The organism is Nesterenkonia rhizosphaerae (assembly GCF_039544555.1).
Taxonomy (GTDB): Bacteria; Actinomycetota; Actinomycetes; order Actinomycetales; family Micrococcaceae; genus Nesterenkonia; species Nesterenkonia rhizosphaerae.
In genome coordinates this window covers 1,630,704-1,688,374 of the sequence record NZ_BAABLW010000007.1, presented here as the reverse complement: position 1 = coordinate 1,688,374, position 57,671 = coordinate 1,630,704, and the positions used below count along the sequence as shown (strand labels likewise).

General features: G+C 62.3%; 52 protein-coding genes and 1 tRNA gene (2 of these 53 cut by a window edge). 31 read left to right on the top strand and 22 right to left on the bottom strand.

Translation table 11 applies throughout. The features are described from left to right. The 10 genes from ABEA23_RS13620 to secG all read left to right on the top strand — a co-directional run. Positions 1–421, top strand: partial view of a lysophospholipid acyltransferase family protein gene (locus tag ABEA23_RS13620; protein ID WP_345478692.1) — the 3' portion only. 257 nt of this gene lie to the left of the window's left edge; only the last 421 of its 678 coding nucleotides appear in the window; its start codon lies off the left edge, out of view; the stop codon is at positions 419–421. A 5-nt stretch (positions 422–426) separates the two neighbouring features. After that, positions 427–2,394 carry an excinuclease ABC subunit UvrC gene (uvrC, locus tag ABEA23_RS13615; protein WP_345478531.1) on the top strand — a complete coding sequence of 656 codons (1,968 nt, stop codon included), beginning with the start codon at positions 427–429 and terminating at the stop codon, positions 2,392–2,394. Positions 2,395–2,422: 28 nt separating this feature from the next. Then, complete coding sequence (gene rapZ, locus ABEA23_RS13610) at positions 2,423–3,343, top strand: RNase adapter RapZ (protein WP_425577224.1); 921 nt, start codon at positions 2,423–2,425, stop codon at positions 3,341–3,343. Further along, a complete protein-coding gene (locus ABEA23_RS13605; RefSeq protein ID WP_425577191.1) occupies positions 3,343–4,365 on the top strand; it encodes a gluconeogenesis factor YvcK family protein in 1,023 nt (340 codons plus the stop codon). Before rapZ ends, ABEA23_RS13605 begins: the two co-directional genes overlap by 1 nt. A gap of 81 nt (positions 4,366–4,446) precedes the next feature. Next, positions 4,447–5,424: a DNA-binding protein WhiA gene (gene whiA / locus ABEA23_RS13600; RefSeq protein ID WP_044494632.1), complete on the top strand. Its 978-nt coding sequence runs from the start codon at positions 4,447–4,449 to the stop codon at positions 5,422–5,424. 129 nt (positions 5,425–5,553) lie between these two features. Then, the gene (locus ABEA23_RS13595) at positions 5,554–6,183 is read left to right on the top strand and encodes a superoxide dismutase (protein ID WP_044494634.1); all 630 of its coding nucleotides are present in this window, start codon (positions 5,554–5,556) and stop codon (positions 6,181–6,183) included. Between the two features lie 208 nt (positions 6,184–6,391). Further along, positions 6,392–7,402, top strand: coding sequence for a type I glyceraldehyde-3-phosphate dehydrogenase (gene gap, locus ABEA23_RS13590; RefSeq protein ID WP_260072241.1), 1,011 nt, complete (start codon positions 6,392–6,394; stop codon positions 7,400–7,402). A 144-nt stretch (positions 7,403–7,546) separates the two neighbouring features. Continuing rightward, positions 7,547–8,779: a phosphoglycerate kinase gene (locus ABEA23_RS13585; protein WP_345478529.1), complete on the top strand. Its 1,233-nt coding sequence runs from the start codon at positions 7,547–7,549 to the stop codon at positions 8,777–8,779. 62 nt (positions 8,780–8,841) lie between these two features. After that, positions 8,842–9,654, top strand: a complete 813-nt coding sequence (tpiA, locus tag ABEA23_RS13580; protein WP_345478528.1) for a triose-phosphate isomerase — start codon at positions 8,842–8,844, stop codon at positions 9,652–9,654. An 80-nt stretch (positions 9,655–9,734) separates the two neighbouring features. After that, complete coding sequence (secG, locus tag ABEA23_RS13575; protein ID WP_044494641.1) at positions 9,735–9,986, top strand: preprotein translocase subunit SecG; 252 nt, start codon at positions 9,735–9,737, stop codon at positions 9,984–9,986. 76 nt (positions 9,987–10,062) lie between these two features. On the opposite strand, the gene pgl is transcribed toward secG, so the two are convergent. From pgl to serB, 6 genes are all read right to left on the bottom strand, one after another. Further along, a complete protein-coding gene (pgl, locus tag ABEA23_RS13570) occupies positions 10,063–10,884 on the bottom strand; it encodes a 6-phosphogluconolactonase (RefSeq protein WP_345478527.1) in 822 nt (273 codons plus the stop codon). A gap of 13 nt (positions 10,885–10,897) precedes the next feature. Next, positions 10,898–12,367 carry a glucose-6-phosphate dehydrogenase gene (gene zwf / locus ABEA23_RS13565; protein WP_345478690.1) on the bottom strand — a complete coding sequence of 490 codons (1,470 nt, stop codon included), beginning with the start codon at positions 12,365–12,367 and terminating at the stop codon, positions 10,898–10,900. A 79-nt stretch (positions 12,368–12,446) separates the two neighbouring features. Next, the gene (locus ABEA23_RS13560; RefSeq protein ID WP_345478526.1) at positions 12,447–14,093 is read right to left on the bottom strand and encodes a glucose-6-phosphate isomerase; all 1,647 of its coding nucleotides are present in this window, start codon (positions 14,091–14,093) and stop codon (positions 12,447–12,449) included. A gap of 69 nt (positions 14,094–14,162) precedes the next feature. Beyond that, the gene (tal, locus tag ABEA23_RS13555; protein ID WP_345478525.1) at positions 14,163–15,287 is read right to left on the bottom strand and encodes a transaldolase; all 1,125 of its coding nucleotides are present in this window, start codon (positions 15,285–15,287) and stop codon (positions 14,163–14,165) included. A gap of 45 nt (positions 15,288–15,332) precedes the next feature. Beyond that, a complete protein-coding gene (tkt, locus tag ABEA23_RS13550; RefSeq protein WP_345478523.1) occupies positions 15,333–17,462 on the bottom strand; it encodes a transketolase in 2,130 nt (709 codons plus the stop codon). Positions 17,463–17,538: 76 nt separating this feature from the next. Then, on the bottom strand, positions 17,539–18,537 hold the full coding sequence (gene serB, locus ABEA23_RS13545; protein WP_345478522.1) for a phosphoserine phosphatase SerB: 999 nt from the start codon (positions 18,535–18,537) through the stop codon (positions 17,539–17,541). Positions 18,538–18,597: 60 nt separating this feature from the next. Here serB and ABEA23_RS13540 point away from each other — a divergent pair, with 60 nt between their 5' ends. From ABEA23_RS13540 to ABEA23_RS13525, 4 genes are all read left to right on the top strand, one after another. After that, a complete protein-coding gene (locus tag ABEA23_RS13540) occupies positions 18,598–19,383 on the top strand; it encodes an ABC transporter ATP-binding protein (RefSeq protein ID WP_345478521.1) in 786 nt (261 codons plus the stop codon). A 50-nt stretch (positions 19,384–19,433) separates the two neighbouring features. After that, complete coding sequence (locus ABEA23_RS13535) at positions 19,434–20,291, top strand: sulfite exporter TauE/SafE family protein (RefSeq protein WP_345478689.1); 858 nt, start codon at positions 19,434–19,436, stop codon at positions 20,289–20,291. Positions 20,292–20,387: 96 nt separating this feature from the next. Then, a complete protein-coding gene (locus ABEA23_RS13530) occupies positions 20,388–20,645 on the top strand; it encodes a type B 50S ribosomal protein L31 (RefSeq protein WP_044494650.1) in 258 nt (85 codons plus the stop codon). Between the two features lie 117 nt (positions 20,646–20,762). Further along, positions 20,763–20,849 (top strand) — tRNA-Leu (locus ABEA23_RS13525). Between the two features lie 81 nt (positions 20,850–20,930). Here ABEA23_RS13525 and ABEA23_RS13520 read toward each other — a convergent pair. Then, positions 20,931–21,629: a hypothetical protein gene (locus ABEA23_RS13520; RefSeq protein WP_345478520.1), complete on the bottom strand. Its 699-nt coding sequence runs from the start codon at positions 21,627–21,629 to the stop codon at positions 20,931–20,933. A 183-nt stretch (positions 21,630–21,812) separates the two neighbouring features. Here ABEA23_RS13520 and glnA (ABEA23_RS13515) point away from each other — a divergent pair, with 183 nt between their 5' ends. Next, a complete protein-coding gene (gene glnA, locus ABEA23_RS13515; protein ID WP_345478519.1) occupies positions 21,813–23,153 on the top strand; it encodes a type I glutamate--ammonia ligase in 1,341 nt (446 codons plus the stop codon). A gap of 52 nt (positions 23,154–23,205) precedes the next feature. Continuing rightward, entirely contained in the window at positions 23,206–26,256 is a 3,051-nt protein-coding gene (locus ABEA23_RS13510; protein ID WP_345478518.1) for a bifunctional [glutamine synthetase] adenylyltransferase/[glutamine synthetase]-adenylyl-L-tyrosine phosphorylase, read from the top strand. On the opposite strand, the gene ABEA23_RS13505 is transcribed toward ABEA23_RS13510, so the two are convergent. Together ABEA23_RS13505 and glnA (ABEA23_RS13500) are read right to left on the bottom strand one after the other, a co-directional pair. Beyond that, a complete protein-coding gene (locus ABEA23_RS13505) occupies positions 26,244–27,269 on the bottom strand; it encodes an LLM class flavin-dependent oxidoreductase (RefSeq protein ID WP_345478517.1) in 1,026 nt (341 codons plus the stop codon). The genes ABEA23_RS13510 and ABEA23_RS13505 overlap by 13 nt on opposite strands. A gap of 223 nt (positions 27,270–27,492) precedes the next feature. Then, positions 27,493–28,923, bottom strand: coding sequence for a type I glutamate--ammonia ligase (glnA, locus tag ABEA23_RS13500; RefSeq protein WP_345478516.1), 1,431 nt, complete (start codon positions 28,921–28,923; stop codon positions 27,493–27,495). A 236-nt stretch (positions 28,924–29,159) separates the two neighbouring features. Between glnA (ABEA23_RS13500) and ABEA23_RS13495 the strand changes: the two genes are divergently transcribed. Next, positions 29,160–29,570 carry an RDD family protein gene (locus ABEA23_RS13495; protein ID WP_345478515.1) on the top strand — a complete coding sequence of 137 codons (411 nt, stop codon included), beginning with the start codon at positions 29,160–29,162 and terminating at the stop codon, positions 29,568–29,570. A gap of 71 nt (positions 29,571–29,641) precedes the next feature. Then, a complete protein-coding gene (locus ABEA23_RS13490) occupies positions 29,642–30,928 on the top strand; it encodes a YncE family protein (RefSeq protein ID WP_345478514.1) in 1,287 nt (428 codons plus the stop codon). Positions 30,929–30,976: 48 nt separating this feature from the next. Here ABEA23_RS13490 and ABEA23_RS13485 read toward each other — a convergent pair whose 3' ends face one another. From ABEA23_RS13485 to ABEA23_RS13470, 4 genes are all read right to left on the bottom strand, one after another. Next, complete coding sequence (locus tag ABEA23_RS13485; protein ID WP_345478513.1) at positions 30,977–32,566, bottom strand: HNH endonuclease signature motif containing protein; 1,590 nt, start codon at positions 32,564–32,566, stop codon at positions 30,977–30,979. Between the two features lie 121 nt (positions 32,567–32,687). Further along, on the bottom strand, positions 32,688–33,692 hold the full coding sequence (locus ABEA23_RS13480) for a COX15/CtaA family protein (RefSeq protein WP_345478512.1): 1,005 nt from the start codon (positions 33,690–33,692) through the stop codon (positions 32,688–32,690). A gap of 10 nt (positions 33,693–33,702) precedes the next feature. After that, positions 33,703–34,467 carry an ABC transporter permease gene (locus tag ABEA23_RS13475; protein WP_345478511.1) on the bottom strand — a complete coding sequence of 255 codons (765 nt, stop codon included), beginning with the start codon at positions 34,465–34,467 and terminating at the stop codon, positions 33,703–33,705. Continuing rightward, a complete protein-coding gene (locus ABEA23_RS13470) occupies positions 34,464–35,438 on the bottom strand; it encodes an ABC transporter ATP-binding protein (RefSeq protein WP_425577189.1) in 975 nt (324 codons plus the stop codon). Before ABEA23_RS13470 ends, ABEA23_RS13475 begins: the two co-directional genes overlap by 4 nt. A 174-nt stretch (positions 35,439–35,612) precedes the next feature. On the opposite strand from ABEA23_RS13470, the gene ABEA23_RS13465 reads away from it, so the two are divergent. The 7 genes from ABEA23_RS13465 (at position 35,613) to ABEA23_RS13435 (ending at position 42,270) form a co-directional block, all read left to right on the top strand. Next, positions 35,613–36,500, top strand: a complete 888-nt coding sequence (locus ABEA23_RS13465; RefSeq protein ID WP_345478509.1) for a helix-turn-helix transcriptional regulator — start codon at positions 35,613–35,615, stop codon at positions 36,498–36,500. Beyond that, entirely contained in the window at positions 36,497–37,954 is a 1,458-nt protein-coding gene (gene sufB / locus ABEA23_RS13460; RefSeq protein WP_345478508.1) for a Fe-S cluster assembly protein SufB, read from the top strand. The genes ABEA23_RS13465 and sufB overlap by 4 nt, the downstream gene beginning before the upstream one ends. A 118-nt stretch (positions 37,955–38,072) precedes the next feature. After that, positions 38,073–39,362 carry a Fe-S cluster assembly protein SufD gene (gene sufD / locus ABEA23_RS13455; protein ID WP_345478507.1) on the top strand — a complete coding sequence of 430 codons (1,290 nt, stop codon included), beginning with the start codon at positions 38,073–38,075 and terminating at the stop codon, positions 39,360–39,362. A gap of 75 nt (positions 39,363–39,437) precedes the next feature. Then, positions 39,438–40,202 (top strand): Fe-S cluster assembly ATPase SufC, encoded by a 765-nt coding sequence (gene sufC / locus ABEA23_RS13450; RefSeq protein ID WP_345478506.1) that lies wholly within the window; start codon positions 39,438–39,440, stop codon positions 40,200–40,202. A gap of 8 nt (positions 40,203–40,210) precedes the next feature. Next, positions 40,211–41,476, top strand: coding sequence for a SufS family cysteine desulfurase (locus ABEA23_RS13445; RefSeq protein ID WP_345478505.1), 1,266 nt, complete (start codon positions 40,211–40,213; stop codon positions 41,474–41,476). Position 41,477: 1 nt separating this feature from the next. Then, the gene (gene sufU / locus ABEA23_RS13440; protein ID WP_345478504.1) at positions 41,478–41,951 is read left to right on the top strand and encodes a Fe-S cluster assembly sulfur transfer protein SufU; all 474 of its coding nucleotides are present in this window, start codon (positions 41,478–41,480) and stop codon (positions 41,949–41,951) included. Continuing rightward, on the top strand, positions 41,944–42,270 hold the full coding sequence (locus ABEA23_RS13435; RefSeq protein WP_345478503.1) for a metal-sulfur cluster assembly factor: 327 nt from the start codon (positions 41,944–41,946) through the stop codon (positions 42,268–42,270). The genes sufU and ABEA23_RS13435 overlap by 8 nt, the downstream gene beginning before the upstream one ends. Positions 42,271–42,282: 12 nt before the next feature. On the opposite strand, the gene ABEA23_RS13430 is transcribed toward ABEA23_RS13435, so the two are convergent. Continuing rightward, positions 42,283–42,924 (bottom strand): energy-coupling factor ABC transporter ATP-binding protein, encoded by a 642-nt coding sequence (locus tag ABEA23_RS13430; protein WP_345478502.1) that lies wholly within the window; start codon positions 42,922–42,924, stop codon positions 42,283–42,285. A gap of 82 nt (positions 42,925–43,006) precedes the next feature. Between ABEA23_RS13430 and ABEA23_RS13425 the strand changes: the two genes are divergently transcribed. Further along, entirely contained in the window at positions 43,007–44,605 is a 1,599-nt protein-coding gene (locus tag ABEA23_RS13425) for an ABC-F family ATP-binding cassette domain-containing protein (protein WP_345478501.1), read from the top strand. A gap of 41 nt (positions 44,606–44,646) precedes the next feature. Continuing rightward, the gene (locus ABEA23_RS13420; RefSeq protein ID WP_345478500.1) at positions 44,647–45,804 is read left to right on the top strand and encodes a hypothetical protein; all 1,158 of its coding nucleotides are present in this window, start codon (positions 44,647–44,649) and stop codon (positions 45,802–45,804) included. Here ABEA23_RS13420 and ABEA23_RS13415 read toward each other — a convergent pair. Genes ABEA23_RS13415 through ABEA23_RS13400 form a run of 4 tightly spaced genes read right to left on the bottom strand, consistent with a single transcriptional unit; the run spans position 45,801 to position 48,033 of the window. Then, positions 45,801–46,358 (bottom strand): hypothetical protein, encoded by a 558-nt coding sequence (locus ABEA23_RS13415; protein WP_345478499.1) that lies wholly within the window; start codon positions 46,356–46,358, stop codon positions 45,801–45,803. The genes ABEA23_RS13420 and ABEA23_RS13415 overlap by 4 nt on opposite strands. A 42-nt stretch (positions 46,359–46,400) precedes the next feature. Further along, complete coding sequence (locus ABEA23_RS13410; RefSeq protein ID WP_345478498.1) at positions 46,401–47,306, bottom strand: SURF1 family cytochrome oxidase biogenesis protein; 906 nt, start codon at positions 47,304–47,306, stop codon at positions 46,401–46,403. Further along, positions 47,303–47,572, bottom strand: a complete 270-nt coding sequence (locus ABEA23_RS13405; protein ID WP_345478497.1) for an acetone carboxylase — start codon at positions 47,570–47,572, stop codon at positions 47,303–47,305. Before ABEA23_RS13405 ends, ABEA23_RS13410 begins: the two co-directional genes overlap by 4 nt. Continuing rightward, entirely contained in the window at positions 47,572–48,033 is a 462-nt protein-coding gene (locus tag ABEA23_RS13400) for a DUF3099 domain-containing protein (protein ID WP_345478496.1), read from the bottom strand. Before ABEA23_RS13400 ends, ABEA23_RS13405 begins: the two co-directional genes overlap by 1 nt. Before the next feature lie 155 nt (positions 48,034–48,188). Here ABEA23_RS13400 and fabG point away from each other — a divergent pair, with 155 nt between their 5' ends. Continuing rightward, positions 48,189–48,896 carry a 3-oxoacyl-ACP reductase FabG gene (fabG, locus tag ABEA23_RS13395; RefSeq protein WP_044494686.1) on the top strand — a complete coding sequence of 236 codons (708 nt, stop codon included), beginning with the start codon at positions 48,189–48,191 and terminating at the stop codon, positions 48,894–48,896. 36 nt (positions 48,897–48,932) lie between these two features. Then, complete coding sequence (locus tag ABEA23_RS13390; protein WP_345478495.1) at positions 48,933–49,709, top strand: SDR family oxidoreductase; 777 nt, start codon at positions 48,933–48,935, stop codon at positions 49,707–49,709. Between the two features lie 19 nt (positions 49,710–49,728). Here ABEA23_RS13390 and ABEA23_RS13385 read toward each other — a convergent pair whose 3' ends face one another. The 3 genes from ABEA23_RS13385 to ABEA23_RS13375 all read right to left on the bottom strand — a co-directional run bounded on the left by ABEA23_RS13385 (position 49,729) and on the right by ABEA23_RS13375 (position 53,735). Beyond that, a complete protein-coding gene (locus ABEA23_RS13385; protein WP_345478494.1) occupies positions 49,729–50,697 on the bottom strand; it encodes a M56 family metallopeptidase in 969 nt (322 codons plus the stop codon). 54 nt (positions 50,698–50,751) lie between these two features. Further along, entirely contained in the window at positions 50,752–51,093 is a 342-nt protein-coding gene (locus ABEA23_RS13380; protein WP_345478493.1) for a BlaI/MecI/CopY family transcriptional regulator, read from the bottom strand. 110 nt (positions 51,094–51,203) lie between these two features. Then, complete coding sequence (locus ABEA23_RS13375; protein WP_345478492.1) at positions 51,204–53,735, bottom strand: DNA gyrase/topoisomerase IV subunit A; 2,532 nt, start codon at positions 53,733–53,735, stop codon at positions 51,204–51,206. Positions 53,736–53,806: 71 nt separating this feature from the next. Between ABEA23_RS13375 and ABEA23_RS13370 the strand changes: the two genes are divergently transcribed. After that, positions 53,807–56,536 (top strand): bifunctional acetate--CoA ligase family protein/GNAT family N-acetyltransferase, encoded by a 2,730-nt coding sequence (locus ABEA23_RS13370; RefSeq protein WP_345478491.1) that lies wholly within the window; start codon positions 53,807–53,809, stop codon positions 56,534–56,536. A 6-nt stretch (positions 56,537–56,542) separates the two neighbouring features. Further along, the gene (locus ABEA23_RS13365) at positions 56,543–57,079 is read left to right on the top strand and encodes an RES domain-containing protein (protein WP_345478490.1); all 537 of its coding nucleotides are present in this window, start codon (positions 56,543–56,545) and stop codon (positions 57,077–57,079) included. Here ABEA23_RS13365 and ABEA23_RS13360 read toward each other — a convergent pair. Next, positions 57,060–57,671, bottom strand: partial view of a GntP family permease gene (locus ABEA23_RS13360; RefSeq protein WP_345478489.1) — the end only. It continues 738 nt past the right edge of the window; only the last 612 of its 1,350 coding nucleotides appear in the window; its start codon lies off the right edge, out of view — the gene reads right to left on this strand; its stop codon occupies positions 57,060–57,062. The two genes, ABEA23_RS13365 and ABEA23_RS13360, sit on opposite strands and share 20 nt — an antisense overlap.

The following is a 57,671-nucleotide window of genomic DNA, read 5'->3' as shown; positions in this document are numbered from 1 at the left end:
GGTACCCGTGGAGAGGCAGAAACAATCGGCCTCGGTGGAGGCGCTCTATGAACTGGGCGACATCGCGCGCTCCGGCCACGGAGTAGGCATCTACCCTGAAGGTACTCGTAGCCGTGATGGACGTCTCTACCGTGGTAAGAACGGTGTCGGATGGCTGGCACTGGCTACTGGTGTCCCGGTTGTTCCGGTCGGCCTCAAAGGGACCCAGAACCTTCAAGCTCCGGATAAGAACATGATCAAACCCCATCACTTCGAGATGCACGTGGGTGAGCCGCTGCACTTCGGCAAGCTGGGGGAGAAGCACCCACTGCCGGTACGACGCGAGGCCACCAGCAAAATCATGGACGCCATCGCAGAGCTTTCCGGCCAGGAGCGGGCGGCCGGTTACAACGCCCCGCCTGCGGGGGCGGAAGCAGGCTGAGGCTCATGGCCGATCCCGCCTCATACCGACCGAAACCCGGTGAGATCCCCACCAACCCGGGCGTCTATCGTTTTATCGACCCGCATGGGCGAGTCGTCTATGTGGGCAAGGCGAAGAATCTCCGCGCCCGGCTGAACTCCTACTTCACGTCGGTCCACCAACTGCACCCGAAGACCTTCGCCATGGTGCACGCGGCCAGCAGCGTGGAATGGACGGTGGTGGGATCTGAGTTAGAGGCCATTCAGCTCGAATACACCTGGATCAAGCAGCACACGCCACGCTTCAACATCATGTACCGGGACGATAAGTCCTATCCGTACCTGGCGGTGACCATGAATGAGAAATACCCCAGGGTGCAGGTCATGCGCGGAGACAAGAAACCCGGAGTGAAGTACTTCGGCCCCTTTCATCCGGCCAAAGCGATTCGCGAAACCGTGGACACCATGCTGCGGGTCTTCCCAGTCCGATCCTGCTCTCCAGGTGTTTTCAAGCGCGCTGAAGCCTCAGGCCGACCCTGCCTGTTGGGATTCATCGACAAATGCGCGGCCCCGTGCGTAGGCAATATCTCCGCCGAAGACCACCGGGAGCTGGCCCAAGAGTTTGTCGACGTCATGGCCGGTCGCCCCGGACCGCATATGCGCCGCATTGAGGCCAGGATGAAGGAGGCAGTTGCGGAGCTGCGCTTTGAGGACGCGGCCCGTCACCGGGATGATTTGGAAGCCCTGCGGCGGGTCTTCGAACGAAATGCCGTGGTGCTCTCGGAGGACACGGAGTCCGATATCTTCGCGTTCGCTCAGGATGAGCTGGAGGCTTCTGCCCAGGTCTTCCATATCCGCCAAGGCCGCATCCGCGGCCAACGCGGCTGGATCTCCGAGAAGGTGGAAGAGATCGACGACGCTGGTCTGGTGGAGCAGCTGCTCCTTCAGGTGTACGGGTCCATCCCAGATACCGAACGCATCCCGCAGGAAATCCTGGTACCAGCACTGCCGGAGAACCACCAGGAGCTCACCACCTGGCTCAGCCAGTTGCGCGGAGCCCGGGTGCAGATCCGGGTGCCGCAACGTGGAGACAAAGCAGCATTGCTGGGCACTGTTCAGGAGAACGCAGAGCAGGCGCTGACTCTTCACAAGGCCCGGCGCTCCAGTGACATCACTACTCGCTCCGCTGCGCTGCGTGAGCTGCAGGAGGCCTTGGATCTGGCTGAGCCGCTGATGCGGATCGAGTGCTTCGACATCTCTCACACCTCCGGGACCAATGTGGTGGCATCGATGGTGGTGCTCGAGGACGGTCTGCCCAAGAAGAAAGATTATCGACGGTTCTCAATCCGCGGCGAGGCCGCCCGTGATGACACCTCCGCGATGCGGGATGTCATTACACGGCGTTTCTCCCGCTATCTCAAGGAGCTCGAGCAGACCACGGATCCCGTCCCCGAAGCCTCAGCTGAAGGCGGCGCCGATACCGTCATTGAGAGCACCGTAGTGGACCGCGAATCGGCGAAGTTCGCCTACCCACCCAGCCTTGTCGTCGTCGACGGCGGCCAGCCGCAGGTCAACGCAGCACGCGCGGCTTTGGACGCCATCGGGCTGCCGGATATGCCCGTTGTCGGGCTAGCCAAGCGACTTGAGGAGGTGTGGCTGCCGGAGGACGATTTCCCCCTGGTGCTGCCCCGCAGCTCCGAGGCGCTGTATATGTTGCAGCGCATTCGTGATGAAGCCCACCGCTTCGCGATTGCCTACCACCGAAGCTCACGGTCCAAGCAGATGACCGCTTCTGCACTTGATGATGTACCAGGGCTGGGACCCAAGCGTCGCGCCGCCGTCGTCGCTCATTTCGGTTCCGTAGCGAATCTGCGGGCAGCTACCCCGGAGCAGGTAGCCGAAGTACCAGGAATCGGCCTGGACACTGCACGCAGCATTCTCGAGCACCTGACGAAGACCACAGACGAGGCCGGCGCAGGACCGGTAGAGTCGTAGTCAGGCCGGCCGGCACCCGGCCACGATGATGCATGACGCCGAAACGGAGCACATGATGAGCGAGGACCTGACGCCGGTAAAGCCGCCAGAAAGCGAGCTGCTGATCATTACGGGCATGTCCGGAGCAGGCCGCACCACTGCAGCCCACGCGCTGGAGGATATGGGCTGGTATGTGGTGGAGGGACTCCCGCCCGGGCTTATTGCCACCATGATGGACCTGATCGCGCGGCACCCCGGCTCCGTAGAGAAGCTAGCGGTGGTACTGGATGTCCGCAGCCGCGGACTCTACAGCACTATGCAGGAAGGTCTGGCGCAGATCGAGGCTTCCGGTATTCACTATCGGATGCTGTTCCTGGACGCCTCCGATGACCTGCTGGTCCGGCGCTTCGAGCAAGGACGCCGCCCGCACCCGCTCCAGGGGCAGGGACGCATCGTGGATGGCATCACCGCCGAGCGAGAGCTGCTGAAAGACGTCAAAGCCGAAGCACAGATCGTGCTGGACACCACCGACTTGAACGTCCATGGCTTGGCCAGCGCCATTAACGAACTCTTCAACGACAACGGGCCCATCACCCTGCGGCTGAACGTGATGAGTTTCGGCTTCAAATACGGAGTGCCCGCTGATGCGAATTTCCTCGCTGATGTGCGCTTTATCCCGAACCCGCATTGGGTGCCTGAACTGCGGCCGCTCACCGGTCAGGACGAGAAGGTGCGGGAATATGTGCTGGTCAATGAGGGTGCCGGTGAGTTCGTGGACCGCTACGTTGAAGCTCTGATGCCGGCGCTCGACGGCTACCGCCGAGAGAATAAGCACTATGCGACCCTGGCTGTTGGCTGCACCGGTGGCAAGCACCGTTCAGTGGCCATTAGCGAAGAGCTGGCCCGCCGCCTGGATCAGCTGCCCAATGTCACCGTGAACGTCATTCACCGCGATCTGGGACGTGAATAGTGAGCCAGCCGTTCACCGGACCGCTGCCCACTATTGCTGCCCCGGTGGTCAGTCCGGGTCGCAGCTCACTACGTGTCTCAGCGCTCGGCGGAGGCCACGGGCTTAAAGCCACGCTCTCAGCCCTGCGGATCATCGCTGCTGAGCACTTGACCGCCATCTGCACGGTGGCCGACGACGGCGGCTCCTCTGGCAGACTGCGCCAAGATATGGATGTGCTGCCTCCAGGAGACCTGCGCATGGCCCTGACTGCGCTGTGCGATGACACCGAATGGGGCCGCACGTGGGCCGAAGTGATGCAGCACCGCTTCAGCTCGCGGGACGGTGTCAGCGGGAGTCTGGACAACCACGCAATGGGCAATCTGCTCATCGTGGCACTGTGGGAGCTCCTTGGGGACCCGGTGGATGGTCTGCGCTGGGCGGGGGCGCTGCTGGGCGCCCGTGGACAGGTGTTGCCTATGTCCCGGACGCCGCTGACCATGTCCGGCATCGTTGAACCCGTGCACTCCGACGGGGAACCAGTGCGGATCTACTCACAGGCTGAGCTGGCTCGGGCCGGACAGCTGGGCCGGCTTACCGATGTTCAGATCCACCCGGCGGAGGCCGAAGCCTGCACGGAGGCGGTGACCGCCATCGAGCTTTCGGACTGGGTAGTGTTCGGTCCAGGCTCGTGGTACACGTCGGTGCTGCCGCATCTGCTGCTGCATGACCTGCGCTCAGCCCTCTACGACACTGAAGCGCGACGCTGCGTGGTGATGAACCTCAAAGCTGACACCGATGAGACTTCCGGAATGACAGCAGCGGAACATCTGCAGGTACTTCACCACTACGCCCCTGAGCTGCATATCGACGCGATCATCGCGGACCCGCGCTCGATCAGCGACGCTGAGCGCGGAGCTTTTGAATCAGCAGCTCAACAGCTTGGCGCAGAGATCACCTATGCCAAAGTGAAGCACTCTGAACGCAGCGATGTCCACGACCCGCTGCGCCTGGCGATTGCCTTCAACGAGGTCTTCCACCAGTGATTTTCTCTCAGCTGCAGCAACGTCCAGTAGCATGGCCTTCCGCTGACAGCCCCGACCAGACCACGAGGAACTGAAAAAGATATGGCGCTGACCGAATCGGTCAAGGACGAACTCTCACGAGCCGAGGTCACCACCACCTCAGAGCGCAAGGCCGAGGTCTCCGCCATGCTCCGCTTCGCCGGAGGCCTGCACGTGATCTCCCGGCGCATCGTCATTGAGGCAGAGCTTGATCACGCCGCTACCGCTCGCCGGCTGCGCGCAGCACTGCAGGAGGTCTACGGACATGGTTGCGAGATCATCGTTGTCTCCGGCAATGGCCTCAAGCGCGGTTCCCGCTATGTGGTGCGCGTCGTGCGCGAAGGAGAAGCTCTGGCCCGCCAGACCGGCTTGCTGGACGGACGCGGACGACCGGTGCGGGGACTGCCCGCGGTGATCGTCAACGGCTCTGTGGCAGATGCCGTGGCAGCCTGGCGCGGGGCATTCCTGGCTCACGGCTCACTGACCGAACCCGGGCGCTCCTGCTCCCTGGAGGTCACTTGCCCGGGGCCAGAGGCCGCTCTGGCGCTCGTCGGTGCCGCCCGTCGATTGGGCCTGACCGCCAAAGCCCGTGAAGTTCGTAATACGGACCGCGTAGTCATCCGTGATGCAGATGCGATCGCCCAGCTGCTGACCCGCATGGGCGCCCACCAGACGCTTCTGGTTTGGGAGGAGCGGCGCATGCGCAAGGAAGTGCGTGCCACGGCCAATCGACTGGCCAACTTCGACGACGCAAACTTGCGGCGTTCGGCGCAGGCTGCCGTGGCTGCCGGTGCGAGGGTTGAGCGTGCACTGGAGATTCTGGGCGAAGAGGTGCCTGAGCACCTTGAATATGCCGGCAGACTGCGCCTGCAGCATAAGCAAGCTTCCCTTGATGAGCTGGGCCGACTGGCCGAGCCTCCCATGACTAAGGATGCGATAGCCGGTCGTATCAGGAGACTCCTCGCTATGGCGGATAAGCGCGCCGAAGAGCTGGGCATCCCAGATACCGAGGCCAGCGTCACCGAGGACATGGAGTACTGATTTCGTCCCTTGGTGAACATCCCATGTCATAGTCGGTAATCCCTTATGCCCAGCTGGTGTGCGCAATAGGATTGATGGCAAACGAGGCCACAAGACCTCGAGGAAAATCCCCGTCACAAGGAGGAACACATGGCTGAGTACACCCTTCCTGAGCTTGACTACGACTACGGCGCTCTGGAGCCGCACATCTCCGGCCGCATCATGGAGCTTCATCACTCCAAGCACCACAACACCTATGTCGGCGGGGCAAATACCGCCCTGGAGAAGCTGGCCGAGGCCCGCGAGAAGGGCGACTACGCCACCACACCAAAGCTGCTGAAGGACCTGCAGTTCAATCTCGGTGGTCATACCAACCACTCCATCTTCTGGAAGAACCTGACCCCCAACGGCCAGGAACGTCCCGAAGGCGAGATCGCCGCGGCGATTGACGAGTACTTCGGCTCCTTCGACGCCTTCCAGGCACAGTTCACCCAGGCCGCTCTGACCATCCAGGGCTCCGGCTGGGCCATCCTGGCCTACGAGCCGCTGGGCGGCAACCTGGTGATTGAGCAGTTCTACGACCAGCAGAACGGCATTCCGGTGGCGACCGTGCCGCTGCTGATGCTGGATATGTGGGAGCACGCCTTCTACCTGGATTACCAGAACGTCAAGCCTGACTACGTGAAGGCCTTCTGGAACATCGTGAACTGGGACGACGTTGCTGCTCGCTTCCAGGCGGCACGCGAGGGCGCTGCCAAGCTCATCACCCCCGGAGCCTGATTCCACCGGGATGAGCAGGCACCATCTGATGGTGCACGCCAGGTATCGTGCCCTGCCACAGGGGTATGAGATACTGGCACAAGAAAATTGAACACGTTCTGCAGACAACCTGAGAACAACGACGTTGTTGGGGGTCAGCGGTGCCGGTCATCCGGCGCTCGCTGATCCCCAACGCGTTTCTGCGAGCCGGAAACGGAAGGAAAGACCTATGGCGACAAAGATCGCGATCAACGGCTTTGGACGAATCGGACGCAATGTGCTGCGCGTCCTGGAGGATCAGGGACAGGACCTTGAGCTCGTTGCCATCAACGACCTCACCGATCCGGCAGCTCTGGTGAATCTCACCAAATACGACTCAGTGCTTGGTCGTTTCCCTGCGCCGGTGTCCCTTGACGGTGACTACCTGGTGGTGGGCGAGCGCCGCATCAAGCTGCTCTCCGATCGTGACCCGGCTAACCTGCCCTGGGGCGAACTCGACGTGGATATCGTCATCGAGTCCACCGGTTTCTTCACGGACAAGGAGTCCGCAGGCAAGCACCTTCAGGCTGGTGCTAAGAAGGTAATCGTCTCGGCACCTGCCAAGGGCGTCGATGGGACCTTCGTCCTGGGCATCAACGAGGACACCTATGACCCGGAGAACCACACCGTCATCTCCAACGCGTCCTGCACCACCAACTGCCTGGCCCCGCTGGCCAAGGTTCTCAACGACGAATTCGGCATCGTGGAGGGTCTGATGACCACTATTCACGCCTACACCGGGGACCAGCGCCTGCACGATGCACCCCATAAGGACGCACGCCGTGCACGCGCTGCCGGCGTGAACATGGTCCCGACCTCCACCGGTGCAGCAGCAGCCATCGGCCTGGTGATTCCTGAGGTGGACGGCAAGCTCGACGGCTTCGCGGTACGCGTTCCCACCATCACCGGTTCGGGCACTGACCTGACCGTGACCGTGGAAAAGGAAGGTGTCACAGTTGAGGAAGTCAACGCCGCCTTCAAGAAGGCTGCTGAGGGCTCGCTGAAGGGTGTGCTCGCCTACAACGAAGACCCGATCGTCTCCTCCGATATTGTGGGCGACCCTCACGCCAGCATCTTTGATGCGCCGCTGACCAAGGTCATCGGCAACACTGTGAAGGTCTTCTCCTGGTACGACAACGAGTACGGCTACTCCTCCCGCCTGGTGGAGATGGTGGCCTACGTGGGCAAGAAGCTGGCCTAAGCGTCATTGCTCAAGAAACTTCGGGCCCCGGGAGCAGCATCCCGGGGCCCGAAGTTTGCCCTGACCGGATTGATAGTCTGTAAAGCAGCAGGGGCCCACCAGACGGCTCCCGCGCGAAGCGATGAGAAGGGAAGCTCGCCTACGATGACAGCCACACTGGAGAACCTGCTCGCACAGGGCGTCGAAGGACGCAAGATCCTGGTCCGCAGCGATCTGAACGTTCCGCTGAAGGACGGCAAAGTCACCGATGACGGGCGCATTCGTGCGTCGCTGCCGGTGCTGGAGAAGCTGGCTGCCGCAGGCGCACGCGTCATTGTCACCGCTCACCTGGGCCGACCCAAAGGGAAGCCGGATCCGCAGTACTCTCTCGCTCCTGTGGCAGCCCGCATGGCGGAGCTGACCAGCCTCGCAGTGGCGCAGGCAGAGGACCTCACCGGCGAGAGTGCCAAGGCCTCGGCCGCCGAACTCCAGAACGGCCAGGTCCTGCTGCTGGAGAACGTTCGGTTTGATCCCCGCGAAACCTCCAAAGTCGACGCAGAGCGTGCAGAACTGGCCGGCGAGCTAGCCGCGCTCACCGCCGGTAACGGTGCCTTCGTCAATGACGCCTTCGGCGCAGTCCACCGCCGCCATGCCTCTGTTGCTGATATTGCAGAGAAGCTCCCCGCGTACCAGGGCGACCTGGTAGCTGCGGAGCTGGAAGTGCTGAAGACCCTCACTGAGAACCCCGCCCGCCCCTACACAGTGGTGCTTGGCGGTTCCAAGGTCTCCGACAAGATCGCAGTGATCGAGAACCTCATCCCCAGAGCTGACACGGTGATCATCGGTGGCGGCATGGTATTCACTCTTGCCAAGGCCATTATGAAATATCCCATTGGCAAGTCCCTGGTGGAGAAGGATCTGCTCGAGGATCCTTCTGTGACCGGACTGATGGCGCTGGCTCAGAAGCATGGCACCACGCTGTTGTTCCCCACGGACATCGTGATGGCCTCAGGATTCGCAGCCGATGCCGATCACGAAGTGCGTCCTGTGGAGGACCTCGAGAACGGGACTTACGGTGCTGAGGCGATGGGCTTGGATATTGGGCCTGCCTCAGCTGAAGCCTTCGCGGAGGAGATTCGCCGCTCCAAGACTGTCTTCTGGAATGGTCCGATGGGGGTCTTTGAGATGGAAGCCTTCTCCGCGGGCACGCGCGTTGTAGCCCAGGCGCTTGCCGAGAGTGAAGCCTTCACCGTCGTCGGCGGTGGCGATTCAGCCGCTGCAGTACGCGCGCTGGGCTTCGACGAGAGCTCGTTCGGTCACATCTCGACCGGCGGCGGTGCGAGCCTCGAGTACCTGGAAGGCAAGTCGCTGCCGGGAATCGAAGCACTGGGCGCCTGATTTAAGCGCCTGTCCATTCTGTGCCAGCGGCGCAGCCCAGACCATCAACGAAGAGGAACATCATGACTCTGCAGAAGAATGGCCAGTTTGTGCGCCGGCCGCTGATCGCCGGCAACTGGAAGATGAATATGGACCATATGCAGGCCATCGCCCTGGTCCAGAAGCTCGCCTGGACTCTGACCGACGCTGAGCACGACTACGAGCGTGTCCAGGTCTCGGTCTTCCCACCTTCCACCGATCTGCGCGGGGTGCAGACTCTGGTGGTCGGTGACAAACTGTCCCTCGACTATGGGGCACAGGATCTCTCCGATCAGGATTCCGGGGCCTACACCGGCGATATCTCGGGAGCCTTCCTGCAGAAGCTCGGCTGCTCGCAGGTGCTGATCGGACACTCTGAGCGTCGTGAGATCCACGGCGAAACTGACGAGCTGCTGAACCGTAAGCTGGCCGCTGCGCTGCGCTATGAACTAGCGCCGGTACTGTGCGTGGGCGAAGGTCTCCAGGTGCGCGAGGCTGGTCAGCATGTGGAGCACACCCTGGCACAGCTGGAAGCGGCGCTGCAGGGCTTCAGTGCAGAGCAGCTGACCGACCTGGTGGTGGCCTATGAGCCCGTCTGGGCCATCGGCACCGGGAAGGTCGCCGGACCTGAGGACGCACAGGAAATGGCTCAGGCCATCCGCGCTAAGCTCGCCGAGCTCTACAGCCAGGACTTTGCAGACACCATCCGCATCCTCTACGGCGGCTCGGTGAAGTCCGGCAACGTCGCCTCCATTCTTCAGGGGGCGGACGTCGACGGCGCGCTCGTCGGCGGAGCGTCTTTGGACGCTGAGGAGTTCGCTAAGATCGCCCAGTTCGAAAAGCACGTAGTGGGCTGAACCCAGTCTCCGCTCATACGCGTTATCCTGGAGTCTGCGAAATATCGCGATGACTCTCTGACAGTCCACGAAAGGCCGCTGTGTCCGCTCTGACCGTTGCACTTCAGGTGCTTCTCGCCCTCATCAGCCTGCTGCTGATTCTGCTGATCCTGCTGCATAAGGGTCGCGGTGGCGGCATGTCTGACATGTTCGGCGGTGGTGTCACCAGCTCCCTGGGCTCCTCCGGCGTGGCAGAACGTAACCTGAACCGACTGACTGTGACCCTGGGTATCGTCTGGGGACTGATCATTGTGGCGCTAGGACTGCTGATTCAGTTCAATCTTGACTGGTGACACAGCCGCTGCTGTATAGAGAAGGAGGAGGCTTCCCGAGGGGAGGCCTCCTCCTTCTCTATACAGTGGTGTACTGCTATGCGAGCCCGACGGCTGCTGGCTGATCGATATGCCAGATCGTCTCGCTCGCCCCGCGCGCGTTCTTTGCCGGAATGTCATCAGTAGGTGTGCTGGGTTCGAACGCTAGGCGCACCGCTTCCGCTTTGTCATCACCAGCCACCACTGTCCAGACCCGCTGTGCAGTGTGAATGGCATCGAAGGTCAGCGAGACCCGCTGTGGTGGCGGCTTTGGGGAGTCTTCTTCGCCCACGGTAGTCACCTCGGACACAGCCAGGCTCGACTTACCTGGGAAAAGACTGTTGATATGACCATCCGGTCCCACGCCCAGCAGCATCACCGCGAAGGCTGGCAGTCGGAGGACTTTCTGGCTGCCCGGCACAACGACACCTTCGGATGCGGAGAATGCCTGTAACTGCTGAGCGTAGATCTGCGCGGCTGCACTGGGATTTGCCGCGTCCTCGGACGTGGGGGCAGAGTGGATATTCTCCTCAGGGAGATCATGCTCAGCAACCAGGAAGTCCAAGAGAGCGTTGCGGGCCTGCTGATCGTTTCGTTCCCGATCCCCGGCAGGCAGCAGCCGCTCATCTCCCCACCAGAAATGCACAGCGGACCAGTCCAGCTGAGTTTCGGCATTCTCTTGCAGCATCTCGGCCACAGCGCTGAGCGTACCGATACCAGCACCACCGCCGGTAAGGCTGACATGGGCACTGCCATCAGCTTCGATGGTCCTGCGCAGGACCTGAAGCAGCTTGCTGGCTACAGTTCCGGTCAGGGTGTCTTTATCGGCGAACACCTCACGCTGCGGCGCTGCGGTGTGTCCATTGACCTCAATGTTCATCGGTTGCCTTTCCTTACGGGATCCGCCAGCTGCGGCCATCGCGGGCCATGAGCCGGTGTGCTGATTCCGGTCCCCAGGAACCTGGAGCGTAAGGCTCCGGCTGTTCTTCCAGGGCCTCCCAGCGCTGGATGAATGGATCCAGGATCTGCCAGGAGAGCTCTACCTCACGATGACGAGGAAACAGCGGCGGTTCGCCCAGCAGCACATCGAGGATGAGCCGTTCGTAGGCCTCCGGGCTCTCCTCCGTGAATGCGCGGCCGTAGCTGAAGTCCATATCAACATCACGGACGTCCATCTGGGTCCCAGGAACCTTGGACGTCAGCCGTAGCGTGGCCCCTTCATCCGGCTGAATCCGGATGATCAGGGAGTTCTGACCGAAATGTTCTTCATCGGTGTCCGTAAACAGCAGATTAGGGGCACGCTTAAAGACCACTGCGATCTCTGTGACCCGTCGTCCCAGTCGTTTGCCGCTGCGCAGATAGAACGGTACCCCGTCCCAGCGCCGGGTCTTGATCCCCAGCCGGAAGGCGGCGTAGGTCTCTGTCGTTGAGCCTGGATCGAAGCCCTCCTCCTGCAGGAAGCCCACGACTTCTTCGCCGTTGCGCTGGCCGGCGGTGTACTGACCCCTGGCGCTGGCTGCTTCGAGATCATCTGGTACGACGACGGCCTCGAGGACTTTTTCCTTCTCACGCCGTAGATGATCCGCGTCGAAGCTAATGGGTTCTTCCATGGCCGTGAGTGCCAGCAGCTGGAGCAGGTGGTTCTGAATGACGTCGCGCGCCGCGCCAACGCCGTCGTAATAGCTAGCCCGTCCGCCGATGCCGATGTCTTCAGCCATGGTGATCTGCACATGATCCACGTGCTGGTTGTTCCAGAGTGGTTCGAAGAAGCGGTTGGCAAAACGCAGGGCCAGCAGGTTCTGGACCGTCTCCTTGCCCAGGTAATGATCGATGCGGAAGACCTCGTCCTGTGCGAAGACGGATTCCACTTCGCGGTTGAGCTCCTGAGCTGACTCCAGGTCATGGCCGAAGGGCTTTTCGATAATGACCCGGGACCAGGGGTCCTCCGGAAGTTCAGAACGTCTGGCCAGACCATGGGACGCCAGCTTCTGGCAGACGGTCTCAAAGGAGTTGGGTGGGATGGAGAGATAGAATGCGTGATTCGACTCTGTGCCGCGCTCATCGGCCAGCTCTGCCAGCACCGTACCTAGTCGGGCATACGCCGTTTCGTCATCAAATCCGTCGGCTGAGACAAAGCGCAGGCCGCCGGCGAGGCGGTCCCAGGTGTCCTGATTGAATCCGGTTCGGTTGCCAGCCTGTACGTGTTTGAGCACCTCGGCGCAGAACTCGGCGTCGCTCCAGTCGCGGCGTCCGAATCCCACCAGGGAGAAACCCTCTGGTAACCGACCGCGGTTGGCGAGGTCGTAGATCGCCGGTAGCAGCTTCTTACGCGCCAAATCACCAGTCACGCCGAACATGACCATGGCGCAGGGCCCGGCCTGTCGTCCGTTTCGACGGTTCTCCGCTGCCGGCTCCTGTGCACTGTCTGTCACTGTGATCCGCCTAGAGGGAGTTGATGGCGTCGATGACCTGCTGCAGACCAGCAGCACGGTCCTTCAGATGAAGGCGCAGTACCGGCATACCGTGCTCGGCCAGAACCTGGGCATCACCGGCAGCCTGGGCGGAGATCAGCTCGCTCAGGGTAAAGGGACGCTCGGGAACATCAATATCGGCATCAGAATCGGCGGTGATCTGCAGGAAGGCCCCCACATGCGGTCCACCCTTGTGGAACTGGCCGGTGGAGTGCAGGAACCGAGGGCCCCAGCCAAACGTCACCGGCCGGCCAGCGACCTGGGACAGATGCGGGCGAACCTCCTCCAGCTCCGCTTCACCAAGCCGGTCCAGATACGCCATCACCGCCAGATAGCCGTGGGTCGGGATCCGAGTCAGTAGCGCCTGGACAGCCTCGGCAACGCTGGTCTGACCCGAGGACAGCAGTGACTCATCACCGGAGACACTGATGGCGACGGCGCCGTCCTGCACTGACTCCTGCTCTGCGGGAGCAGGGGAGTCCAGAAGGCCGCGGGCAGCCTCTTTGGCTGATTCGACATCCGGCTGGTCAAAAGGATTGATGCTCAGCAGGGACCCGGCCACCGCGATAGCTACCTCCCACAGCAGGAACTGTGCGCCGAGGCTTCCGCCGGTGCGCACAATATGGGGGCTTACAACAGTGTCAGCAGTGTCGCCGTCCACGGAGGAGCCCTCTTCTGCCTCAGCGTCGATGAGCTCGACAACAAGGACGTCGTCAGCGTCCCGAGTGAGTTCAGGTTCCCCGTCCCCGACAATGACCGGCAGCACACCGGTGCCTTCCTTGCCGGTGGACTCGGCGACCAGCTGTTCGATCCATGCGCCCAGGCCCACCAGCGGCGATCCGGAATTGACGATGACCAGCTTGTTGCGCAGCGGAGTTGTTCCGCCGATAGCCGCGCCCAGCTGAAGCGCGGGATTTGAGTCATCGTCTTCGGTCAACACTTCAAGAGCATCTTCAGCATCATCCAGCAGTGCCTCCAGATCAGCGCCAGCCAGGCCGGATGGCACCAGTCCGAAAGCGGTCAGGGCTGAATATCGGCCTCCCACCGAGGGGTCGGCTTCAAAGATCGCCCGGACACCTTCCTGCTGAGACTGCTTCTGCATGGGAGAGCCGGGGTCAGTGACCACCACCGTGCGCGAGGCTGCGTCAATTCCAGCTTCAGTGAAGGCCCGCTGCACAATTCGCCGCTGGGAATCGGTCTCGACGGTGGAGCCGGACTTTGACGACACCACCAGGACAGTGCGCTCGAGATCCTTCAGCGCCTTGCCCACCTGCTGCGGATCGGTGGAGTCCAGGACAATCAGCTCCAGCCCCTCGGTGCCGCAGATGACTTCCGGAGCCAGTGATGACCCGCCCATGCCGGCGAGCACCACCCGGTTCACGCCTTCGCCAGCGAGCTCCTCACGCAGCTGGGCGATTTTTGGCAGCAACGCCCGGGAGTCCTCGAAGAGAGCGACCCAGCCTAGCCGCTTGGAGGCCTCATCCTCAGCGGCCTGACCCCAGAGTGTGTGGTCCTTGGCGCCAAGACGGGAGGCGAACTCGTGGTCCACCAGGCCGGGGACCTGTGCGTCGGCGGCCTCGCGGGCCGCACCCAGTAGTGACAGAGACAGCGAGCTCATGATTCTCCTGTGATTCTTCAAGCGTCAGACATGGAATTTCTCAAATGGTGCAGGCCGGCAGGGGCGCTGTTAGGCCGTATTGCGGGAGAGGCCTTCGGTAATAGTGCCCAGCAGGCCCTCCCAGGACCTCTCGAACTTGCTGAGCCCATCGGCTTCTAGGTGATCAACGACAGAGCGGTAGCTGATTCCTGCCGCGGATATGCCATCCAGCACCCGGTTGGACTCAACATAGGTGTCAGTCATGGTGTCGCCGTCGAACTCTCCGTGATCGGCAACTGCCATCAGCGTCTTCTCCGGCATGGTGTTGACCACACCGGTGGCGGTCAGCTCGGTGACGTAAAGGGTGTCAGAAAGGCTGGGATCCTTGGTGCCGGTCGATGCCAGCAGTAGGCGCTGGGGACGTCCACCGCGCTCAGCCAGCAGCAGCCAGCGCTCGGAGCTGAAAGACTCCGAAGCGATCTGGTGGGCTAGTCGAGCATTGGCGATGGCTGCCTTGCCGCGCAGCTTCTCGGTGCCGGTTTTGCCTTCCTCGGCGGCCAGCTCAAGGCGCTTATCCACTTCGGAGTCCACACGGGAGACAAAGAAGCTGGCGACGGAATGGATCTTGGAGATGTCGAGTCCATCGGCATGCGCCTTCTCCAGGCCGAGCATAAAAGCGTTGATGACCGCGCGGTAGCGCTCCAGGGAGAAGATCAGTGTGACATTGACGCTGATGCCCTCGGAGAGGACCGCGGCGATCGCCTCGATACCCTCCACAGTGGCCGGAATCTTGATCATTACATTCTCGCGATCAACGGCCTTGTAGAGCGCGCGGGCGGCGGCGATGGTGCTTTCGGTATCACGAGCCAGACGGGGATCCACTTCGATGCTGACCCGACCGTCTACGCCGTCGGTAGCGGCATAGACGCCGGAGAACAGGTCACATGCCTCACGGACGTCGGAGGTAGTGATGTCAAAAACAGCCTGCTCAGCGTCTGCTCCGGAGTTGGCCAGTTCGCTCAGCTGCTGCTCGTAGGCCTCGCCGTGCTTCAGCGCAGTCTCAAAAATCGTCGGATTGGTCGTGACTCCGACGACGTTGTGAGTCTCGATGAGCTTGGCGAGTGAACCGGAGTTCAGCCGCTCGCGGGAGAGATCATCGAGCCAGATGGAAACGCCGGCGTCGCTGAGAGCCTGGGTATTGGGATTTGCAGTCATGATGTGCTCCTTAGCGGGAGGGTGTTCGAGGTCTGTTCAGGCGGATCAGGCAGCGGCGGCGTGGATGGATTCTTCGGCGGCTGCGGCAACGGCTTCCGCTGTGATGCCGAACTCGCGGTAGAGAACCTTGTAGTCCGCGGAGGCACCGAAGTGGTCGAGACCGATGATCCGTCCGGCGTCACCGACGATCTCGCGCCAGCCCACCGGGGAGCCGGCCTCTACCGACACCCGAGCCTTGACTGCCGCTGGGAGGACCTGCTCACGGTATTCGGCGTCCTGGGCGGCGAACCACTCCAGGCAGGGAGCTGAGACTACGCGAGCCGCAATCCCCTTCTGCGCCAGTGCTTCGCGAGCTTCCACAGCGAGGGAGACCTCAGAACCGGTGCCGATGAGGATGACGTCAGGAGTCACCACAGCGCCGTCCTTCACAGCCTCAGCCAGAACATAGGCGCCCTTGGCAGCGCCCTCCACAGAACCGAACTCCTGCGCAGTGGCCTCAGCCGCACCGCGGGCGAACGTCGGCACACCCTGGCGGGTCAGGGCGATGCCAGCGGGGCGGTCGTTATTCTTGATCATCTCGCGCCAAGCGATTGCTACCTCGTTGGCATCGGCAGGGCGAATGACGTCCAGATTGGGGATGGCGCGCAGTGAGGCCAGCTGCTCCACCGGCTGGTGGGTGGGACCATCCTCGCCCAAACCGATGGAGTCATGGGTCCATACAAAGATGGAGCCGATTCCCATGAGAGCGGCAAGCCGCACAGCCGGACGCTGGTAGTCGGAGAAGATCAAGAAAGTGCCGTTGTAGGTGCGCAGCGGCGTGGACAGCGAAATACCGTTAGTGATGGCGGCCGCGGCGTGCTCACGGATACCAAAGTGCAGGTTCCGGCCGTAGGGATTGCCCTCGAATTTGTCGGTGGAGCGGTTCTCCGGGACGAAGCTGGGCTCACCAGCGATCAGGGTGTTGTTCGAACCCGCCAGGTCAGCAGAGCCGCCCCAGAGCTCTGGCAGAACCGGGGCAAGGGCGTTGATGACCTTTCCTGAGGCGGCACGAGTTGCCACATCCTCACCATCGGGGAAGTCGGGCAGCGCATCTGCCCAGTCCTCTGGCAGCTCACCGGCAGTGAGGCGGTCCAGCAAGGCGGCCTGCTTCGGATTCGCCTCGCGCCAGGCGTCAAAGCTCTTCTGCCACTCTTCGTGCGCCTGGGTGCCGCGTGCAGCGACCTGACGGGCGTGGGCGAGGATATCTTCCTCCACATGGAAGTGCTGCTCCGGATCGAAGCCCAGCACCTCCTTCAGTGCAGCAAGCTCTTCTCCACCGAGCTTCGCACCATGAATGCCGCCGGTGTTCTGCTTCTTGGGGGAGGGCCAGCCGATGATGGTGCGCAGTGCAATCAGGGATGGCTTGGAGGTTTCAGCCTTGGCTTCGGCCAGCGCCCGGTGCAACTCAGCGATGTCCTCGTCGTAGTCACCGGTCTTCAGCCAGTCCACTCGCTGGACATGCCACCCGTAGGCTTCGTAACGCTTGGTCACATCCTCGGTGAACGCGATATCGGTATCGTCTTCAATGGAGATCTTGTTGTCATCCCAGATCACCACGAGGTTGCCCAACTGCTGATGACCTGCCAGTGAGGAGGCCTCCGAGGTCACGCCCTCCTGGAGGTCGCCGTCGGAGGCGATCACCCAGACCGTGTGGTCAAAGGGGGACGTGCCGGGGGCGGCGTCGGGGTCCAGCAGGCCACGCATGCGCCGCTGACCGTAGGCGAACCCCACTGATGAGGCCAGTCCCTGACCCAACGGGCCGGTGGTGATCTCCACGCCGTCGGTATGTCCGTACTCCGGGTGTCCGGGGGTCTTCGAATCCCAGGTGCGCAGCGCCTCAATATCTTCGAGCTCCAGGCCGTAGCCGGAGAAGAACAGCTGCAGGTAAAGGGTCAAAGAGGTGTGACCGGGGGAGAGGATGAAGCGGTCTCGGCCGATCCACTGCGGGTCGCTGGGGTCATGGCGCATGACCTTCTGGAAGAGCAGATAGGCAGCAGGAGCCAGGGACATTGCGGTGCCGGGGTGGCCGGAACCGACCTTCTCCACGGCATCTGCGGCCAGAACCCGCAGAGTGTCCACGGCACGCTTATCCACCTCGGTGAATGCGGCTGACTCATTGACGGCAGTTTCGTTCACGTGAACGTCCTCCAAGCAGTGGTTCTATTAAAGGGGTCATGTGGAAGCACGCCTTTGTGCCGCATCTCACTCCAGCCTACCGGTGAGCGGGCACTTCGTGCGGGGTTAGGCCCAGGGCGTAGCTGATCAATTGCATATTGCGGTGCGAGATGACCAGATCCGCCTGCTCGGCCAGTGCGGGTTTGGCGCAGAAGGCCACCCCCACACCGGCAGCCCCCAGCATGTCCAGGTCATTGGCGCCGTCGCCGACTGCTACCACGTTCGAGACCGGGACTCCGGAGTCTAGGGCCCAGTGCTTCAACTGTTCGCGCTTCACCGCCCGGTCCACCACCTGGCCGGTGACCTTGCCGGTGAGTTTGCGGTCGCTCAGTTCAAGAATGTTGGCCCGGTAGCCGGTGAGGCCCAGTTGCTCGGCCAGGGGCTGCAGAATCTGTTCGAAGCCACCGGATACCGCAAAGGCGGGGTATCCACGACGGCGGAAGGACTCCAGCAGGTGCTGGGCGCCCTCGGTGGGGGTCACTTTCTGCAGGGTCTGGTGAAGAATCTGTTCGGGAAGGTCCTGCAGTACCGCAACCCTGGCATGAAGAGATTCGCTGAAATCGAGTTCGCCGCGCATGGCACGCTCGGTCACCTCAGCAACCTCCGCCTCTTTGCCGGCGTGTGCAGCCAAGAGGTCAATGACTTCTTGGTCAATGAGGGTGGAGTCGACATCCATGACCAGCATCATCTGCCCGGTGGGGCGATGGTGGACTGACAGCACTGTGGTGGTCACCTCGGGGTTGTCGCTGGGCTGTCGGTCGCGCAGCTGCTCAGCTGCGTCTTCCAGCAGGGACACGAGGAACTGCGAGCCGAAATCGTCGTCGGAGTCATCGAGTGTCACAGACCAGCGGACCGCCTGGATGCCGCCGGTAGGGGTGGCGAAAGACTCGGCCTGGGCGGCATGGACGGTACCGCGCCGAGCGAACTCGGCCGTGAGCGAGCGCATCAGGGCGGGATCGAGCTCAGCTGCGGCGATCATCGCCACAGTCCCGGTCGGCAGGTCTTGGGCGGTTTCAGCGGCAGTGGCAGCACTCATAGCGAGATCACTCTAACCGGTTGCGCGGACATCAGGTCGCTGTTCGATAGTGTTGAGGCTATGAGTCCAGTCCTTTCCCTCAGCGGCGTCACGGTGCGTCGCGGACGCAAGCTGCTGCTGAACAACATCTCCTGGCAAGTCAACGACGACGAGCGCTGGGTCATCCTCGGGCCCAATGGTGCCGGTAAAACAACTCTGCTGCAGATTGCCGCCGCGCGACTTTTCCCGACCGCTGGCCAGGTGCAGATCCTTGACGAGCAGCTGGGTGCAGTCGATGTCTTTGAGCTGCGCCCACGCATTGGGCTGAGCTCGAACGCCATAGCTAATTCGCTTCCCGGGCATGAGACTGCCTTGAACGCCGTGGTCACTGCGGCCTACGGAGTGACCGGCCGGTGGCGCGAAGAGTATGAGCGCTTCGACGAGAAGCGGGCCTTCAGCCTGCTCAACGCGTGGGGTGTCGGCACCGTCTTCGACCGTCCCTTCAGTACCTTGAGTGAGGGCGAACGCAAAAGGGTGCAGATCGCTCGAGCGTTGATGACTGATCCGGAGCTGCTGCTGCTGGATGAGCCCGGTGCGGGTCTGGACCTGGCAGGCCGAGAGGCCCTGGTAGCACGGACGTCTGAGCTGATGGCCGATGAGGCTGCTCCGGCTACGGTTCTGGTGACACATCACCTGGAAGAGATCCCGCCGGGCTTCACACATGTGCTGCTGCTGCGCGACGGAGAAGTGGTCGACGCCGGCCCCATCTCATCCATACTGACCTCGCAGAGCCTGAGTAGTACTTTTGATATGCCGTTGGAGCTGACTGAGCGCCACGGACGCTACAGCGCCTTTATGAAGCAGTAGCCGCTGTGGAGGCCGCTATCGACGCTGTTCTCGGGTTCGAGCTGCATGGCCTGGGGATTGGGCTGGTGCTGCTCATCCTGCTGGCCGCTGTGTGGGCCGGTGCTATTAATACTGTGGTGGGCTCCGGAACTCTGGTGACCTTTCCAGTTCTAGTGGCGATGGGCGTGCCTCCGGTCTCCGCCACGGTCTCCAACGCGATGGGGCTGATTGCGGGGAACTTCACCGGCGCTTGGGGATACCGCCGCGAGATTCTGCAGGTGCGTTCTGTGCTTGCGAAGCTGGTGCCGGCGTCCTTTGTGGGAGGTGTGATCGGTGCAGCGCTGCTGATCATGCTGCCGGAAGAAGTCTTCGGCAAAGTCGCACCGGTGCTGATTCTGGTCTCGCTGTTGATGGTCATCGCCCAGCCGCGACTGGCGGCGTGGGTTAAACGCCGGAAAACAGAAGAAGCAGCTGATCCAGAGACTCCCTCGCCAGGAGATCCTGCCGAGACGGCAGCGCAGAAGGCAGCCGACTCAGTGGGCTGGCCGTTGATAGTCCTGGTATTCCTTGCCGGCATCTACGGCGGGTACTTCGTGGCGGCCCAGGGCATTCTGCTGATGGGGATCATGGGTATTTTCCTGGCCGCCACCATGCAGCAGGCCAACGGGGTCAAGAACCTCCTGGTGGCTTTTGTGAACCTCACCGCGGCGATCAGTTACGTAGTGGTGGACTATGTGCTGCGTGATCCGGATGACCGGGTGATCCTGTGGGGGATTGTGCTGGTGATTGCCGTGGGATCCACTCTGGGTGGTCTCATCGGCGCCTGGGTGGGACGACGCCTGAGTCCGGTGGTGCTGCGCAGCATTATCATCGTGCTGGGTCTGGTGGCGCTGGCTGTGATGCTCAATAATCTCTTCGGCATCGTTTGACCTGATATAGTTGATCGCTGGCACATCTGTGCCCACGTACTTATTTTCTCCAGCTTCTGGCAAAATCCAGCGGCATACGAAAAGGACACCGAACCCATGAAGTCTGATATCCACCCGACCTACCAGCCGGTCATCTTCAACGACCTGGCTTCCGGCGAGAAGATCCTCACCCGCACCACTGCCACCTCTGATAAGACGATGGAGTGGGAAGACGGCAACACCTACCCGGTGATCGACGTCGAAATCTCTGCTGCTTCGCACCCGTTCTACACCGGTAAGCAGCGCATTATGGACTCCGCAGGCCGCGTGGAGCGCTTCAACCAGCGCTTCAAGGGCTTCGGCGGCAAGGGCTGACCCGCCCTTCCTGGTTCCGATTAGGGACTCAGGCCGCTGGCGTGCTAAGCTCTCTTGGCCCCACATTGAGGAATCAATGAGGGAATCCCAAGAAAGCTGCTGATCAGGCGGCCGCTCGCGCGGGTGGCGGAATAGGTAGACGCGCTAGCTTGAGGTGCTAGTCCTCACATATCGAGGGTAGGGGTTCAAGTCCCCTTCCGCGCACGCGAGTCAGAAGACCCCGGCTGGGGAGGAGAGATCCTCACCAGCCGGGGTCTTCTTGTGTCTGGGGTGCCCCACCATGAGCTACGGAGTCCACGCCGCTCGAGCCTGGGACTGCTGCCACAGGAACTGATTGATCTCGTCCTGGGGCTGACCCGCTTCGGCAAGGGTTGACGTCTCAATGCCTTCCCAAACGGAGGCGAACGCCTCCAAGTACTCCCACTCACCAATCTCGAGGTAGTCGGGATGGCAGTAGGGATCGGGCATCACGCCCTGTCCATTCCATTCTTGGGGCCAGCCAACAGGCTGGCCACCGGCGTTGTGGGCAGCCTTATGCGCAAGGGCATCGGCGTCATCGCAACGAAGGTGATGGACCTCGACGCCAGCGCCTGCTTCGCCGTCAACGTGCACTATGTTGATCTTCTGGCCGTCTCCGAAAATCTGCTGGCTGGGTCGGAATACTCGATCCTCAGCGGGCTCGGCTGGGCAAAGGTGAAGAAGATCATCTTCGGTGAACACTGAATCGGCATCGACGAAGACATCTGTCTTGTCTTCCAAACACTCGGGAAGTGTCATCCCCTCGGCCAGTTGTGCTTCCACCACCGGAACGGCGGAGGATTCGTGGTCAGGGCTGTGCTCAGCGTCGCTGACCTGTGCTGTTGCAGACTCGCTCGGGGTTGACGTCTGTTCACTATCAGCAGCCGATGCGGAGGCCGAGCAGGAGGTGGCCAGAACGATTACGCCGATGGCACCGACGACGGGCAGCAGGGGAGTAGAGCGCATGCCGTGACCCTATACACCGGCAGAAGGAGTTGACCAGACCCTGCGCCCTGGCTGCTCAGAGGCAAGATCTCAGTGCCGAGCTCATCTTCGCCAGAGATAGTCGTGCCGCGGTGAGCGGATACTGCGGCTGGGCGATAGAGTAGACGCGGCGCTGACAAAGCACTTTCTGGGAGGCATTTGAGCATGGATCGACAGCAGGAATTCGTACTGCGCACCATTGAGGAGCGCGATGTCCGCTTCGTGCGCCTCTGGTTCACCGACGTCGTCGGCTCGCTGAAGTCTGTGGCGCTGGCCCCGGCTGAGGTGGAAGGGGCTTTCAGCGAAGGACTCGGCTTCGACGGCTCCTCCATTGAGGGACTCTCGCGTATCTCGGAGTCTGACATGCTGCTGAAGCCGGACCCCTCTACTTTCCAGATCCTGCCCTGGCGTGGCGAGGACGAGCCCACATCCCGCATGTTCTGCGATGTGCTCACTCCTGACCAGGAACCTGCTGCCGGTGACCCCAGGCATGTACTGCGTCGCCAGCTGGACCAGGCTGCGGAAATGGGCTTCACCGTCTACACCCACCCCGAGGTGGAGTTCTACCTGCTGGACTCGGAACAGCCAGATGCGCATGGACAGCTGCACCCGGCTGACCGGGCCGGCTACTTCGACCACCTGACCGGATCGGTCTCTCAGGATCTGCGACGTCACACGGTGAACATGCTCGAAGCCGTGGGCATCTCCGTAGAGTTCAGCCACAATGAGGTGGGCCCGGGGCAGAACGAGATCGACCTGCGATACGCAGATGCCCTGACCATGGCGGATAACATCATGACCTTCCGCACCATCGTCAAAGAAGTGGCCCTGCAGCACGGCAAATTCGCGACGTTCATGCCGAAACCCTTCTCTGAGCATCCTGGTTCGGCGATGCACACCCATTTCAGCCTCTTCGAAGGCGACTCCAACGCGTTCTACGCCCCCAATGCGGAGTTCAACCTCTCCACTACGGCACGCCAGTTCATTGCCGGCGTTCTGCTTCACGCACCAGAGATCACCGCTGTCACCAACCAGTTCGTGAACTCCTATAAGCGGCTCTGGGGCGGGGGAGAGGCCCCCAGCCATGTCTCCTGGGGTCATAACAACCGTTCAGCACTGATGCGCGTACCGCTGTACAAGCCGACTAAGGGCGGCTCCGCACGTATTGAGTTCCGCGGTATCGACTCTGCAGCCAACCCCTATCTGGCCTATGCGGCGGTCATCGGCGCTGGTCTTAAGGGCATCCGGGAGGGCTATGAGCTCGGTGAGGCGGTGACCGAGGATGTGTGGTCGCTGACCACCGCCGAGCGCAAAGCGCTGGGCATCAACCCGCTCCCTGGCACCCTGCACGAAGCGCTCCGTCAGATGGAGGAGTCCGAGCTGGTGGCAGAGATTCTCGGGGAGCAGCTCTTCGAGATCTTCCTGCGCAATAAGCGGCAGGAATGGGATGCCTACCGGGTCAATGTTTCTCCCTTTGAGGTGAGCCAGTACCTCGGGGCTGTCTAACCACGGCGGGGCAGCAAGCGGCAGCACATAGGCTGCGGCAGAAAAGGACTCCTTGAGCACCAGCACTGTTTCAGCACGTGACCTGATCGCGGCAGGCTTTCAGGAGCTTGAACGCGCTAAGACCTTCCTGTGCGACAAACAGCTTCAGGATTTCAACACCGATGCCCTGATCACCACGCTGCGCCATGCCCCGCAGCCGGATCAAGCGCTTCTGCTCCTGATCCGGCTCCTCGAGCGGGCACCGCAGATCCGCCGCCTCTTCGCGGACGACGACGGCGAGGTCTATCCTGAAGCGCTCCCGCTGGCCCGTCTGCTTGGGGCTTCGGAAGCGCTCACGGAGTTTCTCATCCGGCATCCGGAGAACACCGACGTCCTCTTCGAGGACTATTCCGCAGAGCCGGCAGAGGTCTCGTCGTCCACATTGCGCACCACGATGCTGACCGCGGCTGGAGCCGACCCGCAAGCCCCTGGGAATCCGCTCGCCAGACTCAGCGAAGATTTCACCGCCACCGAGGCAGCCTGCCAGGTACGGGTGGTCTACCGCCGTGAGATCACCCGGCTGGCGCTGCGCGACTTGTGCGCCGCGGATCCATTGGCCTATCAGCCGGCAGTCTCACGTCAGCTCGCCGACGCCGCCTCAGCCGCCATTGAGGCAGGTCTGGCGATTTCACGCGCGCACCTGCAGCAGCGTCGACCCTCAGCCGAACAGGTCGATCTGGCCGTGATCGGCATGGGCAAATGCGGTGCCCGGGAACTGAATTACATCTCCGATGTGGATGTGGTTTTTGTGCACCGGGCACCCGAGGAGATGGACGACACTGAAGGGCTGAACTGCGCCGCCGCACTGGCTAGCGGTATCTCCCAGGCCCTCGGGGCATCCCACGGGGAGCCCGCACTCTGGGAGATTGATGCGAATCTGCGGCCCGAGGGGAAGGACGGGCCGCTCTCACGCACGCTAGCCTCCCACCAGGAGTATTATCGGCGCTGGGCCCACGGTTGGGAGTTCCAAGCGCTGCTGAAAGCACGCCCTATTGCTGGTAGCCCTGAGCTGGGACAGCAGTATATGGACAGCATCTGGCCGCTGGTCTGGCAGTCCTCCGCTCGGGAGGGTTTTGTTGAGGACGCTCAGGGCATGCGGCGGCGAGTGTTCGAGAATATACCCGCAGGACAGGCGCATCGGGAGATCAAACTGGGCCGCGGTGGACTGCGTGACATCGAGTTCACCGTTCAGCTGCTGCAGCTGGTGCACGGCCGGGTAGATGAGAGCTTGCACGTGCGAGACACCCTCAGCGCTATCACGGCCCTGGCCGAGGGCGAATACATGTCCAGTAAGGACGCGGAGGCCATGTCGCGGTGCTACCGGCGGCTGCGCCTCTACGAGCACCGCATTCAGATGACGCATATGCGCCGCACTCACCTCATGCCGGAAAAAGAGGACCAACTGCGCGCCCTTGCGCAAGCCAGCCGTCCACCAGGCGAGCTTCGACGTCCAGCGCCAGATGAAGTCCTCGACGCCTGGCGGAAAGTGGTTCGTGAGGTCTCCACCTTCCACGAAAAGATCTTCTACCGCCCACTGCTGTCCACCACAGCCGTGCTTTCCGACGACGATGTGCGGCTCTCCGCCGAGGCCGCACAAGCGCGTCTGATGGCGTTGGGCTACCGCGACGCGGCAGGAGCGATGCGGCACATCAATGCCCTGACCCAGGGTGTGGCCCGACGTGCGACGCTGCAGAAGCGGATCTTGCCGGCCATGCTGGGCTGGTTCGCCGAAGGAGTCGACCCGGATGCCGGGCTTTTGGCCTTCCGGCGGCTGAGCGAATCCCTGGGCACGAGCCCGTGGTATCTGACGATGCTGCGGGACTCGTCCATGGCTGCAGAGCGGCTGTGCCACATTCTCTCCAGTTCGAAGCTGATCTCGCAGATGTTGGAGCACTCTCCAGAGTCCACTAGATGGTTGGGCGACGACGACGCCCTGAAGCCCCGCAGTTTTGAGACACTCTGGGCGGAGGTCCAGAACGCGATCGCGCGCCATGACGGCGAAACTGCCACAGCGGTGCGGCTGGCCCGGTTGGTCCGTCAGCGCGAGATGCTGCGAACGGCAGTGGCAGATGCTTCAGGGCTGTTGCAGCTGGAGGAGGTCGGGGAGGCTCTCTCCTTGGCTGATCGAGTCGCCACCCTGGGAGCGCTGCGGGTCGCCGAGAGCGAGGTTTTCGAAGCCGAAGGTCAGAAGATTGATTTTCTGGTGGTCGCCATGGGGCGCCAAGGTGGTCGAGAAATCACCTACGGCTCGGACTTGGATGCGCTGTACGTACACCGTGCCCTGCCGGATGTCTCAACCGCAGAAGCCGACCAACAGGCGCAGAAGCTCGCCCAGCGCCTCTCAGCGCTGCTGTCGAAACCGATCCGACCAGCGGTGAAGGGAGAGTTCCCGCTGCAGATTGACGCTGATCTGCGTCCCGAGGGGAGAAAGGGGCTACTGACGCGGTCTCTGGAGTCCTATCGGGAGTATTACCGGCGATGGATGGCAGTCTGGGAACGGCAAGCACTGCTCCGGGCCCGGCCGCTTGCCGGTAGTGACGCCCTGTCCGCTGACTTCATGGAACTGGTGGACTCCATCCGTTACGGTGAGCCACCCGACTCCGCGCAGATCCGGGAGATTCGGCGTATCAAAGCGCGAGTGGAATCCGAGCGGCTGCCGCGCGGGGCTGATCCGGCGCGGCACGTGAAACTTGGACGCGGCGGCTTAAGCGATGTTGAGTGGCTGGTTCAGCTGATGCAGCTTCAGCACGGACATGAGGAGAAGCTCTTGCGCAGCACCTCCACACTTACGGCATTGAACGGACTGGTAGACCGGCAGCTGATGAGCCCGGTTGACGCTGCCGTACTGGCTGATGCTTGGACACTGTGCAGCCGGGTTCGTGCTGCCATAATGGTGTGGAGCGGCAAGAGCTCCGACGTCCTGCCCGCGGCCCGGCGTGACCTTGAAGCAATTTCCCGCTGGTGCGGATACGACGCCGGGCACGCGTCAGCATTCGAAGAGGACTATCTGCGAACCACCCGGCGCAGCCGGCAGGTCTTCGAGCGGCTGTTCTACGAGACCTGAGCTGCAGGTGCCGTGACTCCCTCAGGGGCCAGCAGCTGCAGCGTCCGGTGCTGAACCTCCTCATCAGGAGCGAGATTCACCAGCATCAACTCATCCGCGGCCACCGAATCAGCGAACTCGTTGAGCCAGGTGGTGACCTCTTCCCGAGTTCCGGCAGCGGTCTTGGAGAGCATAGTGAGTACCTGCTGGCCGGCCGGATGATCGCGCAGCATCACGACGTCGTCGTCGGTCAGCGGTTTGTTCCGGCCCAGCATGGATTTGATCCAGCCATCCTCGGCTCGACGCCGCTGGGCACGGGCCAGCTCGCCGTCGTCATGAGCGATCACGTTGGCAGCGGCAATGAAATGCGGTGTGGCATCCGGGCCTGCCAATGACTGGGTGGCATCGAAGTGCTCACGGTAGGTGTGGGCCGCGTGCTCAAGCATCTGCGGGGCGAAATGCGAGGCGAAAGCGTAAGGGAGACCCAGCTTGGCTGCCAGCTGCGCGCCGAAGAGTGACGATCCCAGGATGAACATGGGCACCTCAGTGCGCCATCCCGGATAGGCGTTGACCCCCGGGATACGCGAGTAGCCGGTGAGATAGCCATTGAGCTCCATGACATCGGACTGGAACCGATCCGCCTCGGTGCCGTCGCGGCGCAGGGCGCGCATGGTCGCCCCATCAGTGCCCGGAGCACGGCCCAGACCCAGATCGATGCGTCCCGGATAAAGAGTCTCCAGTGTGCCGAACTGCTCGGCGATCACCAGCGGGGCATGGTTGGGGAGCATAATGCCGCCGGCACCTACACGGATGCGCGAGGTCTGGGAGGCGATGTGCTGGATCAGCAGCGAGGTCGCCGAGGACGCCACATGCGGCATGTTGTGGTGTTCAGCGAACCACAGCCGGGTATAACCCAACTGATCGGCAGATTGTGCGAGCCGGACGCTTCGGGCGATGCCATCGGCGATGCTGCTGCCTTCACTGACACGCGCGAGATCCAGCACAGAGAGGGGACGGGAGACTGAGTCGGTCATATTCAGTGGCAACGCCAGGCGGCGTCGTTCTCATCCCACATATCAGCGTGAGTAATTCCACGTCTGCGGGCTAGTCGCATTCCGCGGGCACAGGTCGACAGGGCACTCCAGCGGTTGGGGGAGACGAACAACTGGCCGTGTGCCGGTGGTAATAGTTGAGCCCGCACCTGAATCAGGTACGGGCTCAACCACATGGTCGGTCTCGATCAGACCGCGCAGTCGATCAGACCGAGAAGTACAGCTCGAACTCGTAGGGGTTCGGGCGCAGGTTCAGCGGTGCGATTTCTTCCTCGCGCTTGTACTCAATCCACGCCTGGATCAGCTCTTCGGTGAATACGCCGCCTTCGAGCAGGAACTCGTGATCAGCCTCGAGTGCCTCCAGTGCCTCGTCCAGAGAACCGGGAGCCTGCGGGATGTCCTTGAGCTCCTCGGCCGGCAGCTCGTAGAGATCCTTATCCACTGGCTCGTGGGGTTCGATGCGGTTCTTGATGCCGTCCAGTCCGGCCATCAGCATGGCGGCGAAGGCCAAGTAGGGGTTGCCGGAGGCGTCAGGTGCACGGAACTCGATGCGCTTGGCCTTGGGGTTGGAACCGGTGATGGGGATGCGGATGGCAGCAGAGCGGTTGCCCTGGGAGTAGACCAGGGAGACTGGTGCCTCGTAGCCCTTGACCAGGCGCTTGTAGGAGTTCACCGTGGGGTTGGTGAACGCCAGCAGAGCATGGGCGTGCTTGAGGATGCCGCCGATGTACCAGCGTGCGGTATCAGAGAGGTTGGCGTAGCCAGTCTCGGAGTAGAACAGCGGATCTCCGTCTGACCACAGGGACTGGTGGACGTGCATGCCCGAGCCGTTCTCTTCGAAGACGGGCTTAGGCATGAAGGTGGCAACCAGGCCGAACTGGTCAGCAGTGTTCTTCACCACGTACTTGAACTTCTGGATGTCATCGGCAGCCAGGGTCAGAGTGTTGAACTTGTAGTTGATCTCCTGCTGGCCGGGACCAGCCACCTCGTGGTGGGACCGCTCTACGGAGAGACCTGCGCGCTCCAGCGCCAGGACGATCTCGTCACGGACTTCAGCGGTCTTGTCCTGCGGGGAGACGGGGTAGTAGCCGCCCTTGTGGGCCAGCTTGTGAGCGTCAGATACGCCGTCGAACTCACGGGAGTTCTCATTGCCCCAGGTGGCCTCGCGTGCCGTCAGAGAGTAGAAGGACTCCTGGGGGCTGGACTTGAAGGACACGGAGTCAAACAGGAAGAACTCGGCTTCTGGGCCGAAGAAAGCAGTATCAGCGATACCCGAGGATGCCAGGTACTGCTCGGCCTTCTGAGCCACGCCGCGCGGGTCGCGGCCATAAGGCTCACCGGTGCGGGGGTTGATGATGGAGAACGTCATGACCAGGGTCTTGGCCACGCGGTACTCGTCAATAAACGCGGTGGAGGGATCCGGGATCAGCTGCATATCGGATTCCTGGATGCCCTGGAAGCCGCGGATGGAGGAGCCGTCGAAGAGCTGGCCGTTCTCGAAGAAGTCGAGGTCCACGGTGTGGGCGGGAACGTTGAAGTGGTGCTGGAGACCGGGAAGATCCGTGAACCGGATGTCAACGAACTTGACGTCCTCTTCCTCGATGAACTTCAGAACTTCTTCAGGGCTGGAAAACATTGCGTCCGTGCTCCTCATCTGAGTGACTTTTACTGTGAGCCGCAGCGATTCCCTGGGCGGGGAGGTGCCAGGTAAAGCGGCGGCGCTCACCCCTCACCCTACCGACACTGCGATTTCCCCGCGGTCACGCATTTGTTTCGGGCATGTTACAAAGTCTGCACGCGCGCCGAGTGCGCTGCGCAGCAGCGGCCTTCGGCTCGGGCGGACGGTGTGGGAGAAAAGTAGACTGGCACCTCGTGAGCACAACCAACGACGACGCCTGGCCCGGACAGCAGCTGGGCCTCCCCGCTGAGGGCCCTGGTTCCCTGGCGCCTTGGAGCAGACGGATTCTTGCGCTGTTTATCGACTGGGGTATTGCAAGTCTCATCTCAGCGACCTGGTTCGACCTCAACGTCTGGGTGACCCTGGGCATCTTCCTGCTGATGCATGTTGTTCTGCTCGGGCTGCTAGGAGTCACGATCGGCAAGCGACTTGTGCGCTTGCAGGTGGTGCGGTTGGTGCCCGGTGAGCCTGCGCGGACGCCAGGGCCGGTCTGGGCGTTGGCTCGCTCCGGGTTGCTGCTTCTGGTCCTGCCAACCGTGGTGATTTCCCCCGATGGGCGCGGGGCACATGACAAAATCGCAGGAACGGTTCAGGTGCGCATGTAGCGCAACTGTTCCCTCCCACGCCTACGTTTGCGATGCTTCCTGCAACGCACCTGAGACTGACTGAGGACCCCATGACTTCCAGCCGTTTGCCGCACTACCTGACCGCCGGGGCGCTTGGCCTGGCCCTGGTGCTTTCCTCCTGCGGTTCCCAGGACACGACAGATCAGGACGCAGCGCAGGATGAAGCCACTATCCCCGGTCCCACTGTGCAGGTCAGCGAGGACGACGCGGACACTGCTGATGAAGAGTCACCGCAGCCTGCTGAGGACCAGCAGGACGCAGACCAGCAGGGCGAAGAAGCCGCAGAAGATGACGATGAGGCTGCGGCGACTCAATGGCCAGCATCGAACACCACCACGATGGCTGCTGAGTCCACGATCTCAGAGCCGGTGATCTCACCTAAGTCGATAGTCTCCAATGATCATGGTCTGGCGATCGCCAACAACATGATGTACCAGAACACGGTGACCCTCTATGACACTGAGGCACAGGAACTGGTCCAGGAACTTTCGGACCGTGTGAGCCCAGGGGCCTTAGGAGCCTCGGGATATCCGGAGTCGGTGGTTGGCGCCCCGGTGGAGGCGGTGTGGACTGAGGACGGACAGTATGCGTATGTCTCTCAGTATCGGCTTGAGGACATGGGCGCTGGTGCCTATGACGATTGCCGTAACGGCGATGCTGTAGCCCCGTCGGCGGTCTATCGGTACAGCGTGGCGGATCAGGATTGGGATCAGTTCATTGAAGTCGGGCGGGTACCAAAATTTGTGGAGCTGACCCCGGATGGCTCACGGCTGCTGGTCTCGAACTGGTGTGATCATGACCTATCTGTGGTGGACACTGAAACAGGGGAGGAGATCAACCGGGTGCCGGTGAACTCTCAGCCCCGCGGTATCGCGGCGTTGCCAGATAACAGGACGGTTTTTGTGGCGGCTATGTACGCCAATGAGCTGTATCGCTTGGATCTGGAAACAGGTGAGCAGGAAGTCATCTATAACCAGGCAGAGTTTCCTCGCCATCTTTCACTCTCACCTGATGCGAAAACTCTCTACGTGACGTTTGCGCACTCGGATCTGCTGGTCGCATTCGACACTGAGACCAATGAGGTCATTCGTACAGCCAGTACGGGCCGGGAGCCGCGCAGTATGGATATTTCAGCTGACGGCACGGCGCTCTACGTAGTGAACTACTTTGAGGACACCGTCTCGAAATTCGACGCGGAGACTTTTGAGGAGATCGAACGCCTGCCCACGGGACATCTGCCGATTGGCGTGACGTACGATCCGGTCACTGCCAGTGTGTGGGTGGCGAACTACTCGGGCACGATCAGTATCTACGATGATCACTCCAACACGCGTTAACGCATTCGGTTCAGGCCGAGTCGTTGGCCCCCTGTGCTGGCAGGGATCTTAGGCCGCGAGGCCGTGTGTCACTGCCAGGCTGTGCCAGAGCAGATCGGGCGAACTCCTGCCCTCGCCCTGCTGATTGGACGGGGCCTGGGCGCAGCTTACAAACGTCTGCTGGTCGGCAGGCGGAACAGAATCGCTGTAGTTCTCCTCCAGGAGTGCTTCCCAGGGGCTGTGAGTTCGCTGCCTGTGAGTTCGCTGTCCCGGCTGGCTGAGGTACTCGCCCGGACTACAGCCTGACCTTGGTGCGTTGTAGGGATCGCGGTTTCTTCCCGCGCCATCCCGCTGTCGGGTATGACTGGCTGTGTCTGCCCCGCCGCCAGCGCCAGTTCCACCGCCAGTTCCACCGCCGGTGTTTGCGCTTTTGGTTTGTGGTGGTGGGTGGAGGAAGCCGTGGGATTTCATCCGGTGATGGCGCCTGCAGAGTGCCCAGAGGTTGCTGGCGGTGGTTTCTCCGCCCTGTTCCCAGGGTGTTTGGTGGTCAATATCGCAGCGCTCAGCGCTGATGGTGCATCCGTCTGCTTGGCAGGTCCCGTCCCGGAAGATCAGTGCGTCGCGTAGGTGTGCTGGTGGGTACCGGCCGATATACCGAGCACTCAGTAAGTCATACTCTGCGTTCCTAGAATCCTTGCGGGACCGGCCTTGGTACCAGTGGTGGTTGGCCTCGGGGTTGGCGGCGAGGTTCCTTGCCTGGTGGGCTGGGATCATCCATGACCGGTCCGCAGCCATCGCCGGCTCATCACTGTCACCGGTGAGGGTGGCCTCCGGGATCATGATCATGATCTTGGCATCAACCGCGGCGGCATAGATCCGTCCATCGCGAAGCCATGCGGTGAGGAGGTCTGCTTCCCGCTGAGCCAGAGTACGCTGGTCCGTGGTGCGGGGATCCTCTGCTGGGGGATCACTGCTGTGCGGGTCACTGGTCTGGTCGAGTCCGCGGGCTGCGGCTTTGAGGCGTTTCTCGATCGCAGCGGCTTCCAACGTGGGGATATACGCCTGCAGATAACTCATCCCGTGGGACTGGTGCTGAAACCGCACGAACCGGGCTTGGGTTTCCTTCTCACAAGCCCCGGTGTAACTCTCTGGGTCGAGTGAGGCGGTGTAGCGGGTGAGCCAGTGATGAAACTCCGAGAGACTACGGCGCTGTGCTTGTTCTGCCGCGGCCTGGTCCAGTTGTTTCAGCAGGTGATTAGGCAGGCTACTGGTGGTGGCGGCGTCGACGGTTTTCCGCACCCGAGGCAGGTCAATAAGACCCTCACAGAATGCTCCCCACGTGCGGGGGAGAAGGTGCCTGGCGTCGTCGGTGGTGTTGAGGATGGTGGTGGCGGTGCGGTCACTGACCCCGAGGATCCGGGCGGCATCCCGGACTGCGGCACGGTCTGCCTCGGTCCGGACGACCAGGGGTTCTTGTGCGTAGGGCACGGTAGCTCGTGCACGGTATTCCAGAAGTGCGGTGATGGCGGCTGCTTCAGCACGCCTGGCGGTGACTTGCTGTTCCCAGGCGGCAGACAGTTCGGGTTCCCCGCCGAGGTGCCGAATGTTCTCCGGCATCGCGGGGAACTCGCACTGTGGGTGAGTCCGCTGACCTTCCATGGTTTAACTCTATGGAGAGGGTCTGACACGAAACTCTGTCACGAGGCGTTGCCATCACCACGGCGGGAGAACCGCTCAGTTGACGCGAACATATAAGTCCGCCTCGGCGGGCTATGGATTTTCAGCGAGCAGTCGGCGCCGCATCCAGAGTTTCGGGCTCGGCCGGATCACCCAGCCCGCGGGTCCGGTACTTCGCGCGGTAGCGGTCGAACACCATGGTCGCAGCGACCATGAGCAGGGCAGAACCCAGCATATGGAACCAGACCAGCAGGATGGGCAGCCCGGTGAAGTGCTGCCAGTACCCGATGGCTCCCTGGCCAAGGATCACTGCGACCAGCAGCCAGGCAGCGCGACGCTGGGCTGGAGAAGTCTGGAGCCTCAGCTGCCGGATGATAAGAACGACGGCGGCCGCGCACAGTATGTATACCGGCACAACGTGCATCCGAGTCACCAGATCCGGATCGAAGCCGTGCCGGGGTGAACCTGGATCGCCAGCATGCGGACCAGTCCCTGTGACAACGGTGCCCAGCACCACCGCAACCCAGCTGGCAGCCAGGATGATAGGTGCAAGACCCGAGGTCACGCCGTCGCGCGCTCCGTCTACCAATGGAGCGTCCAACTGACCCGGTGCCCGGAGTTCGAGACTGACGCGGTTCAGCAGCATCGTGGCGACCATGACCAAGCCCGCCGAGGCCAGGAAGTGGAGCGAGACCACCCAAGGATTCAGATTGGTCCACACGGTGATGCCACCGATCACGGCCTGCAGCGGGATTCCGGCGAGGATAACGATGCTCATCACCACCAATGGGCGGTGGGTGTTCCACAGCCGGACTACCGAGAAGAACATTGCGGCGCAGATGGCCACCAGCACATAGGTCAGCAGCCGGTTGCCGAACTCGATAGCGCCATGCATGCCCATTTCCTGAGTTGCCACCCAGGAATCAGCCGTGCAGCGTGGCCACTCGGGGCAGCCAAGCCCGGAGGCTGTCAGCCGGACAGCACCGCCGGTCAGAATGATCCCGATATTGCTGATCAGCGTGGCCCATGCCAGGGCACGGGTGGCCCGGGTCAGGCGAGTGGGCAGCTTATCGCGCAGCGTGGTGGTGAAACTTGGGGCGGTGGTCATAGCGGTGAACCTATCTCCAGCTGAACCAGCGCCGGGCGGCCAGCACCGCCGCCACGGCCCAGATGATGAGTACAAGTACAGGGACGACGGCGAATGATCCGTCGAGGGATGCAGCACGTAAGGCTTCGCCCAGTGAGGCCGATGGCAGCAGTAAGAGCAGTACCCCTGCGCCGTCGTGATTGAGCGGCAGCACGCTTCCACCGGCTGCTCCCATAAGCACCCACAGCACATTGGTGGCTGCCAGGGTCGCCTCGGCGCGTACGGTCCCGGCGATCAGCAGGCCCAGAGCGGTGAAAGCACAGCACCCGAGGACAACGATCACACCGAGCAAGGCCAACCCGGCGGGCTGGGGCGACCATCCAAGGGCAAACCCGGCGATACCAAGGACAAGCGTCTGAACGACGGCGACGCATAGGACAGCGACGGCTTTGCCCAGGATCAATCCGGTGGGCCCCAAAGGAGTAGTCGAAAGGTAGGCGAGCACTCCGTACTGTCTTTCGAAACCTGTGGCGATGCCTTGACCGGTGAAGGCGGAGGCCATGACAGCCAGCGCGAGCACCCCGGGGACGATGACGTTGATATCAGGTACGACATCTGTCACGGTGTGCATCCGGTGCAGCCCCACCAGGACCAGCAGCGGCAGGATGAGCGAGACCAGCAGCTGCTCACCGTTGCGCAGCACATTGCGTGTCTCGTAGAAGCCATGGGCCAGGATTCTGCGGGCCATCGGCGCGGGGCCGGACGCAGACACAGTGGTAGTTGGATCTAACGTCACGGTACTGACACCTCCCAGAAGACGTCCTCAAGGGTCCGCGCTTCGTAGCTTATTTCGGAGGGCATCAGCCCGATCTGCTGCCACCAGCTGGTCAGCTGTCCTAACGCTTCGGGGCTGGTGATCCCGCTGACTGCCCACCGCGCGCCGGCCTTGTTGAAGGTCCCGCCGTCGAGTTCAAGCGGCAGTGGGGCATCTGCGAGTTCTTCGCGACTGAGGATACGCGGGCTGATGAAGAGCAGTCGGCGCGAAGGCTGATTCTGATCCGGGTCGGAACCGTCCGCGCCGGTGGTGAGCTCTGCGACGCTGCCGTGACGGACCACCCGGCCGTCTTTGAGGATGAATACCGAGTCGGCCAGCCGCTGAGCCTCCTCCAGTAAGTGGGTGGTCAGGATGATGCCCAGGCCCAGATCGCGCAGGTGCTCGATGAGCTCGTAGACCAGCTGACGTGACTGCGGGTCGAGCCCGGCGGAGGGCTCGTCCAGGAAGACCACTTCAGGGCGTCCTATAAGAGCGGCAGCCAGTGCCACACGTTGTTTCTGCCCACCGGATAGTCGACGGATATTGGTACGCATGAAAGGTGTCATATCCAGGCGCCGGACCAGTTCAGTCAGCGGCCAAGGATCCTGATGAAGGCGGGCCACATGACTGAGCAGCGCCTGTGGGGTGACCGACTGCGGCAGGCCGCCGTCCTGGAGCATGACCCCCACACGGGCACGCAACTGCGCGCCGGCCCGGAATGGGTCTTCGCCCAGTAGCCGGACGGTTCCAGCCGACGGACGAATGAGCCCCTGTGCACAGGCCAGGGTAGTGGTTTTGCCCGCACCATTGGGGCCGATGATGACGGTGACCTCGCCCCGACGCGCAGTGATATAGACGCCTGAGAGGATTTCGGTGACTCCGCGGGCGCTGCGGGCAGAGCCGACGGCATAGCGCACTTGAGTCAGAGTCAGGCAGGCGGGGGAGGCGGGCACCATCTCAGTCTACAGTTTTCTACACGAGGTAGAAGAAGTGGTGCCGGTAAGCAGCCAGCTGCGTACTGACATGGATCTCCCTCGAGGTGAGCATCTGAGTGACCTCCACCACTGCCGCTGGGGGTTAGGTGTGCCTTGCTGGTGTAGTTGTTCTGAATAGGTCAGAATAGAGTCATGAATTTCGCCGCTGAGACCCCTGCCGCTGCGCAGGAAGCCAGCCCGCGCGAATCTGATGGATCCACTCGAGACCGTGTCCTTCAGCTTGTGGTGGAAGAGGGGCCCATCAGCGCTGCGGCACTGGGTCGTAAACTCAACCTCACCGCCGCCGCTGTGCGCCGTCACCTGGATGCGATGACCGAACAGGGCATCGTGGAAATTAAGAACGTCACCACACGGCGTCGAGGTGCTGGGCGTCCGTCGCGTCGCTACGTGCTGTCATCTCGTGGGCAGCAGGTCCTCGGCGATGATTACCTGGCCTTAGTCCGCTCAGCGCTGGCTGTCCTAGAACAGCACACTGAAGGCAGCACCGAACTGAACAATGCCGGCGTCGGCGCCGGAGATGAACACTCCACCGACTCCGAGGCCGCCCGAGTGCTGGCCCAGGAGTACTTCGCACGTTTCGAAACCACCTACGGCCCCGAACTGTCCGCCATCGAGGATCTTGATGAGCGCACGGAACGGCTGGCGGTGGCGTTTAACGAAGCAGGGTTTGCCGGTTTCACCCGGCTGGTCGGCCGTGATAATCCACTGCTGGCCATGCAGTCCACGCAGTTGTGCCAAGGTCACTGTCCCATTCGGGAAATAGCCGCAGCACATCCAGTGTTCTGTGAAGAAGAGACCGCGATGATCTCCCGCCTGCTGGACGTGGACGTCCGCAGACTGTCCACACAGGCGGCCGGTGCCCATGTCTGCACTACCCACGTCCCGGTCGGGCGAGAAAAGCTTGCCGCCGAACGCCGGGCCCGTGCCTCAGGCGCGGCAGAGACCACCGGTACAAGCCGCGCAATCGGCGGCCGGAAGAGGATCGTCATTTCCCCCCGTCAACAAGAGAGGTTGTCATGACCGAGCAGATCAACAAGACAGAGGACCCGGGGGTCATCCAGGAAATCCTGGATAACAACCCGGAGCTCAACGCCATCGGCGCCTACGAGTACGGGTGGGCTGACCCAGACGCCGCCGGAGCAAACGCCAAGCGTGGCATTGATGATGCCGTCGTGGAGGACATCTCCGGCAAGAAGAGCGAGCCCGAGTGGATGCTCAAGCTTCGCAAGAAGGGCCTGAAGTACTTCGAGCGGAAGCCGATGCCCACCTGGGGCCCGGACCTCTCCGACATTGACTTCGACAACATCAAATACTTCGTGCGTTCCACCGAGAAGCAGGCCCAGAGCTGGGAAGACCTGCCGGAGGATATCCGCAACACCTACGAGCGTCTGGGAATCCCGGAAGCCGAGCGCGAGCGTCTGGTATCCGGCGTCGCCGCTCAGTACGAGTCCGAGGTGGTTTACCACCAGATTCGTGAGGACCTCGAGGCCCAGGGCGTCATCTTCATGGACACCGATACCGCGCTGAAGGAGCACCCCGAATTCTTCGAGGAGTACTTCGGCTCCGTGATCCCAGTGGGCGACAACAAGTTCGCCGCCCTGAACACCGCGGCCTGGTCCGGCGGTTCGTTCGTCTACGTCCCCAAGGGCGTCCACGTGGAGATCCCGCTGCAGGCGTACTTCCGCATCAACACCGAGAACATGGGCCAGTTCGAGCGGACCCTGATCATCGCCGACGAGGACTCCTACGTCCACTACATCGAAGGCTGCACCGCCCCGATCTACAACACCGACTCCCTGCACTCTGCTGTGGTGGAGATTGTGGTGAAGAAGAACGCCCGCGTGCGCTACACCACCATCCAGAACTGGTCCAACAACGTATACAACCTGGTGACCAAGCGCGCCGTTGTAGACGCCGGCGGCACCATGGAGTGGATCGACGGCAACATCGGTTCCAAGGTCACCATGAAGTACCCCGCTGTCTACCTCACCGGTGAGCACGCCAAGGGCGAGACTCTCTCGGTGGCCTTTGCTGGTGAAGGCCAGCACCAGGACACCGGTTCCAAGATGGTGCACATGGCACCGAACACCTCCAGCTCCATCGTCTCCAAGTCGGTGGCTCGCGGTGGTGGTCGCGCTTCCTACCGCGGCCTGGTGCAGGTCAATGCGGAGGCGAAGAACTCCGCCAACTCAGTGGTCTGTGACGCACTGCTGGTGGACACCATCTCCAAGACCGACACCTACCCCTACATCGACATCCGCGAGGACGATGTGACCCTGGGCCATGAGGCAACGGTCTCCAAGGTGTCCGAAGAGCAGCTGTTCTACCTGATGTCCCGCGGCCTGGCCGAGGACGAGGCGATGGCGATGATCGTGCGCGGCTTCATCGAGCCGATCGCGCGTGAACTGCCCATGGAGTACGCCCTGGAGCTCAACCGCCTGATCGAGCTGCAGATGGAAGGCTCCGTCGGCTAGTACCGACCACATACCACGCCGCTTGTCTCCCTATCCAGGGAGGCAGGCGGTGCCATGTGAGCCACAGGACTTCAATAACTTCACCGACATCTCATACAGATAAAGGGACGAGAAACACATGACGAACACCCCCGCTGAGCAGGCGGAGAAGGTCGCAGGCGTGGAGGTCGGCGAACGCCGCATCACCATCCCCGGCATGACCGAGGAAGGCGAGAACCTCGCCGCCGCCACCAACGCAGCTGCTGATCATTCCCACGGAGGCCTCGGCGAGACCAAGCAGGTGACCTCCGGCGCCGGATCGCGCACCAACCGGCACACCGGCTTCGAGGTCTCCGGATTCCCCGAGCCGACCGGACGTGAAGAGGAATGGCGCTTCACCCCGCTGAAGAAGTTGGCCCGCGTGCTGACCGACGCTCCTTCTGATGGCGAGCCGGTTGATTACCAGATCAGCGCGGGAGAGGGCGTCGTCGTTTCCTCTCTGACTCACGGCACCGCACCGCGCAACCAGGCCCTGCAGCCGGCTGACCGCGCCGCCGTCGTCGCGTCGAAGAACGTTGACGAGGCGCTGTACATCCAGGTTCCGGCAGACACTGAGGTGTCCGAGCCCATCCGTGTGGTCATCACCGGTTTGGAAGCCGGCAAGCGCGCCAACAGCCACATCGTGCTGGAAGCCGGAACGCACGCTAAGGCCGTCTTCGTGCTGGAGCACCGCGGCAGCGCAGCGTTCAACGGCAACGTCGAGGTGATCGTGGGCGACGGCGCCGACGTGAAAGTCATCTCCCTGCAGCGCTGGAACGACGACGCCGTCCATGTCGGCCAGCACGATGCTGAAGTCGGCCGTGACGCCAGCTACAAGCATGTGGCTATTTCACTCGGCGGTGAAGTGGTGCGCCTGAACACCAACTTCCGTTATGCGGCGGAAGGCGCCGAGGCTGAGATGTACGGTCTGTACTTCGCCGACTCCGGCCAGCACATCGAGCACCGCACCTTCGTGGATCACAACTCCCCGCGCAATACCTCCAATGTGCTCTACAAGGGCGCCCTGCAGGGTGCAACCGCCCGCACGGTATGGGTGGGAGATGTCCTCATCCGCAAGGCAGCCGAAGGTACCGACTCTTATGAGAAGAACCAGAACCTGCTGCTGACCGACGGCGCCCGCGCAGACTCCGTGCCCAACCTGGAGATCGAGACCGGCCTGATCGAAGGCGCCGGCCACGCTTCCTCCACCGGTCGCTTCGATGAGAATCACCTGTTCTACCTCATGGCACGCGGTATCCCCGAGAAGGAAGCCCGCCAGCTTGTGGTCCGCGGCTTCCTCAACGAGATCATCCAGAAGATCGACGTGGAATCCATCGAGGAGTCCCTCCAGGAAGCTCTGGAGCAAGAGCTGCAGATCCACGGCCACTAGGGCCCGCTCGCCGCGCATCAGGCGCGACCCACATCACGACCTATTGAAGAACTTTTAGCAAAGGACACGCGAAGAATGTCTACTCTCGAGATCAAGGACCTGCACGTTTCCATCGAGACCGACCAGGGCACCAAGGAAATCCTCAAGGGCGTCTCCCTGACCATCAACTCCGGTGAGAAGCACGCCATCATGGGCCCCAACGGCTCCGGCAAGTCCACCCTGGCTTCCACCATTGCCGGCCACCCCCGCTACGAGGTCACCTCCGGCACCATCACCCTCGACGGCGAAGACGTCCTGGAGATGGAGGTCGACGAGCGCGCCCGCGCCGGCCTGTTCCTGGCCATGCAGTACCCCGTTGAGGTCCCCGGTGTGACCATGACCAACTTCCTGCGCACCGCCAAGACCGCTATCGACGGCGAAGCACCCAAGCTGCGTACCTGGGCCAAGGAGGTCAAGGGTGCGATGGATCAGCTGAAGATTGATGCTGACTTCGCTAACCGCAACGTCAACGAAGGCTTCTCCGGCGGCGAGAAGAAGCGCGTGGAGATCCTGCAGCTGGAGCTGTTCAAGCCCAAGTTCGCTGTGCTGGACGAGACCGACTCCGGCCTGGACATCGATGCTCTGCGCGTGGTCTCCGAGGGTGTGAACCGGGCCCACGAGGCCAACGATATGGGCACCCTGCTGATCACCCACTACACCCGCATCCTCAACTACATCAAGCCCGACTACGTGCACGTCTTCGTCGACGGCAGGGTCGCCGAGCAGGGCGGCCCTGAGCTGGCCGATGAGCTGGAAGCCAACGGCTACGACCGCTTCCTCAGCGCTGCTGCGCAGGCCTGATCACGCACGTGTTCAACCCTGACACCATCCGGGATGACTTCCCGCTCCTGAACCGTACGGTCAGGGGCGGGAAGCGCCTGGTGTACCTGGACACCGGGGCAACCTCGCAGAAGCCGCAGACGGTGCTGAACGCAGAACGCGAGTTCTACGAGCGCTCTAACGCTGCGGTTCACCGCGGCGCACACGAGGTGGCCGAGGAAGCTACTGAGGCCTACGAGGCGGCCCGGGAGGCCGTGGCGCGCTTCGTCGGTGCGGACTTCGGCGAATTGGTCTGGGCCAAGAATGCCACCGAGGCCCTGAACCTGGTGGCCTATGGCTTCCTCAACGCTTCAATGGGTCGCGGGGGAGCAGAAGCATCGATCTTCCAGCTCACTCCAGGTGATGAGATCGTGGTCACCGAGGCCGAGCACCACGCCAACCTGGTGCCGTGGCAGGAACTTGCTGCTAAGACCGGAGCTAAGCTCCGCTGGATATCGGTGACCCCTGACGGGCGCCTGGATCCCGATACTTTCGCCGTCATCAACGAGCGCACCCGCATTGTGGCTTTCACCCATGCATCCAATGTCACCGGCGCGATCAGCCCGGTTTCTGAGATCGTGGCACGGGCACAGCGGCACGGAGCGTATACCGTTCTTGATGCCTGCCAGTCGGCGGCTCACTTGCCGGTGAACTTCGCCCAGCTGGGTGTGGACTTCGCTGCTTTTTCCGGCCACAAGATGCTCGGCCCCACCGGGGTGGGCGCACTCTACGGACGGCGTGAGCTGCTGGAAGCCCTGCCGCCCTTCCTCACCGGCGGATCCATGGTGGAGATCGTCACCATGGAGGAGACCACCTTCATGCCGCCGCCACAGCGTTTCGAAGCTGGCACGCAGATGGTTGCGCAGACGGTTGGCATGCACGCAGCGGTGGACTACCTCTCCGCCCTCGGCATGGACAAGCTTGCAGCCCACGAGGATGACCTGGCCAAGCGCTTGCTGGACGGCATTGCGGCTATACCTGGTGTGCGCGTACTGGGCCCCACTGATGCAACTGACCGCCTCGCGGTGGTGGCATTCGACGTTGCGGGTGTTCATCCGCATGATGTGGGACAGGTGCTTGATGACCAAGGCATTGCGGTGCGCGTAGGACACCACTGCGCGCAGCCGGTGCACCGGGCGTTCGGCGTCCATGCCTCCACTCGAGCCTCAGCCGGTATCTACAACACCGCCGAGGACGTTGAGGCATTCCTGACCGGACTGCACAAAGTGATTGAGTTCTTCAAGGTGGGAGGCTGAGATGGCAAGCGCTATGGAGCAGCTCTACCAGCAGGTCATTCTGGACCACTCCCGCGCCCGCTCAGGGGAGCGTGACATCGACGCCGCCCACGGCGAGTCCTTCCAGGTCAACCCCACCTGCGGTGACGAATGCCGGGTGAAGGTCACACTCGATGGCGACACCATCGAGACCCTGGCCTGGACCGGTCGTGGCTGCTCGATCTCCCAAGCCTCGCTGTCGGTGATGCACGAGATGCTCGAGGGAGAATCCCTGCAGCGAGCCGAAGAGCTGGGGGAGATCTTCCGTGAGCTCATGCACGCCCGCGGCAAAGAGCTTGACGCGCACAAACAGGAAGAGCTCGAAGATCTGAGCGCATTCACCGGCGTGGCTAAATATCCTGCTCGCATCAAATGTGCGCTGTTGGGATGGATGGCCTTGCGCGATGCGTTACTACAGGCACAGTATGGAGAAGAGAAAGGAGGGGAACATGTCTGACATTGCGGCAAAGACCCCCATTGAGGACATTGAAGAGGCCCTCAAAGAGGTCATCGACCCTGAACTCGGTATCAACGTGGTGGACCTCGGCCTGCTCTATGGCCTGCACTACGCCGAGGACGGCGCGCTGATCATCGACATGACCCTCACCACTGCAGCATGCCCGCTGACCGACGTGCTCGAGGAGCAGGTGGGACAGCATATCGGCACCATGGTGGATGAATGGCGACTGAACTGGGTATGGATGCCCCCGTGGGGCCCTGAGAAGATCACCGACGACGGCAAAGAACAGATGCGGGCCCTCGGCTTCAACATCTGAGCTGGTCCCGGGCTAGGCCAGTGCGAGCCGCCTGTAGTGAGAAATCGCTGCAGGCGGCTCGTCGTCTGCCACCAGTTGACCGTGGTCAAAGACCAGTACTCGCTGCGCTTGAGCAGCGAAGTCCAGATCATGAGTGGCCACCACCAACGGGACGCCCAGTCCCAGCAGCCGGGCCTGAAAATCTGCGGCACTGCGCAGATCCAGCAACGTAGTAGGCTCATCGGCCAATACCAGCTGTGGTTTGGCGGCCAGTACTCCAGCTAGGGCCACCTTCTGGCGCTCCCCGGAGGAGAGCTCATAAACGCTAGAGTCCAGTCGGTGCTCCAGCTGCACACCGGCAAGAATCTCAGCCGCCTGCTGTGTACGCTGAGCACGGGGGACGCCGGCCTGTTTTAGCGAGAACGCAATGTCCTCGCCTACCACAGGCATTACCGTTTGTGCCTGCGGATTGGCAAAGACAAAACCGGTTCGCGGAGCTTGCGGGGAGAACGTCACGGATCCAGATGTCGGCTGAACGAGGCCGGCCATGAGCCGCAGCAGAGTCGATTTCCCTGAGCCATTGGCTCCGATGATGGCGACCACCGGCTCGGTGATCGTCAATGAGACCGGATGCAATATACGCGCTGGGGCGCCGTCGGAGGTCTCCACGTCCATGCACACCTGGTGCAGTTGGATCGTTAGACTGTCCTGGTTGCCCACACACACCACCCATGAAGAGATTTGAGGATTTTCACCGTTGATCAGCGTAACTGACCTTGAGCTGCGCGTCGGCGCACGGCTGCTGATGGACGAGGTGAACTTCCGCGTCGATGCTGGTGACAAGATTGGCCTGGTGGGTCGCAACGGCGCCGGCAAGACCACCATGACGAAGGTATTGGCGGGGCAGACTCAGCCCACTGCCGGTCACGTGGAGCGTCGCGGCAGCATCGGCTACCTGCCTCAGGATCCCAAAGTGGAGAACATGGAACAGCTCGCACGCGAGCGCATTCTCTCAGCCCGGGACCTGGATCAGGTCATCACGAAGATGCGTCAGGCTGAAGAGGATATGGCCAGCGACGACGACGCGGTGCGCAGCAAAGCCATGAACCGATATAGCCGTCTGGAGGCTGAATTTCAGGCAGGCGGCGGCTATGCGGCAGAGTCCGAGGCGGCGACTATCTGCGCCAATCTTGATCTTCCCGACCGCATCCTGAACCAGCCGTTGAAGACGCTCTCCGGCGGACAGCGCCGCCGCGTGGAGTTGGCGCGCATCCTCTTCTCGCAGGCGGACACCCTCCTGCTGGATGAGCCCACCAACCACCTCGACGCCGACTCCATCACCTGGCTGCGCGAGCACCTGAAGACCTTCCACGGTGGCGTGCTGATGATCTCCCACGATGTGGAGCTGGTCGAGCAGACGGTCAATAAAGTCCTGTACTTGGACGCCATGCGGCAGACCGTAGACGTCTACAACATGACCTGGAAGAAGTACCTGGCTCAGCGCGAACAGGACGAGGCACGTCGTAAGCGCGAGTTCGCCAATGCGGAGAAGAAGGCTTCCGCGCTTCGGGCGCAGGCCGAGAAGATGAAGGCGACCGCCACCAAGGCCACCGCAGCGCAGTCGATGCTCAAACGCGCCGAACGCATGATGCGCGGCGTAGAAGGCGAACGCCAGGCAGACCGCGTGGCAAACATCCGCTTCCCCTCACCGCAGTCTTGCGGCAAGACGCCGCTGATGGCTGAAGGTCTCTCCAAGTCCTATGGGACCTTGGAACTGTTCACGAGTCTGGATCTGGCTATTGACCGGGGTTCACGCGTGGTGATTCTGGGCTTCAACGGCGCCGGTAAGACGACACTGCTGCGCATGCTGGCCGGGGTCACCCAGCCGGACTCCGGACAGGTGATTCACGGTCACGGGCTGAAGCTCGGCTACTTCGCTCAGGAGCACGACACACTGGACACTGAGCGCTCGGTGCTGGAGAACATGAAGACCGCTGCACCCTTCCTCAATGACACCGATCAGCGGAAGATCCTGGGCAGCTTCCTGTTCTCCGGAGATGATGTGAGCAAACCTGCGGCAGTGCTTTCCGGAGGTGAAAAGACCCGTCTGGCACTGGCCACGCTAGTGGCCTCAAGCGCCAACGTGCTGCTGCTGGATGAGCCCACCAATAACCTGGACCCCGCCAGCCGTGAAGAGATCCTAGCGGCGCTGCGGACCTACGAGGGCGCCGTCGTGCTGGTCTCCCACGACCCAGGCGCGGTAGAGGCGCTGAACCCTGAACGCGTGCTGCTGCTCCCAGACGGCGTGGAAGATCTCTACACCAAGGAGTACGAGGACCTCATCGCGCTGGAGTGAGCGCGCGAGGTAAAAGCTAGCCTCAGGTATAGAGTGCGGTCATGCCGCCGATTTCTCCTGAGATGCTCCTTGCCGGGCCCCGTGGCCGACGCTTGCTCCTGGAGTTCGCCCGGAGCTCTGAGCAACAGCTTCGGGATCCAGAGGATCGTGCTTTCAGTGTTGCGGAGTTCTGGGCGTCCTACCGGATGGCGCCGAAAGCCAGCCGGGGCTCGCTGTTCGGGGACTCCACCGAGCCAACGCCGACGGTGTTGCCTGCGGATGTGGCCCACGTGCTGAGCGAGACCCCGCTCCTGGAACCCACAGAAGAGAACCTGCGTCCCGCGCTGGCTGACGCTGCAGCTCATGCACGGTATTGGCAGGAACCGGAGGGGACCGACGTCCTTGCCGCGACAGTCGAACTCGACGAGCCCCTGCACCGCATCGCAGAACACCTGGCCGCGGGGCCTGCCGTTGGCCAGTGGCTGGAACCGGTGCAGCTGGACGACCAGCACGTAGTCCACTGGTACGCAGAAGAGTCTCCGACGGTTCGACCCGATGTCCCGCAGATGCTTGAGGGCGCGCGGCAACAGACACTGCAGGACGAGGTTCGCTGGAACAGTCGGCGCTACACGTCCATCACCTCCAACTTCTCTGCCGACTGGTGGTCATTTCCGCATGTGAGCGGTCACGCCCTGCTCACCAGCACCGGGACATTCAGCGACGGGAGCCCGTCGGGGCTGTGGTGGGTCGAGGACGCCTTCGACTGGGACACAGCCAGCACCTATCGGCTGGAGCTGCCCGAAGGGGCCGAAGAGCTGCGACTGCTGGAGATCAGTGACCCGCAGGTGTGGGCGGAGCTTTGCGCGCGGTATCCATTGGAAGTGACGTATCAGAAGCGCCATGACTGGTATCGCGCGACCGGTCGAGACGGTCGCTGGGTCATCCCCGACTGGCGGCAGGTGGCTCGGGACTACGACGGCGTGCATCTCACCACGGCCTGTTATCTCCAGGCCGCAGGAGAACCCATTGCCGTTCCGTGGGCAAACGCCTCGATGGAGCCCCGTGGCGTAAAGACAGCGACCGCGGAGTTCGCCAGCATCATCGCCGGATGGAATCCGGACCAGACGTACTGGTTCTCGGCACAGCCGACCATAAGCGGGGATGCCCTCCGCTGGTGGATGGATGACCACGCTGCATGGCACCGCGAAGAGTCCCGCTAGAGGTCAGCCAGCATCGCCTTCCAGAAGGCCCGCCAGCGCTCACGAGTGTCCTCATCGCTGAGTTTGGTGTGATTGGCAGCCACTGAGGACTTGATGCAGGTGCTCGTCGGCGGCTTCTCGGAGATGTTCACGCTCACTCGTGTCCCATCGGAAAGCCCGACTCGCCAGTAGTGCCACTTCTCAGTGGAGGAGACGGCCGGCTCTTCGCTGAAGGGCACGCCGTCGAACTCCTCTGCGTCCTCCACAAGACGAAGCCACGCCTGCAGGGCAGCGTCGCGATTGCCCGAGTACGTCTTAGTGGCCGATGCTTGGAAGTCCCCGCTGCTTGACTGTCCCGGGATGCGCAGCCCCTTCTGCTGCTCATAGGCTATCGCTGCGCCCTGAGCCCACCAGCCGCGGTTGGTTACCTGATCCGGCATATGGGTGTAGGTGAGCTTGGCGATAGCCGCATGATCCATCGTCGCGGCCCCAGCCTCATCGAGCAGGCGAACCCATTCCTCCCAGGGTCGGCCGGTGCCGTGAGCGATTGCTTGGGGATTCTGCGCCTGAGCCATAACCGTCATCATATGAGGAGAGCCACGAGTCGGCCTAGGGTCTCACCGTGAATTGCTCAGATGTTCCTCGACCCAGGCGTCCTCTAAGTCCTCATCACTGAGTTTGCCCTGTTGCAGCCGCCGGACGCGTTTGGCCTCCCGGAGACGATCCCGGTTCATAGTGCCGGCAGCGGCTTGATGCGGACTATCTGCTTCTTCCGCAGCCGCTAGATCCCGGTTCCGGGCATGCAGCCGAGCGGCGTAGCCCCAGCCGATGAAACCGAGCAGACCGAAGGCGATCCACTGCATCGAATACGACAGATGCGGTCCCTCATCCATACTGGGCCGCACCAGCTGGCTCGGCGCCTGCTCCGGCGCGGGGTCCTCCTGAGCCATCCGCGCGTAGGCGCCGGTGATTAGGGGGTAATCGAGCTGTTCGGCGTACTCAGTCAAATCAAGGGAGGCCAGCTGACCATCCGGGGCATCGCGGTTGATCGCCGGCTCGGCAGGCTTCAGCCGCGCTATCACTTCCACCTGGCCCTCCGGGGGCTGCGGGTTGTACGCCGGGCGGGAGCCGTCATCACTAGAGGTGGGCAGCCAGCCACGGGAGAGAACGACGACGTCGCCAGTCTCCTGCTCGCGGAAGGGCACTACCTGCTCGTAGCCGACCTGGCTCATATGGCCCCGATTGCGGACCAGGCGGAAGTCATCGGCGAGGTACTCACCGTGCATACTGACCACAGTCCACTCATCTTGGCTGCCCGGATCAGCGAAGAGCTCACGGACCTCGGAGTAGGGGACGGGGTCCTCGTCGTAATTCTGCACCACACGGTTGATCTCATCCAGTGCGTGCTCACGGCGGTCCAGCTGCCATTGCCCCAGGAAGTAGCAGGCCACAGCAAAAACGGCGCATACGGCGAGCCACCCAAGCCAGGTGGGGGTCAGGAGGAAACGGTAGCGCTCTTTCACCCTCGGAACTCCCCGTCCACTGAAGCAGTGCCGGTCTCTAGCGGTTCGGTGCTGCGCCAGAAGAGCCGCTGCTTGAGAAAGTTCTCCAGCCACTCGCGATGCTCTGCGCAGGCCAGCCATATCTTGCGCCGCTCGGGCGTATGGATCTTCGGGTTATTCCACTTCACCTGCCACTGCGCCTGAAGGCGGCATCCCTTGCGGGAGCACTCGGCCTGTTCCGGGCCCTGCTGGGCGGAATCGGCGCTCAATGATCCAAGCAGGTCCATCAGCTCTTCCTCCGCTCGCTCGGGTGCGTGTCAGTCTCAGTTGGGTCTCTCAGGTCTTCGCCGGTGATCACCTCACCGGAGATGACGTCACCAGCACCGGGGAAGTGCCCGTGGTCGTACTCTTGCGCTTCAGCCTCCCACCACTGCGGCTGTTCTGCGGCCTCATCCGCAGAGGGGCCGCTGGTGAGCTGCGGCTGAGCGTTCAAGCCATCAGCTGCGCGAGACGCCATATAACGGTCGCCGCCAGCATTGGCATCAACCACCGCCACATACGGCAGCACCACTGCGGCCGCCACAAAGGCCATGGCCCACCATGTCTCCCACACCACACCGACAACTGCGGCCAGAATGAAGCAGACAATGCGGATAGACATCGCCAGCGTATAGCGCAGCATGCGCCCATGCTGCTCCTCACTGTGTTTGAGAGGAGCATCCGTGATCGAGTGAACCGGCTCGGCCATCACTTCATTCTACGCCTGATAGGCGATCTTCTACAGCCGGTAGAAGTACTGCCGGCCTGGGCGCGCAACGGTGTTGTGACGCGCGGGTAGCCGGGTGCTCGCGTAGGGTGTGGGATGGAGAAATTCGATCTCACCACTTTGCTTCAAGGAGAATAATGAGCGGACGCAGCGTCCTGATCACCGGCGGCAACCGCGGCATCGGCCGGGCCATTGCAGAGGAGTTCCTGGCTAACGGCGATAAGGTCGCCGTCACCACCCGAAACGGCGACGCCCCTGAAGGCGCTCTCGGCGTGGCAGCAGATGTCACCGACTCAGCCTCCATTGACGCGGCTTTCAAGACCGTAGAGGAAGCCCACGGTCCGGTGGAAGTGCTGGTGGCCAATGCTGGCATCACCCGCGACACCCTCCTGCTGCGCATGAGCGAAGAGGACTTCTCGTCAGTCCTCGACACCAATCTCACCGGAGCCTTCCGGGTGCTCAAGAGGGCTTCCAAAGGTATGCTGCGGCTGAAGAAGGGCCGGGTGATCCTCATCGGTTCCGTAGTCGGCCTCTACGGTTCTCCGGGTCAGATCAACTACTCCTCATCCAAGTCCGCGCTGGTGGGTATGGCCCGCTCCTTCACTCGCGAGCTGGGCGGGCGAGGCATCACCGCCAATGTGGTGGCCCCCGGATTCGTCCGTTCAGATATGACAGATGCCCTGGATGAGGACACCCAGAAGAAGTACCTGGCGAACATCCCTGCAGGTCGCTTCGCGGAGACCGAAGAAGTCGCCCGCGTGGTGCGCTGGATCGCCTCTGAGGAAGCCGGATACATCTCCGGTGCAGTCATCCCCGTTGACGGCGGCCTGGGCATGGGCCACTGAGCCCACGGCACTATTTACTTTCAAGGAGACACACTTATGACTGAAACTACTGCCTCTGCTCAGCCCCAGGACCTCGCCGGAAAAGGTGCGGTGATTACCGGATCCTCCCGCGGCATCGGTGCTGCCACCGCTGCCCTGATCGCAGCCCGAGGTGCAGGCGTCGTCGTGAACTACCGTGCCAAGGCCCCACGCGCCAACAAAGTGGTCAAGGGGATCGAAGAAGCCGGCGGGAAGGCCGTGGCGGTGGGAGCGGATCTGACTGAAGACAGCGGAGCCCAGGCCCTGGTCGACGCCGCGGTGCAGAACTTCGGCTCTTTGGATCTGCTGATCCTCAACGCCTCAGGCGGCATGGAGGCAGACCGCGGCGAAGACTACGCACTGAAGCTCAATCGCGACGCGCAGGTCAACATGGTCAAAGCTGCCATCCAGGCCATGCCGGCGGGCTCACAGATCGTCTTCGTCACCAGCCATCAGGCACACTTCATCAACCAGACGGCCACCATGGACGCCTACGAGCCGGTGGCGCGTTCAAAGCGTGCCGGTGAAGACGCGCTGCGCGAGATGGTGCCGGTCCTTGATGACAAGGGCGTCACCCTGACCATCGTCTCAGGTGACATGATCGAAGGCACCATCACCGCCACACTGCTGGATCGAGCCGAGCCAGGGGCCATCGAAGCTCGTCGGGCAGCCGCAGGCAAGCTCTACACCGTGGAGGGGTTTGCCGCGGAGATCGCCGCGCTGGTCAATAAGCCCGGACTGGAACAGGCGCATACCGAACTGGTCGGTGGTGCTGGAGATTTCCTGCAGAACTAACTCACCGCAGCTGCTGTCCTTAGGACAGCAGAATGAGCCCGGTGGGAATTGCCAGCAGTGCGAGAGCAGAAGACGCGATGCCCAGACTGGCTGTCCGGGTCAGCGGCGCCGGCGGAAGCAGCAGTCGCTGCAGCCTGGCACCGGTGATTAGACCGCCCTGGGCCTGCGGCGCAGCTGCATCAGGCGAAGGCTGATCCTCACCACTTCCGGTAGTGGCGATGGAGCGCAGGAGGTCCTCCCTGGAGCTTTCGGCCAGCGCCCCGTCATCGGCGAGCATCTCAGTCAGCTCCAGCACCGCCTCCCGCCCGTAGCGGGTGGTGGGAAGCCAGGGGAGTGCCCGGTACCAGGCCTCGAAAGCCATGGTGAGGAGATGATGGCGCTGCGCCAGGTGCGTCTTCTCATGGGCGACGACGGCGGCCAGCTCCGCCTCACTGAGCTGTACCAGCAGACCTCGGGACAGCACTGTGACAGAGCTGGCGTTGGTACGTCCTGGCAGGCAATAGGCCAGCGGGGCGTCATGTTCGATAATGTGCGTGTCCACCAGGTGGGCGGTCTCAGGGTCCTGCTCCTGGGCCAACGGTGTGGAGAGCAGACCCACCAGCTGACGATGGCGGCGTCGGGCATTAAGTACCCGGATATACGTACGGGCCAGAGTCAGCAGCAGGTGGCCGCAGAGCAGCACGCCCAGGCATAACGCAAAGATGTGCGTGGGGTGGACATTAAGGTCCTCCAGTGCGGCGAAATCCTCCTGAGTCAGCAGCCGCAGGACTGTGACAACAGCCTCGAGCAGAGAATCTCCGAATGGTGCCAGCCCATAGATCATCGGGGCACCCACCAACGACAGCCCGCCGGCTAAAGCGATGCTCTGCCACAGAAGCATCGCTGTCCACGGGGACCGGACGCGGAAGCTCGCTTGGTGGAGGAGCCGGGGGACCGGTACTGCCAGCAGGAATGCCAGGGCTGCCAGAAAGAGCGCTAAGAACTCCACGCAGCCCCGCTTGTCTGCTCACTGAGGGTGCTGGTCATAAGACCAGCTTAGTGACTATTTGCTCAGGATCTTGCGCAGCGCTGCGGCTTCGGAGTCCGAGACTCCGCCGATAAACCGTGCAAGAACCGCTTCGCGGTCAGGAACAGTGCCCAGCACCTCGTTGAGCATCTCGACGGTGTGCTCCTCGCGCGAGGCGGTCGCAGCATAACGGTGCGGCCGGGTGGAGCGCTCGCGGTGGACCATGCCCTTCTTCTCCAGGCGTGAAAGCACAGTGAGCACGGTGGTCACAGCCAGGGACTCATCTAGCTGGTCACGTACTTCATTGGCGCTAAGACGCTGCCCGCCGTCCCACAGCAGGCTCATCACAGAACGCTCAAGATCTCCGAGGCTGGCCAACGTTGTACTCCTTTTCTGCCCTGACATATCAGTGCATTACTACGATACGCCCATCTCACCGGGATTTCTACACAACGTAGAACGTTGGTGTTACGCAGAAATGACGACCGTTATGCGCTGACCGAGGAAGCGAACCGGGCGATCGCCTCCGGAGAAGAAGCGACGGCGTCGATCTGCTGCTCCAGCGGCACGCCTGAGGCATCGCGGCGGGCCATCTCAGCCGGTACCGTCCGGGCCGAGCCGTTCTTAGCCGCTGCCAGGGGCGAGGCAAGCACAGCAGCGCCGAGGGTGAGGTGGTCTTCCCCGCGCAGCAAGCGCTGGGCACGCACTCCGCCGGTAGCCCGTCCCTTGGCAGGGAACTCGCTCAGATCGCTGACTTTGATACTGCCGGATTCCAGACCCTCGAGCGTGCCGTCGCCGGCGGCAATCGTAACCACCACAGCCGCACCCTCCTCATGAAGGGCACCGGCAGGTATCACGGAGAATCCGATGACGGCGTCGTCCTCACCTAATTTCATGCCGGCCACTCCGGCCCCGGCGCGACCCTGGGGCCGCACCAGTGAAGCGTCGTAGCGCAGCAGCTGGGCAGCACGGGAGACGAAGACCAGCTGGTCATCGTCGCCTGCGGCAACATCAACACCGATAACGGTGTCCTTGTCCTTCAATGCGATGACTTCCCACTCGTCGCGATTGAGCGGGTATTCCGGATTGACTCGCTTGATGCGGCCTTCGGCGGTAGCCAGTGCAATGACCCGATCCAAGGGTACGAACCCGATAAGTTCTTCGCGTGTGCCGAGAGTCAAGAAGTCCTTGACCTTAGCGCCCTGATTGAGGTTGATCTTTCCCCCAGCGATCTCCAGCGGCGGAAGGTCCACCACGGGAATGCGGAGCATCCGCCCCAGCGACGTGACCGCGCCGATCTCACCGCGCGCGGTGGTGGCCACCAATGAACGCAGCGCATCGTGACGAGTTCGGCGGGTGGGATGCACCAGGGAGGAGCGGTCAGTAGTGCGCGCCAACTGACCTGAGGTGGACAGCACCGCCCAGCAGGGCGAGTCTGGAATCTGAAGGTGAGAACCGGCGTCGTCGATCTTCCCTGCGGCCGCAGCGGCAGGCACTATTGGCTCTGCGGCTTCGGATTCCACCAGCTGCGTGCGCCGATCATCACCGTATTTCTCCGCCACATCGGCAAGCTCATCAGCGACCACCTCGCGAAGCCGAGACTCCGAGTCAAGGATCGCGGCGAGTTCAGCGATCTCCTCCTCCAGGCGCTGCTTCTCCTGCTCGAGCTCCAAAGTGGAGTAGCGGGTCAACTGACGCAGTCGCAGCTCGAGAATATGCTCGGCTTGGGGTTGGGTCAGGTCGAAGATCGTCATCAGCCGCTGGCGTGCGGCGCCGGTGTCCTCGGCGGCACGGATGATCTGGATGACCTGGTCAATATCGAGGATCGCGATCAGCAGGCCCTCGACAAGGTGCAGCCGATCGCGGCGCTTGCCCAGCCGATGGGCGGTGCGCCTGCGTACCACGGTGATGCGGTGATCCACATAGACCTGCAGCATCTCCAACAGCCCCAGAGTGCGGGGCTGACCGTCCACCAACGCCACATTATTGATTCCGAAGGAGTCTTCCAGCGGGGTGAGCTTATAGAGCTGGGCCAGCACAGCCTGGGGGTTAAAACCGGCCTTTAGCTCAATGATCATCCGCAGCCCGTGCTTACGGTCAGTCAGGTCCAGAACATCAGCAATGCCGGTGAGCTTCTTTGCCTGCGCGGCCTCTTTAATCTTGGCGATGACCTTCTCAGGGCCCACCATATAGGGCAGCTCAGTGACCACAATGCCGGTACGGCGCGGGGAGACCTGTTCGATAGCTGTCTTAGCGCGGATCTTGAAGCTGCCGCGACCGGTGCGGTAGGCGTCGCGAATGCCGTCAAGCCCGACGATCCGGCCACCTGAGGGAAGATCAGGCCCGGGGATATGAGCCATGATGTCCTCAAGGCTGGCCTCCGGGTTGTGGATCAGATGACGGGCGCCAGCGACCACTTCGCGCAGATTATGCGGAGCCATATTCGTGGCCATGCCCACGGCGATGCCGGAGGCACCATTGACCAGCAGATTGGGGAACGCGCTGGGCAGCACACCGGGCTGGGTGAGCTGGTTGTCGTAGTTGGGCTCAAAATCGACAACGTCCTCATCCAGATCGGCCGTCATGGCCGTGGCAGCGGCAGTCATCCGCGCCTCGGTGTACCGCGGGGCCGCAGGGCCATCGTCGAGAGAGCCGAAGTTACCGTGCCCATCCACTAACGGCAGTCGCAGGGCAAAAGACTGGGCCATACGGACTAGGGCATCGTAAATGGCCGCGTCCCCATGGGGATGCAGCTTGCCCATCACCTCGCCTACCACGCGGGCAGACTTCACATGACCCTTCTGCGGGGTCAGCCCCATTTGGGACATCATGTAGAGAATTCGTCTCTGCACTGGTTTGAGACCATCGCGGGCATCAGGAAGCGCACGCGAATAGATCACCGAATAGGCGTACTCCAGGAACGAGGTCTCCATCTCGGCGGAGACGTCAATATCGATGATGTTCTCCTCCGGGGTGACCGGGGGAGCAGAGTCGCTGGAGCGTGATGGTCGGCGGGCCATAGTGGGTGAGTGTGGTCCTTGTCTTTAGTCAGGTGTAGGAGTGCTGGTCTTCATTGGCTAGTGTTGATCCTATGGGTGACAGCGCACGGTTCCGCGGATATCCTGCCCACTGGGAGGCTGATGTCGTGCTGCGCGATGGCGCAGCGGCCCATTTGAGACCGGTGCACCCAGAAGATGCTGAGCGCCTCCAGCGCATGCACGCCGGGCAGTCTGAGTCTTCGATCTACCTGCGCTACTTCACGTATAAGTCAGCGCTGACGCAGAAAGAGCTTCAGCGCTTCACCAATGTAGACCATGTGGACCGGGTTTCCTTGGTGGTCCTGCTGGATGACCAGATTATCGGGGTCGGCGGCTATGACCGCATCGAAGGAACCCGGGAGGCGGAGGTCTCCTTCAATATTTCTGACGCACATCAGGGACGCGGGTTGGGATCGGTGCTGCTGGAGCACCTGGCAGCAGCTGGACGCGAACGCGGACTCGAGCACTTCTCAGCCGAGGTTCTCCCGGAGAACCGCAAGATGCTCACAGTCTTCTCCGAAGCCGGTTACGAGGTCCAGCGCACATTCGAGGACGGAGTGGTCCTGCTGAAGTTCTCCATCGACCCCACTGAGCGCTCGCGCGAGGTGATGGAGGCCCGCGAGCATCGTGCCGAGGCACGCAGCGTCGGGGAACTGCTGGCACCGCAGCAGGTTGCGGTGATCGGGGCTTCCCGGGAGTACGGATCGGTGGGTTATCACCTGCTGCAGAACCTCATTGAATCCAATTTCACCGGCGGGGTGCACTCGGTGAACCCCGAAGCCTTCGAGGTCGGTGGGACTGCGGCCTATTCATCGCTGGAACACATTAAGCAGGACATTGACCTGGCGATTATCGCGGTGCCCGCGGAGCAACTGGCCACAGTGGTCACCGACTGCGGCCGCAAGGGCGTCAAAGGGATCCTGGTGGTGACCGACGGGATCTCAGGCCATGGCGAGAGCGTAAGTGGCGCCATCGATCAGCGTGAGCTGGTGCGGATGGCCCGCCGGTACGGCATGCGCGTCATCGGACCAGCATCTGTGGGGCTGATCAATACTGACCCGGATATCTCGCTCAATGCCTCGCTGTCGCCCACCTTGCCGGTGCGCGGGGGCGTGGGACTTTTCAGCCAGTCAGCCTCCATCGGTGTATCGCTCTATGCGCAGGCGCACCGCCGGGAACTGGGGCTTTCGGCGGTCATCTCAGCGGGCAACCGCGCTGACCTCTCCGGCAATGACGCGATGCAGTACTTCGAGGACGACGACGCCACCCGCGCCGTCGGCGTCTATCTTGAATCCTTCGGTAACCCGCGCAAATTCTCGCGCATTGCGCGGCGTCTTTCACTGAGCAAGCCGGTGGTTGTGGCCAAATCTGATGTGATGGGCCGCAGGCTGCCACCCGGACATGAAGTCCGTACCTCCCGAGCCCCGCAAGGGGCGGTAGATGCAATGCTGGATAACTCCGGAGTCATCCAAGTGGGCAATCACGATTCGCTCATGGATGTCCTGCAGGTCCTGGCCACCCAGCCGCTTCCGGTCGGACTGAAACTGGGGATCCTCTCCAATTCGCCTTCAATGGGCAGGCTGCTGGCAGATGCGGGGGAGTCCTACGGGCTGCAGCCGACCACGATCAATGGAGAACTGGACATGGAAGGCGGCCGTCGGGACTCCGCGCGGGCGCTGACTGAGGCACTGGAAGCTCTGTTCAACGACGACGAGGTCGACTCGGTGGCGGTATGCCTGCAGCCCACTATCACCGGCGTGCACTATGACCATGCGCGGGCGATCTCCGAGACTGCTCGCGGACATACCAAGCCGATGGTGATGTCACTGATCGGCATTCTGGACCCGCATGTGCCGCTGAACTACATCGGCAATGCTGGTCCGGTGATTGAGTCCGGCGCCCTGCAGCAGGGGGTTCCGGTCTTCTCGTCTCCGGCTCGATCAGTGGCTGCGCTGGCAAAGGTTGTCCGCTACCAGCAGTGGCGCACACGCGGCATCGGCGAGCCGTATATTCCTGTCGGACTGGAGGGCACTGCGGTGGCTCGCCAGGGCGATGAACTGCTGACCACATGGTTGGCAGATCTTGAGGGCGCAGCGCTGAAGCGGCTGAGCCAGGAGCAGACCCAGCAGCTGCTGGGACTCTATGGCGTAGAGGTGCTGTCCTCTATCCCGTTCGAGAGTGCAGATGAAGCCGTGGCTGCCGCGCAGCGACTGGGATACCCCGTGGCCGTGAAGTCGACCAACACTTATCTGCGGCACCGGCTGGACCTTGGTGGGGTGCAGCTGAACATTGATGACGAGGAGACGCTGCGCCGTACGGTATCCGATATGCGCAGAACCCTTGCCGAATACGGCAGCCCGGGTCTCGAAGTGCAAGCCATGGCCCCGACCGGCCAGGGCTGTATTCTGCGCGCCATCGAAGATCCTATGATGGGGCCGGTCGTCTCCTTCGGGATCTCCGGTGACGCGGTGGACCTTTTGGACGACTGGTCGCACGCGGTGCCGCCGATGACCGATCAAGACGTGCATCGGCTGATCCGCAAACCCAAGGCCGCACGGAAACTGCTGGGTTATCAAGGAGTTCCGGCAGTAGATGTATCGGCACTGGAAGAGACGGTGCAGCGGGTGGCGATGCTCAAGGACAACCATCCGCAGGTGGCTGCCCTGCAGCTGACTCCCATGCTGGCGTCTCCAGATGGAATCACCATTCTGCACGCCAGTATCGACATCGCCAACCCAGAACAGCGCACCGACTCAGCCCGTCGGGCCATCTCCAGGTACTGAGGTCTCGTGGCATTGACTGGGGAGGGCGGCTTGCCGCGAGTTCAACGCAGCTCCGCCCTGTTCTGCCGCGTCGCGGGCACCTTCTACCGCGGAGTAAATCCGCAGTTCGCCACCTCGGCGCTGGAGGGATCGGTGCGTCCTGGGCGGTATTCCGCAGAAGGTCAACCGACGCTGTACCTGAGCTCCTCCCCGGAAGGCGTCAGTGCTGCGATGCTTGCGCATCATCACGACGCCGACCCCGAGTTGGAGCTGCTGCGCATCCGGGTGGAGGCCGATGGCATCTTTGACCTGCGCGATGAGCACGCCCGTAGTGCCGCCGGGATCAGGCTCGAGGACGCGGTATCTGACTGGCAACAGGTAGTAGCCGAAGGCGGCATTCCGCCATCGTGGACAGTCCGCCATCGGCTCATGAAACTGGGTGCACAAGGACTGATTGACCCATCACGGAAGGCGCCTGGGCTCTGGCATCTGGTGCTCTTTCGCTGGGACCGCGATCAAGACGCCAGCGCACCGCAGGTACACGTCATCCCAGCAGCGGACTGACGGCCCAGACGGTGGCGAAGGCGGTGAGCCCCAGAAGGGTCTGCATTGCCGTCCATGTCATCAGCGTCTGCTTCTCGGTCAAGCCCAGGTAGCGATTCACCAGCCAGAAGCCCGAGTCGTTGACGTGAGAGAGCACCGTGGCCCCGGCACCGATCGCTACCACTACGGCGCCGATCATCGCAGGTGAGTAGTCAGAGCCTTCCACCAGAGGTGCGATGATGGCCGCGGCAGTGACCGTTGCCACGGTGCCCGACCCAAGGGCTACTCTCAGCAGCGCTGCGGCCACAAATGCCAGCAGAATGACGGGGATGCCCAGCTGTCCCAGCGTGTCCTCGAGAGCATCGCCGACACCGGAATCCTCCAGCACCTGGCCGAAGACACCACCTGCGCCGGTCACCAACAGGATCAGGCCAACCGGTGCCAGGGCTTTGGAAGCAACGGTCTGCAGCTCCTCTCGGCCCAGACCGTGGCGCATGCCCAGCACATAGAAGGCCAGCAGCACTGCGATGATCAGCGCCACGATGGGATCACCGATCAATGCTAGAACCTGTGCGGCCACGTGCTCTTCGTCCAGCACAGCCTCGGCAACGGT

Excerpts from the sequence above, each read along its gene's own strand:
- uvrC (WP_345478531.1), top strand. The coding sequence starts at position 427 with ATGGCCGATCCCGCCTCATACCGACCGAAACCCGGTGAGATCCCCACC.
- rapZ (WP_425577224.1), top strand. The coding sequence starts at position 2,423 with ATGCATGACGCCGAAACGGAGCACATGATGAGCGAGGACCTGACGCCG.
- whiA (WP_044494632.1), top strand. The coding sequence starts at position 4,447 with ATGGCGCTGACCGAATCGGTCAAGGACGAACTCTCACGAGCCGAGGTC.
- ABEA23_RS13595 (WP_044494634.1), top strand. The coding sequence starts at position 5,554 with ATGGCTGAGTACACCCTTCCTGAGCTTGACTACGACTACGGCGCTCTG.
- gap (WP_260072241.1), top strand. The coding sequence starts at position 6,392 with ATGGCGACAAAGATCGCGATCAACGGCTTTGGACGAATCGGACGCAAT.
- ABEA23_RS13585 (WP_345478529.1), top strand. The coding sequence starts at position 7,547 with ATGACAGCCACACTGGAGAACCTGCTCGCACAGGGCGTCGAAGGACGC.
- tpiA (WP_345478528.1), top strand. The coding sequence starts at position 8,842 with ATGACTCTGCAGAAGAATGGCCAGTTTGTGCGCCGGCCGCTGATCGCC.
- pgl (WP_345478527.1), bottom strand. The coding sequence starts at position 10,884 with ATGAACATTGAGGTCAATGGACACACCGCAGCGCCGCAGCGTGAGGTG.
- zwf (WP_345478690.1), bottom strand. The coding sequence starts at position 12,367 with ATGGTCATGTTCGGCGTGACTGGTGATTTGGCGCGTAAGAAGCTGCTA.
- ABEA23_RS13560 (WP_345478526.1), bottom strand. The coding sequence starts at position 14,093 with ATGAGCTCGCTGTCTCTGTCACTACTGGGTGCGGCCCGCGAGGCCGCC.
- tal (WP_345478525.1), bottom strand. The coding sequence starts at position 15,287 with ATGACTGCAAATCCCAATACCCAGGCTCTCAGCGACGCCGGCGTTTCC.
- serB (WP_345478522.1), bottom strand. The coding sequence starts at position 18,537 with ATGAGTGCTGCCACTGCCGCTGAAACCGCCCAAGACCTGCCGACCGGG.
- ABEA23_RS13540 (WP_345478521.1), top strand. The coding sequence starts at position 18,598 with ATGAGTCCAGTCCTTTCCCTCAGCGGCGTCACGGTGCGTCGCGGACGC.
- ABEA23_RS13530 (WP_044494650.1), top strand. The coding sequence starts at position 20,388 with ATGAAGTCTGATATCCACCCGACCTACCAGCCGGTCATCTTCAACGAC.
- ABEA23_RS13520 (WP_345478520.1), bottom strand. The coding sequence starts at position 21,629 with ATGCGCTCTACTCCCCTGCTGCCCGTCGTCGGTGCCATCGGCGTAATC.
- glnA (WP_345478519.1), top strand. The coding sequence starts at position 21,813 with ATGGATCGACAGCAGGAATTCGTACTGCGCACCATTGAGGAGCGCGAT.
- ABEA23_RS13505 (WP_345478517.1), bottom strand. The coding sequence starts at position 27,269 with ATGACCGACTCAGTCTCCCGTCCCCTCTCTGTGCTGGATCTCGCGCGT.
- glnA (WP_345478516.1), bottom strand. The coding sequence starts at position 28,923 with ATGTTTTCCAGCCCTGAAGAAGTTCTGAAGTTCATCGAGGAAGAGGAC.
- ABEA23_RS13490 (WP_345478514.1), top strand. The coding sequence starts at position 29,642 with ATGACTTCCAGCCGTTTGCCGCACTACCTGACCGCCGGGGCGCTTGGC.
- ABEA23_RS13485 (WP_345478513.1), bottom strand. The coding sequence starts at position 32,566 with ATGGAAGGTCAGCGGACTCACCCACAGTGCGAGTTCCCCGCGATGCCG.
- ABEA23_RS13480 (WP_345478512.1), bottom strand. The coding sequence starts at position 33,692 with ATGACCACCGCCCCAAGTTTCACCACCACGCTGCGCGATAAGCTGCCC.
- ABEA23_RS13465 (WP_345478509.1), top strand. The coding sequence starts at position 35,613 with ATGAATTTCGCCGCTGAGACCCCTGCCGCTGCGCAGGAAGCCAGCCCG.
- sufB (WP_345478508.1), top strand. The coding sequence starts at position 36,497 with ATGACCGAGCAGATCAACAAGACAGAGGACCCGGGGGTCATCCAGGAA.
- sufD (WP_345478507.1), top strand. The coding sequence starts at position 38,073 with ATGACGAACACCCCCGCTGAGCAGGCGGAGAAGGTCGCAGGCGTGGAG.
- sufC (WP_345478506.1), top strand. The coding sequence starts at position 39,438 with ATGTCTACTCTCGAGATCAAGGACCTGCACGTTTCCATCGAGACCGAC.
- sufU (WP_345478504.1), top strand. The coding sequence starts at position 41,478 with ATGGCAAGCGCTATGGAGCAGCTCTACCAGCAGGTCATTCTGGACCAC.
- ABEA23_RS13435 (WP_345478503.1), top strand. The coding sequence starts at position 41,944 with ATGTCTGACATTGCGGCAAAGACCCCCATTGAGGACATTGAAGAGGCC.
- ABEA23_RS13430 (WP_345478502.1), bottom strand. The coding sequence starts at position 42,924 with ATGGACGTGGAGACCTCCGACGGCGCCCCAGCGCGTATATTGCATCCG.
- ABEA23_RS13420 (WP_345478500.1), top strand. The coding sequence starts at position 44,647 with ATGCCGCCGATTTCTCCTGAGATGCTCCTTGCCGGGCCCCGTGGCCGA.
- ABEA23_RS13415 (WP_345478499.1), bottom strand. The coding sequence starts at position 46,358 with ATGGCTCAGGCGCAGAATCCCCAAGCAATCGCTCACGGCACCGGCCGA.
- ABEA23_RS13405 (WP_345478497.1), bottom strand. The coding sequence starts at position 47,572 with ATGGACCTGCTTGGATCATTGAGCGCCGATTCCGCCCAGCAGGGCCCG.
- ABEA23_RS13400 (WP_345478496.1), bottom strand. The coding sequence starts at position 48,033 with ATGGCCGAGCCGGTTCACTCGATCACGGATGCTCCTCTCAAACACAGT.
- fabG (WP_044494686.1), top strand. The coding sequence starts at position 48,189 with ATGAGCGGACGCAGCGTCCTGATCACCGGCGGCAACCGCGGCATCGGC.
- ABEA23_RS13390 (WP_345478495.1), top strand. The coding sequence starts at position 48,933 with ATGACTGAAACTACTGCCTCTGCTCAGCCCCAGGACCTCGCCGGAAAA.
- ABEA23_RS13375 (WP_345478492.1), bottom strand. The coding sequence starts at position 53,735 with ATGGCCCGCCGACCATCACGCTCCAGCGACTCTGCTCCCCCGGTCACC.
- ABEA23_RS13370 (WP_345478491.1), top strand. The coding sequence starts at position 53,807 with ATGGGTGACAGCGCACGGTTCCGCGGATATCCTGCCCACTGGGAGGCT.